The organism is Actinoplanes aureus (assembly GCF_015704865.1).
Lineage (GTDB): Bacteria > Actinomycetota > Actinomycetes > Mycobacteriales > Micromonosporaceae > Actinoplanes > Actinoplanes aureus.
The window spans coordinates 395548-453218 of sequence record NZ_JADQTO010000001.1 but is presented as its reverse complement, the minus strand read 5'-3'; the positions used below and the strand labels follow the sequence as shown (position 1 = coordinate 453218).

The 57671-nt window shown below is 69.6% G+C and carries 42 protein-coding genes (1 of these 42 running past the window's edge); 22 read left to right on the top strand and 20 right to left on the bottom strand.

What is annotated here, in order from left to right:
- Window positions 1–1128, bottom strand: the 5' portion of a protein-coding gene (locus I4J89_RS02005) for a monooxygenase (RefSeq protein WP_230858172.1). It extends 81 nt beyond the left edge of the window; the window shows 1128 of its 1209 coding nt (coding positions 1–1128); it begins with the start codon at window positions 1126–1128; its stop codon lies beyond the left edge, outside the window.
- A 242-nt stretch (window positions 1129–1370) separates the two neighbouring features.
- Between I4J89_RS02005 and I4J89_RS02000 the strand changes: the two genes are divergently transcribed.
- Window positions 1371–3515 (top strand): MMPL family transporter, encoded by a 2145-nt coding sequence (locus I4J89_RS02000; protein WP_196412040.1) that lies wholly within the window; start codon window positions 1371–1373, stop codon window positions 3513–3515.
- A gap of 74 nt (window positions 3516–3589) precedes the next feature.
- Here the strand turns inward: I4J89_RS02000 and I4J89_RS01995 are convergent, their stop codons facing one another.
- Window positions 3590–5029, bottom strand: coding sequence for a HAMP domain-containing sensor histidine kinase (locus tag I4J89_RS01995; protein WP_309238148.1), 1440 nt, complete (start codon window positions 5027–5029; stop codon window positions 3590–3592).
- A complete protein-coding gene (locus I4J89_RS01990) occupies window positions 5026–5718 on the bottom strand; it encodes a response regulator transcription factor (protein WP_196412039.1) in 693 nt (230 codons plus the stop codon). Before I4J89_RS01990 ends, I4J89_RS01995 begins: the two co-directional genes overlap by 4 nt.
- A 774-nt stretch (window positions 5719–6492) precedes the next feature.
- Between I4J89_RS01990 and I4J89_RS01985 the strand changes: the two genes are divergently transcribed.
- Window positions 6493–9468 (top strand): AfsR/SARP family transcriptional regulator, encoded by a 2976-nt coding sequence (locus tag I4J89_RS01985; protein WP_196412038.1) that lies wholly within the window; start codon window positions 6493–6495, stop codon window positions 9466–9468.
- A 153-nt stretch (window positions 9469–9621) separates the two neighbouring features.
- Here I4J89_RS01985 and I4J89_RS01980 read toward each other — a convergent pair whose 3' ends face one another.
- Window positions 9622–10113 (bottom strand): DUF3592 domain-containing protein, encoded by a 492-nt coding sequence (locus I4J89_RS01980; RefSeq protein ID WP_196412037.1) that lies wholly within the window; start codon window positions 10111–10113, stop codon window positions 9622–9624.
- Between the two features lie 61 nt (window positions 10114–10174).
- Between I4J89_RS01980 and I4J89_RS49195 the strand changes: the two genes are divergently transcribed.
- Window positions 10175–11071 carry a hypothetical protein gene (locus I4J89_RS49195; protein ID WP_230858171.1) on the top strand — a complete coding sequence of 299 codons (897 nt, stop codon included), beginning with the start codon at window positions 10175–10177 and terminating at the stop codon, window positions 11069–11071.
- Window positions 11072–11111: 40 nt separating this feature from the next.
- On the opposite strand, the gene I4J89_RS01970 is transcribed toward I4J89_RS49195, so the two are convergent.
- Window positions 11112–11921: an endonuclease/exonuclease/phosphatase family protein gene (locus I4J89_RS01970; protein ID WP_230858170.1), complete on the bottom strand. Its 810-nt coding sequence runs from the start codon at window positions 11919–11921 to the stop codon at window positions 11112–11114.
- Window positions 11922–12092: 171 nt separating this feature from the next.
- Here I4J89_RS01970 and I4J89_RS01965 point away from each other — a divergent pair, with 171 nt between their 5' ends.
- The 3 genes from I4J89_RS01965 to I4J89_RS01955 all read left to right on the top strand — a co-directional run bounded on the left by I4J89_RS01965 (window position 12093) and on the right by I4J89_RS01955 (window position 13451).
- Window positions 12093–12515, top strand: coding sequence for a hypothetical protein (locus I4J89_RS01965; RefSeq protein ID WP_196412036.1), 423 nt, complete (start codon window positions 12093–12095; stop codon window positions 12513–12515).
- A 298-nt stretch (window positions 12516–12813) separates the two neighbouring features.
- Window positions 12814–13080: a DUF2752 domain-containing protein gene (locus tag I4J89_RS01960; RefSeq protein ID WP_196412035.1), complete on the top strand. Its 267-nt coding sequence runs from the start codon at window positions 12814–12816 to the stop codon at window positions 13078–13080.
- On the top strand, window positions 13032–13451 hold the full coding sequence (locus tag I4J89_RS01955; protein ID WP_196412034.1) for an RDD family protein: 420 nt from the start codon (window positions 13032–13034) through the stop codon (window positions 13449–13451). The genes I4J89_RS01960 and I4J89_RS01955 overlap by 49 nt, the downstream gene beginning before the upstream one ends.
- Before the next feature lie 126 nt (window positions 13452–13577).
- On the opposite strand, the gene I4J89_RS01950 is transcribed toward I4J89_RS01955, so the two are convergent.
- Window positions 13578–16541, bottom strand: coding sequence for a type I polyketide synthase (locus tag I4J89_RS01950; protein WP_196412033.1), 2964 nt, complete (start codon window positions 16539–16541; stop codon window positions 13578–13580).
- A 183-nt stretch (window positions 16542–16724) separates the two neighbouring features.
- Here I4J89_RS01950 and I4J89_RS01945 point away from each other — a divergent pair, with 183 nt between their 5' ends.
- From I4J89_RS01945 to I4J89_RS01910, 8 genes are all read left to right on the top strand, one after another.
- A complete protein-coding gene (locus I4J89_RS01945) occupies window positions 16725–17504 on the top strand; it encodes a hypothetical protein (RefSeq protein WP_196412032.1) in 780 nt (259 codons plus the stop codon).
- A 40-nt stretch (window positions 17505–17544) separates the two neighbouring features.
- Window positions 17545–18786 (top strand): MFS transporter, encoded by a 1242-nt coding sequence (locus I4J89_RS01940; protein ID WP_196412031.1) that lies wholly within the window; start codon window positions 17545–17547, stop codon window positions 18784–18786.
- A 206-nt stretch (window positions 18787–18992) separates the two neighbouring features.
- Complete coding sequence (locus I4J89_RS01935; RefSeq protein WP_196412030.1) at window positions 18993–22139, top strand: condensation domain-containing protein; 3147 nt, start codon at window positions 18993–18995, stop codon at window positions 22137–22139.
- Window positions 22140–22141: 2 nt separating this feature from the next.
- The gene (locus tag I4J89_RS01930; RefSeq protein ID WP_196412029.1) at window positions 22142–22393 is read left to right on the top strand and encodes an acyl carrier protein; all 252 of its coding nucleotides are present in this window, start codon (window positions 22142–22144) and stop codon (window positions 22391–22393) included.
- Window positions 22390–23559 (top strand): acyl-CoA dehydrogenase family protein, encoded by a 1170-nt coding sequence (locus I4J89_RS01925; protein ID WP_196412028.1) that lies wholly within the window; start codon window positions 22390–22392, stop codon window positions 23557–23559. Before I4J89_RS01930 ends, I4J89_RS01925 begins: the two co-directional genes overlap by 4 nt.
- A gap of 1 nt (window position 23560) precedes the next feature.
- On the top strand, window positions 23561–25087 hold the full coding sequence (locus I4J89_RS01920) for an amino acid adenylation domain-containing protein (RefSeq protein WP_196412027.1): 1527 nt from the start codon (window positions 23561–23563) through the stop codon (window positions 25085–25087).
- Entirely contained in the window at window positions 25084–26385 is a 1302-nt protein-coding gene (locus I4J89_RS01915) for a condensation domain-containing protein (protein ID WP_196412026.1), read from the top strand. The genes I4J89_RS01920 and I4J89_RS01915 overlap by 4 nt, the downstream gene beginning before the upstream one ends.
- Window positions 26386–26488: 103 nt before the next feature.
- A complete protein-coding gene (locus I4J89_RS01910; RefSeq protein ID WP_196412025.1) occupies window positions 26489–27178 on the top strand; it encodes a hypothetical protein in 690 nt (229 codons plus the stop codon).
- A gap of 335 nt (window positions 27179–27513) precedes the next feature.
- Here the strand turns inward: I4J89_RS01910 and I4J89_RS01905 are convergent, their stop codons facing one another.
- A complete protein-coding gene (locus I4J89_RS01905) occupies window positions 27514–28830 on the bottom strand; it encodes a cation:proton antiporter (RefSeq protein ID WP_196412024.1) in 1317 nt (438 codons plus the stop codon).
- A 1147-nt stretch (window positions 28831–29977) separates the two neighbouring features.
- Here I4J89_RS01905 and I4J89_RS01900 point away from each other — a divergent pair.
- On the top strand, window positions 29978–30934 hold the full coding sequence (locus tag I4J89_RS01900) for an AraC family transcriptional regulator (RefSeq protein WP_196412023.1): 957 nt from the start codon (window positions 29978–29980) through the stop codon (window positions 30932–30934).
- Between the two features lie 41 nt (window positions 30935–30975).
- Here the strand turns inward: I4J89_RS01900 and I4J89_RS01895 are convergent, their stop codons facing one another.
- From I4J89_RS01895 to I4J89_RS01865, 7 genes are read right to left on the bottom strand one after another with little or no spacing between them, the layout of a single operon-like run.
- Complete coding sequence (locus I4J89_RS01895; protein ID WP_196412022.1) at window positions 30976–32556, bottom strand: FGGY family carbohydrate kinase; 1581 nt, start codon at window positions 32554–32556, stop codon at window positions 30976–30978.
- Between the two features lie 13 nt (window positions 32557–32569).
- A complete protein-coding gene (locus tag I4J89_RS01890; protein WP_196412021.1) occupies window positions 32570–33313 on the bottom strand; it encodes a pyridoxamine 5'-phosphate oxidase family protein in 744 nt (247 codons plus the stop codon).
- Between the two features lie 13 nt (window positions 33314–33326).
- Window positions 33327–34718 (bottom strand): NAD(P)/FAD-dependent oxidoreductase, encoded by a 1392-nt coding sequence (locus I4J89_RS01885; protein WP_196412020.1) that lies wholly within the window; start codon window positions 34716–34718, stop codon window positions 33327–33329.
- A gap of 12 nt (window positions 34719–34730) precedes the next feature.
- Window positions 34731–35954: an alpha-hydroxy-acid oxidizing protein gene (locus I4J89_RS01880; protein ID WP_196412019.1), complete on the bottom strand. Its 1224-nt coding sequence runs from the start codon at window positions 35952–35954 to the stop codon at window positions 34731–34733.
- A gap of 21 nt (window positions 35955–35975) precedes the next feature.
- Window positions 35976–37481 (bottom strand): FAD/NAD(P)-binding protein, encoded by a 1506-nt coding sequence (locus tag I4J89_RS01875; RefSeq protein WP_196412018.1) that lies wholly within the window; start codon window positions 37479–37481, stop codon window positions 35976–35978.
- Between the two features lie 34 nt (window positions 37482–37515).
- A complete protein-coding gene (locus I4J89_RS01870; protein WP_196412017.1) occupies window positions 37516–38565 on the bottom strand; it encodes an iron-containing redox enzyme family protein in 1050 nt (349 codons plus the stop codon).
- 29 nt (window positions 38566–38594) lie between these two features.
- Entirely contained in the window at window positions 38595–39332 is a 738-nt protein-coding gene (locus I4J89_RS01865; protein WP_196412016.1) for a HalD/BesD family halogenase, read from the bottom strand.
- Window positions 39333–39567: 235 nt separating this feature from the next.
- Here I4J89_RS01865 and I4J89_RS01860 point away from each other — a divergent pair, with 235 nt between their 5' ends.
- The 5 genes from I4J89_RS01860 (at window position 39568) to I4J89_RS01840 (ending at window position 47944) form a co-directional block, all read left to right on the top strand.
- On the top strand, window positions 39568–40164 hold the full coding sequence (locus tag I4J89_RS01860; protein ID WP_196412015.1) for a flavin reductase family protein: 597 nt from the start codon (window positions 39568–39570) through the stop codon (window positions 40162–40164).
- A gap of 69 nt (window positions 40165–40233) precedes the next feature.
- Window positions 40234–42708, top strand: a complete 2475-nt coding sequence (locus I4J89_RS01855) for a non-ribosomal peptide synthetase (RefSeq protein WP_196412014.1) — start codon at window positions 40234–40236, stop codon at window positions 42706–42708.
- A 130-nt stretch (window positions 42709–42838) separates the two neighbouring features.
- Window positions 42839–44731, top strand: coding sequence for a 1-deoxy-D-xylulose-5-phosphate synthase (gene dxs / locus I4J89_RS01850; RefSeq protein WP_196412013.1), 1893 nt, complete (start codon window positions 42839–42841; stop codon window positions 44729–44731).
- Window positions 44732–44900: 169 nt separating this feature from the next.
- Window positions 44901–46505, top strand: a complete 1605-nt coding sequence (locus tag I4J89_RS01845; RefSeq protein WP_230858262.1) for a condensation domain-containing protein — start codon at window positions 44901–44903, stop codon at window positions 46503–46505.
- 164 nt (window positions 46506–46669) lie between these two features.
- Complete coding sequence (locus I4J89_RS01840) at window positions 46670–47944, top strand: cation:proton antiporter domain-containing protein (protein ID WP_196412011.1); 1275 nt, start codon at window positions 46670–46672, stop codon at window positions 47942–47944.
- Window positions 47945–47994: 50 nt separating this feature from the next.
- On the opposite strand, the gene I4J89_RS01835 is transcribed toward I4J89_RS01840, so the two are convergent.
- Window positions 47995–49299 (bottom strand): MFS transporter, encoded by a 1305-nt coding sequence (locus I4J89_RS01835; protein WP_196412010.1) that lies wholly within the window; start codon window positions 49297–49299, stop codon window positions 47995–47997.
- Between the two features lie 371 nt (window positions 49300–49670).
- Between I4J89_RS01835 and I4J89_RS01830 the strand changes: the two genes are divergently transcribed.
- Together I4J89_RS01830 and I4J89_RS01825 are read left to right on the top strand one after the other, a co-directional pair.
- Window positions 49671–52688, top strand: a complete 3018-nt coding sequence (locus I4J89_RS01830) for a non-ribosomal peptide synthetase (protein WP_196412009.1) — start codon at window positions 49671–49673, stop codon at window positions 52686–52688.
- A gap of 22 nt (window positions 52689–52710) precedes the next feature.
- The gene (locus I4J89_RS01825; protein ID WP_196412008.1) at window positions 52711–54027 is read left to right on the top strand and encodes an NtaA/DmoA family FMN-dependent monooxygenase; all 1317 of its coding nucleotides are present in this window, start codon (window positions 52711–52713) and stop codon (window positions 54025–54027) included.
- Between the two features lie 17 nt (window positions 54028–54044).
- Here the strand turns inward: I4J89_RS01825 and I4J89_RS01820 are convergent, their stop codons facing one another.
- The 5 genes from I4J89_RS01820 to I4J89_RS01800 all read right to left on the bottom strand — a co-directional run bounded on the left by I4J89_RS01820 (window position 54045) and on the right by I4J89_RS01800 (window position 57616).
- Complete coding sequence (locus tag I4J89_RS01820) at window positions 54045–55211, bottom strand: alpha/beta hydrolase family protein (RefSeq protein ID WP_196412007.1); 1167 nt, start codon at window positions 55209–55211, stop codon at window positions 54045–54047.
- The gene (locus tag I4J89_RS01815) at window positions 55208–55552 is read right to left on the bottom strand and encodes a transcriptional regulator (protein ID WP_196412006.1); all 345 of its coding nucleotides are present in this window, start codon (window positions 55550–55552) and stop codon (window positions 55208–55210) included. Before I4J89_RS01815 ends, I4J89_RS01820 begins: the two co-directional genes overlap by 4 nt.
- Complete coding sequence (locus tag I4J89_RS01810) at window positions 55549–56229, bottom strand: hypothetical protein (protein ID WP_196412005.1); 681 nt, start codon at window positions 56227–56229, stop codon at window positions 55549–55551. Before I4J89_RS01810 ends, I4J89_RS01815 begins: the two co-directional genes overlap by 4 nt.
- Window positions 56230–56314: 85 nt before the next feature.
- A complete protein-coding gene (locus I4J89_RS01805; RefSeq protein WP_230858165.1) occupies window positions 56315–56863 on the bottom strand; it encodes an alpha-amylase family glycosyl hydrolase in 549 nt (182 codons plus the stop codon).
- 84 nt (window positions 56864–56947) lie between these two features.
- The gene (locus I4J89_RS01800) at window positions 56948–57616 is read right to left on the bottom strand and encodes a TetR/AcrR family transcriptional regulator (RefSeq protein ID WP_309238147.1); all 669 of its coding nucleotides are present in this window, start codon (window positions 57614–57616) and stop codon (window positions 56948–56950) included.
- Window positions 57617–57671 lie beyond the last annotated feature (55 nt).

Here is a 57671-nt window from a genome sequence, read left to right as displayed (position 1 = left end):
CGGCAGCTTCTTCAGCTGCGGCAGTTGTTTGCGCAGCCCCGCGTCGTGCGTACACGTCACCCGCAGCGTGTCCCCCGGACCGACCTCCACCGGCGACGGCAGCTTCACCAGCCGCTGGTTGTCGAAGTCGAACTGCGGCACGTCCAGGACGACCTTGGCCTTCGGCGTGCCCGGGTTGAGTTCGACCTTCAAGGCCCGCCCGAGCATGTGCATGTGGCCGAAACCGGCGAACAGCGTCATCGGCGCCTCCACCTTGTGGTCGCAGGTCTGGGTGTTACCGGGCTTCGGCACGCCCCGGCCGCACTCCTCCACCTGACGGTCCGCCATTTCACCGACATCCGGCCCGAACCGCTTCGTCACGTCCGCAATCGAGGCCGCCCGGTCACAGAGCGGACCCGACTCGTCGGCGGCGCAGGGCAGGTCGGTCGGCGCGTCGACCGACCACGTTTCGAGTTCACGGGTCTGCGGAGTGCCGTCCGTCAGCCGCAGCCGCACCGCCGAACGGTCCGACCCGGTCGGCTTGCCGTCGGTTGCGAGCAGGTTGTAGTGGATCTGGAGGACGAGCAGGCTGCCCGGCTCCAGCTTGTGGCCGGCGTCCTGGTCGAGCAGCGTCTCCACGGCTCCCGGCGCCCAGGTGTCCACCCACGCCGCGTCCCCCTCTTCGACCTCGGCGCCGGCCACGCCGGTCCCCCCGAAACACTGCCAGCCGAGACCAGGGGTCTTCGCGTCCTGCTTGCGCACCGCGGCAGCGCCGGCCGGCGGCACCGCGTACACGATGGCGTGGTGCGCGATGGCGACGTTCTCCGGTGCGAATTGGGTCCCGGTCAGGAACGCCGTCTTGGTCAGGCCCGGATCGATCACCTGGCACCGGTACTCGTCCGAGCCGCCGCCCTCGGGCGGCGCGGGCGTGTAGGACTCGGCCATCCTCAGGTCGACGAACCGCTCGCCGGCCCGCAGCGGCTGTGGAGGAGCTGACGACCCGTCCGCGTGCGCGCTGTGCGGGCCGGCCGCGGCGGGCGGGGCATGGTCGTCGGCGTCCGACCCGCAGGCGGCCACGACAGCGAACGCCGCTACCAGTGCCATGGTGCCCGCCCCGAATTTCCACAGTGGGCTTTCAGGTTTCGTCATAGCTCGAAAACTAGGTCCGATTCCGTCCTGTTTCGTCGTACTGCGGTCGTCATTCTCGTGAGCGGGGCGGCACCGCGGTACTACCCTCCGGAGCGCCGTCCGGCACCCGCGCCGTGGTACGCGGCTGGGGGCGCCTACTGCAGAAGACCCGGGCTGAGCGCCGCTTTAACGGTCGTCTCAGATTCGCTCGGTACGAATTCGGCCTCGAATGAGCGACGTAACGCGCATGTAGGAGGCTATTGATGGCAGTCAACGCAGCGCCGTCCAGGGAAGCGCCGCCCGGTCGGCTGGCAGGCCGCTGGGTGCCGTGGTTGGTGATCGGCTTGTGGGTGGCGCTGGCGGCGGGCATGGTGCCGTTGAGCGGAAAGTTGAGCTCGGTCACCACCGACAGAGCCGTGGACACCCTGCCGGCCGGTGCCGAGTCCACCAAGGTGGCGGTCCTGGAGGACAGTCTCCCCAGCGGCGAGGACAACACGTTCGTCTTCGTGTATCACCGCGCCGGCGGCATGACCGACGCCGACCGTGCGACGGTCGAGCGCCACTACGACACCCTTGCCAAGCGGTACCCGCCGAAGGCGGCGGCCGGCGAGGACGGCGACGGCCCACCGACGAGACTCTCCACCGACGGCAAGGCGATGATGTTCACCCTGGACGTGAGCACGGCCTACGGCGGACCGGAGGCCATCGTCGGCCCGTTGCGTGACGCCGCGAAGGACCGCCCCGGAGGCCTGGAACTCGAGGTGACCGGCCCGGCCGCGGTCGACGGCGACATGGACGCCGTCTTCGACGGCATCGACCTGCAGGTCTTCCTCACCACCGTCGTCGTCGTCACGGTCCTGCTCATCCTCACCTACCGCAGCCCGGTGTTGTGGTTCATCCCGCTCGTGGTCGTCGGCGCGGCCGCACTGACCGCGATGGCGACCGTCTACCTGCTCGTCAAGGGCTTCGGCATCGTGGTCAACGACCAGAACTCGGCACTGCTGACGATCCTGGTGTTCGGCGTCGGCACGGACTACGCGCTGCTGCTCATCGCTCGATATCGGGAGACACTGCACCACCACGAGAACGTCCGGGTCGCGATGGTCCACGCGCTACGCGGCGCGGCGCCGGCCATCGTCGCGTCCGCGGCCACCGTGGTCGCCGGCCTGCTCTGCCTGCTCGTCGCGGACCTGAACAGCACCAGCGGGTTGGGCCCGATCGGTGCGGCCGGCATCCTGTGCGCGCTGGTGGCCATGCTGACGCTGTTCCCGGCGGTGCTCGTTGTGCTCGGCAGGCGGATCTTCTGGCCGGCCATCCCGCGGTTCAGTACGGCCGTGGAGGAGAAGCCGGGGCTGTGGGGACGGCTCGGCACCACCATCAGCCGCCGCCCGTGGGTGGCGACGCTCGGCTCGTTCGGAGTCCTCGGCGTGCTCGCCATCGGGCTGGCGGGCAACACCGGCGCCTTGCGGGAACAGGACCAGTTCCTGTCCGCGCCGGAGTCGGTCACCGGCTTCACTGTTCTCCGCCAGCACTTCCCGGAGCTCGGCGGCCAGCCGATGACGGTCTTCACACGGCCGGCGTACCAGGAGCGGGTGCTCGACGTCGTCAAGGGCACTCCCGGTGTGGCCGTGGCCGTCCCGGGTCAGACCAGCGGTGGCTGGGCCGACATCTCGGTGTTCCCGACGGACGCGCCGGACACCGTCGCAGAGTACGACACGATCAAGCGAGTGCGCACCGCCGTGCACGCGGTGAGCGGGGCGGAGGCGATCGTCGGCGGGCCGAGTGCGGAGAACCTCGACACCGAGGTGACCACCAGCCGCGACGAGAAGTTGGTGATCCCGCTGGTGCTCGCCGTCGTCCTGATCGTCCTCGGGCTGCTGCTGCGCGCGATCGTGGCCCCGCTGGTCCTGATGGCCACCGTGATCGTCTCGTTCGCCGCGGCCTTCGGCGGCAGCGTGTTCATCTTCGACACGATCCTCGGGTTCAAGGGCATCGACTATTCGGTGCCGCTGCTGGCATTCCTGTTCCTGGTGGCGCTCGGCGTCGACTACAACATCTTCCTGGCCAGCCGGGCCCGGGAGGAGACCGTGCGTCTCGGCACCGGACAGGGCATGCTCAAAGCCCTTTCCGCCACCGGTGGCGTCATCACCTCGGCAGGCCTGGTCCTGGCGGCCACCTTCGCGGTCCTCACCACACTTCCGCTGGTGATGCTGATCGAGGTCGGATTCCTGGTCGCCTTCGGCGTGCTGCTCGACGCCCTGCTGGTGCGGTCGGTCCTGGTGCCCGCCCTCACACTGCTGATCGGTCGGCGGATCTGGTGGCCGAGTCGGCTGTACCGGCCGACGGCGGAGCCGCCGAACGGGCCACAGCCGCTCGCCGACGATGAGGAGCTCGCGCTGCAACGGTGATCGCGGCGGTACGGAAGAGATCCGGGACGGGGACCCAGACCCGTCCCAGATCTCTTCCGTACCGCAGGGGCGGGTCAGCGCACCGCGGTGTCCTCCCCGGCGGTGAGCCGCGCGATCGGGGCGGGCAGGAGCGCGGCCGGAAGGTCGACCCGAAGCAGCGCGCCACCGCGTGCGGAACGGGCGACGGCGGCCCGGCCGCCGTGGGCGTGGACGACCCGCTGCACGATCGACAGCCCCAGGCCGGATCCCGGCAACGCCCGGGCGCTGTCGGCACGGTAGAACCGGTCGAACACCCGCGGTACGTCGGCGGCGTCGATGCCCGGTCCGGCATCGTCGACCTCGAGCACCGCCGACGCGCCCTCGGCACGGAGACGGACCTGGACCGGCTGGTCCGCGGGGGACCACTTGCCGGCGTTGTCGATGAGGTTGAGGACCGCTCGCTGGAGCGCAGCGGGACGCCCGCTCACCCACACGGAGGTCACGTCGAGCGCGACCTCGAGGTCGGGTACGCGGGAACGCACCTGGGTCGCGGCGGCCACCACCACGTCGGTGAGGTCGAGCAGTTCGGTGCTCTCGTCGCTGACGTCACCGCGCGCCAGGTCGGTCAGCTCGGCGGCAAGGGCGCTCAACTCGGCCACCTGGGCGCCGAGATCGTTGAGCAGCCGGGTACGGCTTTCCGCCGAGAGGGCAGTGTCGAGGGTGCCGCGCCGGTCGAGCCGGACCAGTAACTCGATGTTGAGGCGCAGGCTGGTGAGCGGGGTCTTGAGTTCGTGGGCGGCGTCCTCGGCGAGCAGCCGCTGGGCCCGCCGGGAGTCCCGGAGCGCGGCGAGCATGTCGTTGATCGCCTGGATCAGCCGCCGGATCTCCCCACCGCCCTCATCCGGGATGTCGGCGTCGAGATCCTGGGTGTTCGCGACACGTACCGCGGCGGCGGTCAGCCGGTCCATCGGTGCCAGTCCGGTCCGCGCCACGGTCCGCCCGACAACGGCACCGCCGACCACACAGAGAAGCCCGATCAGCAGCATGCCCAACCCGAACCGGTTGATCGGGCTGTCGTCGGCGACGTGGGCCACCTGCACCGCGCCGTCGCCCACCCGCAGCGTGTAGATGCGGTAGCCGTCGTCGTCGCCGTCCTTCGACTCCATCAGGTCGGCTGACGCGCCCTGCGCCACGCGCCCGGCGTGCTCGCTGACCTGGGGCAGTTCGGGTTGGCCGACGGGCGTCCGGGTCGAGCCGTCGGGCAGGATGACCCGCACCAGCCGACCGGATCCCGGATACGGCGGTAGCTGAACTTGCGCCAGACCGGCGCGCTCCGCGCTCGTCGCCAGAACGCGGGAGTCGGCGCGTAGCTGATTCTCGGCGGTGTTCTGCAGCTCCCAGTCCAGTAGCTCGCTGGCCACCTGGAATGCCACGAACACGCTGACCGCGATGGCCGTCGCCGCGATCACCGTCAACCTGGTCCGCAGGGACCGCCGGCGCCACCATCGGGTCAGCCGGCGGGGGTGCCTGCTCACGGAGGAGTCTGCCGCAACGTGTATCCCAGGCCGCGCAGCGTGTAGATCAATCGCGGCTCACCCTCGGCCTCCATCTTGCGGCGCAGGTAGCTCACGTATACCTGAAGGTTGTTGGCGGTGGTGCTCATGTCGAAGCCCCATATCGCCTCGAACAGCGCGTCGCGGGTCAAGACCCGGGTCGCGTTGCGCAGGAGAACCTGCAGGAGGGAGAACTCGGTCCGGGTCAGGCGCAGCGGCCGCCGGCCCCGCCAGGCCTCGAACCTGTCGGGATCGAGCCGGACGTCGGCGAACGACAGGATCTGCGACTCCCCGTCGACCGTCGTGCGCCGGCGCAGCAGGGCCCGCACCCGGGCCAGCAATTCCTCGGTGGCGAACGGCTTGGGCAGGTAGTCGTCGGCGCCCGCGTCCAGCCCCGTGACCCGGTCGGAGACCTGATCACGGGCGGTCAGCATCAGCACCGGCAGATCCCGACCCGCGGCCCGCAACCGCCGGCAGGTCTCCAACCCGCCGAGGCGGGGCATCATCACGTCGAGGATCAGCAGATCCAGCGTGTCACCGCCCGCCCCATCGACCCGGTCGAGCACGGCGAGACCGTTGGCGACGGTGCTGGTGTCGTAACCCTCGACCTGGAGCACCCGCTCCAGCGACTCACGGATGGCCGCGTCATCATCCGCGATCAGGATCCGCACGCTGGCGCCCCCTTCCAGTCGGTGCTTTTGCCGCTCATTCTCCCCGGTCAACCTGAAGCCAGGATTAGAGCCGTCGCCTCCGTGATGCCCGCGAGCCCTGCTCTTACGGATCCCTGCGCTCTGCTCTGAGCGCCCGACCTCCGGGGCGAATACCTCGCTGGCATGGGAGCAGCGAGATAGTGAACGGACCCGCCGGGCTGACCGGCTGGCGGCCTCAACGGTCCAGCGGCGCCGGGCAATTGCTTCTCACCAGGGCCGATTCCTGTTTCGGCCGGTCAGCGGCTCGGGTGGACAACGTTCACACCGGAGAGGTCACTGGCTCGATACCAGTATCGCCCACGAGTACGTTGAGCTGCGAAAAGGCCTGCCGCGATGGTCCATTGCGGTGGGCCTCACCCGGCAGGTTGAGCGCGGCTGGCCGAAGCCGGTCAGCCGCTCGCCGTTCGGGCCCCGTGGTTTGCGGTATGCAGACCACGGGGGTTCTGGCGGTTGACGCGAGACTTGAGCACCGACGCCGATTTGCCGTCGACAGCGCTCCGCACAGCTTCCTGCCTCGTGCTCCGGATGCCTAACCCAGTTCGCCGGATCCCGCCGACGAAATGAGCCCCCGATGACTCCGGCTCCGGTGCGCGTCGCAGGTCATGGCGGGCGTCGACTTCGCCCGTACGTGCCATCGTGACCAACGCCGTCATCGTTTCGTCCTCGGTCGGTCCTCTCTGGCCCGGGCCGTTCCTCGTACACTGCGCGGGAGATTGATGAGGGTGAGGGCGCGGCATGGAGTTCGGGATCCTGGGGCCGCTCGAAGTCCGGCATAACGGCAGGCAGGTTGCGATCGGCGGGGCGAAGCAGCGGCGTGTTGTCGCGACTCTGGCACTCAATGCCGGCCGGGTGGTTTCGCTGGGTCAATTGGTGGACGCCGTATGGGATGGCGAGCCTCCGGTCACGGCCCGCAAGCAGGTCCAGAATGCGGTGTCCGCGCTGCGGCGTACGCCTATGGGTGCGACGCTGGCGGCGGTAGGTCCCGGGTACGTGTTACAAGTCCCGGCTGAGCACGTGGATGCCGGGCGTTTTGAACATTGCCTGGCCGAGGCGCATGCGGCCCGGACCCGTCGGGATCTGGTGCACGCAGCCGAGAGACTGCGGGCAGGACTGGCGATCTGGCGTGGTCCCGCTCTTGCGGACGTCGGCGGCAGAACCGTATCGACTGCCTCGGGACAGCTCGAGGAAAGGCGGTTGTCGGCAGTCATAGCGTGGGCCGAGATCTCTCTCGAGCTTGGATCGCATGGTGCCGTCGCCGATGAGCTGAGCGCCGAACTCGATCGGTATCCGCTGTGTGAACCGCTGGCCGGCCTGCTGATGCTGGCGCTGTACCGTACCGGGCGGACCGCGGAGTCGCTGGTTTGCTACCAGCGGATCCGCCACACGATAGCCGAGGACCTGGGGGTGGACCCAGGTCCTGAACTGCAAAGCCAGTATCACCGGATCCTGGCCGCTGACCCGGCGCTGAATCCTCGGCCTGAGGCTTGGCTAACGCGCAACTATCTGCCACGAGACGTTGGGCATTTCACCGGCCGATTGGCCGAACTGGACCAGCTCATGTCTGTCGCGGACAGCGGCGGCGTGACAGTGATCCAGGCTATCGACGGAATGTCCGGCGTCGGCAAGACGGCCATGGCGGTGCATGTGGCACACCGTCTCGCCGGGCGGTTCGATGATGGCCAGCTGTTCATAGACCTGCATGGGCACACCGCCGGCCGCGAGCCATTGACGGCCGACGAGGCCCTCAACGTGCTGCTGCGCGCCGTTGGGGTTCCCGACGCCCGGATCCCGAAGGACCTGGATGAGAAGGCCGCGATGTGGCGGGGGGAGCTCGCCGGACGGCGCGTCTTGGTGGTCCTCGACAACGCGTTGGATTCCGTCCAGATCAAGCCGCTCTTGCCGGGTTCAGCCAGTTGTGCCGTCATGATCACGAGCAGGCGCCGATTGGCCGGACTGAATAGTGCGGAGGTGCTGTCGCTGGACACTCTGCCGCCGGATGACGCAGTTGTCTTGTTCCGTGCGGTCGCCGGGCCGGACCGTTGCGAGGCCGAGCCAGTGGCAGTCATCAAGGCGGTCCAGCTTTGCGGCCATCTGCCGCTCGCGATAAGCATCGCTGCCGCCCGGTTACGCGCACGTCCGCAATGGAGGGTGTCCGACCTGGTCGAGCGGCTGACCGACGACCATGGCAGGACGGAGTTGCTGCAGTCGGACGACCGGGGCATCACCGCCGCTTTCGCCCTGTCATATCAGCACCTTGTCAGTGCTGAGCAGCGCATGTTCCGTTTGCTTGGCTTGCATCCGGGCGCGGACATCGATGTCTTCGCCGCGGCGGCGCTGGCCGGCCTGCCCGCAGACGAGACGGAGCACATGCTCGACGCGCTGTGCGACATGCACCTGCTGATCGCGCATCTGCCTGGCCGGTACCGTCTGCATGACCTGGTGCGCGACTTCGCCCGGGCCATCGTCGAAGCTGACGAGCCGATTTCGCAACGGTCGGCCGCACGCGACCGCCTTCTGGATTATTACCTTCACGTCACTCAAATTGCCACAGAACTGGACAATCCTAGGCGTCCGCGCCTCGGCGCAAACCCTCGATACCGGCCAGCCGCTGTCCCTCAGCTCTCCAAGACCTCAGAAGTCCGGTCGTGGGTCAACGCCGAACATGCCAACCTCCTGGCTGCTGCCCGGCTCGCGGCGCATCATCGGACCGGCGATGACGGCTGGCAGCTTCCCCGCAACGTGGGCTCGCTCCTCTACGAAAACGGCCAGCACTCAGCGAGCCTGGAGGTGTTCAAGATGGCGCTGGCCGCATGCGGGACCGAGACCCCGTCCGCGGTGAAGTCCGCCTGCCTATTGGACGTCTCCTTGATGCACAAGGTGCTGGGCCAGTACCGGCTTGCACTCGACTTCCTCAATCAAGGCACAGCCATTGCCGCTCACTCGGGCGATCGCGACGGCATCGCCCGCTCGCTGATTCACAAGGCTGACCTGAGCAACCTCATCGGGTCGTTCACCGATGCCGTCATATACGCCACCCGGAGTATCGAGGTCTATCGTGAGCAGGGCGATCTGTGGCGTGAAGCGGTGGCCTTGACGGTGCTCATGGATGCTCTGAGTCGACTGGGACGCGATCGTGAGGCGATCGAGGCCGCGGATCAGGCAGCGCTCTCCCTCGACGGGTTCGCGAACCTGAGACAGGCGAGCGCCGTTCTGAGCCGACGGGGCACCGCCCACAGCCAGTTGGGTGAACACGACACCGCGATCCGGCTGCTCAGCCAGAGCGTGGACCTTGCCCGACAGGGTGAGGACCGGCGCTTCGAAGCCGACTATCTGCACCGGCTCGCAGAGGCGACTCGAAGATCCGGCCAGCCGCACGCGGCACTGAAACACGCGAACGAGGCACTCGCCATCCTCCACGACATCGCCGACCCGGTGGATCTAGCCGAGACACACAATGTGCTGGGTGAGATCCACAACGACATCCATGACTACGAAGTTGCGCTTACGCACTACCGCCGAACGCTTGAGATCACGACAAATGTTGAATACCGCGTGGCGAGGGCGCACGCTCACAACGGGATCAGCCGGTGCATGACAGCGCTCGGGCACCCCGACGCACGAGTGCACTGGCAACAAGCTCTAGCGATCTACGCTGAACTCGGCATTCCGCTGGTGGGCGGGGAGCAGACGGGCGATTCAGCAGCAGTGTGACGCCACCTGCTGACACCTGGCTACAAGATCATGCCGGCGCCTGTGGTCCTGCTCTTACGCAAGACCGCACGAACCCACTTCGCTCTCGGACCAGCGGACACCTGGGACAAGGTTCGCTGACACGACAGACACACACCTCAGTGGCAAGGGACATCAGGGCCAGTCTGAGGAGAAGCCGGGGGTGAACGGGTTGGTGTCGAGCAGGAACGAGCCGGACAGGAAGAGCGCTGCGGCGGCGAGGCCGAAGCAGACCAAGGCGAAGATCACCGCGCCGACAACGCCGCCGGTGCCGCTGGTGGGGGCCATCGCGGTCTGCGGACGGTCGGGGTCATAGACGATCTCGTACTCGGCGCCGGTCAAGTGGGAGTCGTAGCCGCCCAGGTCCTCGACCGGGGTGCGGATCTCCTGTCCGGCGGCGGTGACGAACCGGACGACCGGGATGAACGTGATCCGGCCCTCGGATCCAGACCGCTGCTGGTTCTCCACCACGACTGCCTTGGTCCGCCGGCCGGCCTCGGCCAGGTAGCGGGCTTGCCGCCAGCGGCGAACGGCAGCGGTAATCATGCCGACGCCCATAGCGGTCGGAATCAGTACGACGAAGGCCGTCACGAAGAGCCCAAACCAGCGCGAACCCTCGTCGATCATGACCACACTGTAGTGAAGCCGTGCGATCGACTCTGCGCGACTGGACTTACTGGATGCGGAGATGCTCGACGACGTCGGCGAGTTCGACGACTCGCGGATCGTTCGGCGGCCAAGCCGGCGCGGAGCCGACAAGGCGATAGAGCCGCGTCATGTCCGGGTCCTCGTCCAGCTGGCGGTTCTTCTCAGCGACCACGGAGTCGATGCTGAGCGGAACCTGCGCGGCGAGCATGATCCAGGCGTCCCGCTCGAGCTCGGTGTAGGCCTCGCCGACGCCGATCCCGCGGCGGCGCGCCCGCGTCGCGGACCCTCCCGCGAGCAGTTCGCCAACTTTCGCGAGCTGTCCGCAGCCGCTGCACAGGTCGGCCAGCGGGTGATGGAACTGGCCATGCCGAACGACCCGCGGCCCTGGGTGCACCTGCTCAACACCATGTTCGCCGACCGGCAGGCCCTGACCGAGCCTTCGACGCGGTCTACGGCGAGGGACAGCGCCGCGACCCGCACGATCAGCGGCAGATCAGGGCTTCTGAGTCATGGCTACAGTGGCCGTCATTCGAGGTGGCGCGGGAGTGTGGGGATGAGCCTGGATATTGCCGTCTGGATCCCGGACAACGACGCCTATGCCGGCCGGAACGTTGTCCCGGCTCCGCCGGGCGCCAGTACTGGCGTAGGAGCTGAAAGCCTTCGCTATCAACTGTGGGGTTCCGCAGCCGCTCGGCGTCTCGGTGCGGCGCTGCTGCCGCAACTCGCTGAGATTACGGTCGAGAACCGCGGGAATCTCCAGGTCCCGCCCAGCGAGATCGACGCCTTCGAGCAGGAGTGCGTACTGCTGACCGCGAACGTCGAGCAGTTGTCCGCCGCGACTGGATACGACACGGATCGCGTCCTTCATTACCTGACCAACATGCGGCGCGCTGTGGAGCACGCCAGGTCGATACACGGAGGCATCATCATCTGGTAGCGGGGGCGGTGACGGTCACTGGTGCTGGTGCTTTGGACGGCTATATGTCTAGAACCAACGCACGGTGATCCGAGACCTCCGGCCTGGCCACGATCTCGAACCGCTTGACAGCGGCGACGTCGGAGACCAGCAGGTAGCTCGCATGTCGCACCGGCTTAAGGTACTGAGAAGACCGGGTGTCAGCCGTGCCGACCAGGTCGGTAAGACCGAGCTCGGCCAGCACGCCGAACGTTTCGCTGTCGGGCAGCAGGTTGAAGTCCCCGCAGACCACCACCAAGTCGCGAGGACCGCGTACCCGGCGAACGAGCTCCGCAAGCCGCTCAGCCTGCCGGCGCCGTGCGGGGGTGTCACCCTTGCCCAGCGGGTCGCGTAGCCCGTGCATCTGCACGACCCATACCGACTTGCCGGCGACGCGGTCTACCGTACGCACGGCCAGGGCGATACGAGGTCGGTCCGCGATCGTCCACTCATCATGGTCGGCGAACTGCCCATGCACGAAGGTGGAGTCGACACCGCAGACCGGTAGATGTTGTCCGACCAGGGTCGCCAATCCGAAGTCCTGCCGATGGCGGTCACCCTTGTCGTCATAAACCGGACCGGAGTCGCTGGTCACGAAGAACGACTGATGGCGCGGCAGGGCGACGCGAACATCATCCAAAAGATCAGCACGTTGCGGCAGAGCTCGTTCACCGTCGTCGAAGCGGGTCCATCCGGCCAGCCCGGGGGTCCGCGTCACTTCCTGCAGGCAGACGATGTCCGCTCGGCTACTCGGTAGCCAGGTGACGAGCTCGTCGCAGAGCGCGCCACCCCAGGCGTTCACACTCGCAATCCGCACCTCGACACCTGCCATCCCGCGTCCGGACCTCCCTCGCCGATCCTCGTCGGACGCGGGTGCCTGATCTTAGTGACCGGAGTCGCCAGCGCGCACGGACAGCGGCAGAGGCGGATGCGTACAGCCGGCGATTCCGGTCAGCGTCGCAGAACGCGTCAGGCATCGACTCGACCCCGTACGCTTTTCGGCATGAGCTCGGCCGTGTTCTCGTCCCGGTATCGCGCCTACCCGTGGCAGGTGGTCGGTGTCGTCGCTGTCGCGGGACTTGCGGTGCTGCTCTGGTTCGCGTGGCTGGGATGGGATCATGAGTACCAAGTCGACCCGCGCACTGGCGTGGCAAGCGGACCGTACGAGGTATGGCAGGTAGCCGGCTGCGCGCTGTCGCTGCTGGTGTTGTTGCTCGGGGCCTTGATGCTTCGTCTGCGGCCGGTGTCGACCTCGGCCGCGCTCACCCTGGCATTCACCGCCGTTTGGACCGTGGACGCTGCGAGCAGAGACACGACCGGCCTGTACGGGGTCGGAACGCTCATGCTCCTCGCCGGCTTGGCCGCGGCCACTGCGGTGGTGTCGGTCGTCTTCCTGCACCTGCGTACAGTCTCGCGATCGACGTAGCCACTTCTCACCGTGGGCTGGTGACCGCGTTTTGTCATGACCGCCTTCAGGCATGAACGTGGTCATCGTTTGAATCTCGGGGCGGCGGTAGAGGCCGAGAAATCGGGAATCTGTTGACCCGGCGGCTCGCGTACACGTTTGGTCCGGTCTATCCCGCCCTGATTCCGCATGTGCGCCGCCCGACAGGGCGGCTGATCAGAAGCCGCCGCGATCCGCCGGCCGCTCGGCGCGCGCCGCTCCCGCACCCACCGGAAAGTTCCAGCCCCGAGCGGCGCGCGCAGCCGCCCGCGACACCTTTATGATCTTCGAACTTCCAAGATCAAGCAGTGTGCCGTGCCCCGCCTGCGGCATGACGACCGCTGCGGTCGCGTTCGTGCGCGGTCAGTTCGGCGCGGCGTTCCACGCGAATCCTCTGATCTTCGGGCTGGCGGCACTCACCGTCGCGTCGGGCGCTCTTGTGGCGCTGCGCGCCGGAGGTGTGCTCGCCAACCCGCGCCCCCTGGTCGTCCCCCCACGATGGTCGCCGCCTATGCCGGCTGGGGCCAGCGCGTCGGGGCCTACCTGATCGACGGACTCTGCGTCCTGCCGTTCAGCCTCATCGGATTGTTCCTCGGCCAGGGAACGGATGAGGTGACCGGCCAGACCACCATGAACGCGTTGTACCCCATCTTCGTTCTGCTGGGCGTGGTCGTGCACGGCTACAACCGCTGGTACCTGGCCGGCAAGACCGGACAGAGCTGGGGCCGCAAGGTCCTCGGCATCCGGCTCGTCAACATCAGTGACGGGCAGCCGGTCGGAGGCGGCAAGGCCTTCCTCCGCGACCTCGCCCACGTCGTCGACTCCATCATCTGCAACATCGGCTACCTGTTCCCGCTCTGGGACGCCAAGAAGCAGACCCTCGCCGACAAGATCGTCAGCACGGTCGTCACCCGTTGACCTGTCGCACCGGTTCCACCGGGAACCACACACGAGCGCGCCCTGCCGGATCGGCTTTCGGCCGGTAGGGCGCGCTCGCGCTATCTCCGATGCCCGTCCAGAGAAGGCGTGCGCACGGCGGGCTGGTCACCTGCTGTCCATCAGCGCCCCGGTCTCGCGGCGTTTGCTCTGCACCGCGGCTGTCATCCCGGCGATGGTGGGATCACGCAGGACGGCTGCGAGCGGCACGGTCACGCCGAACCTCTGCTTCACCGCGGCGATCAGCCGTACCGCCGCGAGCGACTGGCCGCCCAGGCTGAAGAACGTGTCCTCCGCAGCGATCTCCTGAACGCCCAGCAGGTCGCGCCAGATGGTTGTCAGGACGGCGACCACCTGGGTGTCGTCGTCCGCCGGGGGCACGGCGTCGGTCTCGACCGCGGCCGGCTCCGGCTCCAGCTCCAGGGGCGGCGGCTGCTGCTCAGGCACAGCCTCGGGGGAGACCGGGTCGAGCCAGTGCCGGGTGCGCTCGAAGGGATAGGTCGGCAGGGGCGTCCGCCGGCCGCCGCGCTGGAGGCCCGGCGAGTCCCAGCGCACCGCGACCCCGGCGCACCAGACGTCGGCCACGGCCTGCAGCAGGCCCCGGACCGGATCGATCTCGCCGGGAGCGGCCGGCAGCGCCGCAACCGGCGACACGACGCCGTCGGTGTCCAGCGTGGCCAGCAGCTGGGTCAGCATCGTCCCCGGGCCGAGCTCGATCGGGACCAGCGCGGCACCGGTCTCTTCGATAAGACGTGTGCCGGCTTGCTGGAATCGCACCGGCTGCCGGAGGTGCCGGACCCAGTAGCCACCGTCCAGGCGGGCACCGGCCGGAATCGTCCCGCCGGTGACCGTGGAGATCATCGGTACCCGTAGCGGGTGGTGTGCGACCTCGTCGGTGTGGGCGCGGAACTGGTCCAGGACCGGGTCGACGCGCGGGGAGTGGAAGGCGCCCTCGATGTGCGCGAGAAGGTGCGCCTTGTGGCCGGCGGTCTGCAACCGTTGCGCCAGCGCGGCGAGCGACGTCGGCGGTCCCGACACGGCCAGCGACGAGGGCCCGTTGACGGCGGCGATGCTGAGGTCCGCGGTGAGCAGGGGTGTGACGACGTCTGGCGCGGCGAAGGCGGCGAGCATGCCGTCGGGTACGCGGCCGCCGATCTCCGAGCGGGCCACCACCAGCCGCGCGGCGTCCGCCAGCGAGATGCCGCCGGCGTACCAGGCGGCCGCGTACTCGCCGAGACTGTGGCCCAGCACGTTGGCCGGTTCGATGCCGAAGGAATCCAGCAGGCGAGCCATGGCGCACTGCAACGTGAAGATCAGCGCCTGCGCCTGCGGGAAGGAGGCCGGTTCGCCGCCGTGCCGGACGAGGTTCACGAAGTCCACACCGAGTGCCGGGCGGAGGGCGGCGTCGCACTCGCGTACCGCCTCGTCGAAGACCGGGAACCGGTCGGCGAGACCGGCCGCGGCGCCGGCGGAGCGGCGTGAGGTGCCGCTGAAGAGGAAGACCGGTGCGGTGTCCGGGCGGGTGCGCACCGGCAGGCCGAAGTCGGTCGCGGACAGCTCGGTGAGATCTCCGATCACGCTGGCGGCCCGGTGTTCCCATGCCGGCCGCCCGCGCTGCAGGGTGAAGGCGATGTCGGCGAGCGTCGCCGGGCCACCGGGTGCCGGGCGGCTGTCGCCGGCGGCCGCCATGCCGAGCAACCGGACGGCGACGGCGCTGGTCGCGGTCGCCGTGCGGGCGGAGATCGGCACGATCGCCGGGTCCGCCGACGTACGGAGCCGGGGCCGGCGGGCCGGCGCCTCGACCAGGACCACGTGGGCGTTGGTGCCGCCGATACCGAACGAGCTGACACCGCACACCCGTTGCCCGTCGGCGGCATCCCAGCGCCGGCCGGAAGCGAGTACCTCGAACCGTCCGTCCTCGAGCTTCAGCGCCGGGTTCGGGGTGCTGAAGTTGATGGTCGGCGGCAGGTGCCCGTGGTGCAGTGCCAGTGCCGCCTTGATGAGGCCGGCCGCACCGGCGGCGGTGTCGACGTGGCCGATGTTGGGCTTCAGCGCACCGAGCACCCGTGAGCCGGGCGCCTCACCGAAGACCTCACGCAGGCTTTCCACCTCGGTGGTGTCGCCGACCTCCGTGGCGGTCCCGTGTGTCTCGATGTACTGCACGGCGCCCGGTGAAAGCCGCGCCGCGTCCAGCGCGGCCCGGATCACGTCCGTTTGACCCGGCACGCTGGGCGTGGTGTATCCGGCCTTGCGCGGACCGTCGTTGTTGACCGCCGAGCCGGCCAGCACGGCGTAGACGACGTCGTCGTCGCGAAGCGCGTCCTCCAGCCGTTTGAGCACCACCACGGCGGCGCCGTTGCCGGGGACCGTGCCGCACGCGCGGGCGTCGAACGTCCGGCAATGGCCGTCCGGCGAGAGGATGTCGTGCGGGCGGTAGAAGTATCCGGCCGCCTGTGGCAGGTCGATGGTGACCCCGCCGGCGAGCATGATGTCGGCCTCGGCGTTGCCCAGCGCACGCGCCGCCAGGTGCACCGCGGCGAGCGAGGTCGAGCAGGCCGTCTGCACACTCAGCGCGGGCCCGGTCAGCCCGAGCCGGTACGCCACCCTGGTGGCCAGGTAGTCCTTCTCATGGGCGATGTTCATCGCCATCTGACCGGCTGACCGGATCACCTCGGGATGCGGCGCGACGTGCCGTGGCAGGTACGTGTCGACGCCGGCCCCCGCGAACACGCCGATCCGGTACGGCGTCTCGCCCGCGTACCCCGCCGTCTCGAGAGCCTCGTACGCACACTCCAGGAAGACCCGGTGCTGCGGATCGGTGATCCGGGCCTCCAGCGGCGCCAGCCCGAAGAAGCCGATGTCCAGGTCGGCGACGAACGGCACCACACCGCGCACCGGTACGTAGCTGTCGTCCTCGACGGACCGCGGGTCGGCTCCGGCGGCGGTCAGTTCCGCGGCGGTGAACCGGGTCAACGACTCCCGTCCGGCGACGAGATTGTTCCAGAATTCGGTGCCGCTGGAGGCGCCCGGCAGGCGCAGTCCGAAGCCGATGATCGCCACCGGTTCATACATCGGCTTCCCCCTATGTCGTCGGTGCGCGGAACCCAGCCTGACATTTACCGACGGCGTGCGTCAATGCATTCTTCGGCGGCGCAATGACCAATTCCGGATACCCCGATGACCAAGTACGGATATCGCGTTTTCCCCGTACCGGGCCCGCTATGACAGCGGCGCGGAAGGCGCTAACGTGTCGTTATGGGAGCCGTGATCGAGCAATTGACCGACGTCGCCGGACCCGCAATCGTCGCGGTCGACTTCGCCCAATTCTCCGACGACGAGACGGTGGCAAAGGTGCTTGCCCGGAGTATGGCGGGGCACAGCGTCTACCTCGCCGACCCGGTCGCCGCGATGTCCGTCACGCCGGCCGGGCTCGGCATGGCCGATCTCGCCGGCGGCTACGCGGCCGAGCTGCGGCGCCGGAACATCGAGCCGGTGATGGTGGTCGGCTTCTGCAGCGCCGCCGCGCTCAGCCTGCTGCTGGTCGCCGAGTTGCGCCGCCTGGGCCAGCGGCCGGCGAGCGTGCTGGTGGAGCCGGCCTGGCTGACCGACGAGCACATCGCGGCTGATGTGCGGGAGGTGCGCGAAGGGCTCGGCGCAACCGGCGCGGCGCCGGAGATCTCCCGGGATGCCGTGCTGGGGGCGCTGCGGGCCGACGTGCTGGCGCACCTACGGGCCGATGGTCTGGAGGGCGAGGACCTCGAACTCTGCGCGACCGTCCTGCTGGACCGCTACCGGGCCTGGTTCGGGTTCATGTTCGGCACCCGGGAACTGCCGGTGCCCGTCGTCGACTTCCCGGTCACCGTTCTGGCCGGGCGGCACAGCCCGGCGAGCGCCCCGCCCGCCGTGGCCGCGGACCTCTGCCGTCTGGTGCGTCTGCCGATCGAGGTCTCGAAGGTGCCGCGCAGCGACCTCACCGTGGCCACGCTGCGCGACCTGCTGGGCGAACCGGTCTCAGCCGTCGACAGCTGGCCGTGACCGGCATCGATTCACCTTGTTCGGAGGAGGGAGATGTCGGGTGACCTCGGTCGGGATTCCCTCGGTCTGGCGAAACGCGGATTTCCGGCTGGTGTGGACCGGGCAGGCGCTCTCCGAGCTCGGCAACGGCGTATCGCAGCTGGCCTATCCGTTGTTGATGCTGACCCTGACCGGATCGCCGACCGCGACCGGTCTGCTGCTCGCGGTGCGAGCGTTGCCATATCTGCTGTTCGGGCTGTTCGCCGGCGCCCTGGTGGACCGGTGGGACCGGCGGCGGACGATGATCGTGTGCGACCTCGGGCGCATGGTGAACATGGCGACGATCCCGGCCGCGCTGTTGCTGTGGCGGTTGACGCCGGCGCATCTCATAGTGACCGGCTTCGTCGGCGGCGTCTTCTACGTCTTCTTCAACGCGGCGGAGGGCGCCTGCCTGCCGAACGTCGTCCGCCGGGAGCAGCTCACCGCGGCCGTGTCGGCGCAGAAGACGGCCCAGTCGGCTGTCGGTGTGGTGTCCGGAGCGATCGGCGGCGCCCTGTTGCAGATCTCCCGCGGTCTGCCGTTCCTGGTGGACGCCGTGTCGTTCCTCGGCTCGGCGATCTGCATAGTGCTGGTGCGCCGGCCCTTCCGCCGGCCGGACGACCAGCCCCGATCCCGTACGACGCTGCGCCAGGACGTCGCCGAGGGCGTCCGGTGGGTGGTGCGTCAGCCGGTCCTGCGAGTGATCGTCGTGGTCGTCGCCCTGCTCCAGGTGGCCATCTCCGCCGTCGCCCTGGTGGTGATCGTCGTCGCCCGCGACGCCGGCGCCTCCTCGGCCACGATCGGGCTGATGTACTCCGCGCTGGGCGTCGGCGGCGTCATCGGCGCCCTGCTCGCCCCGCGGCTCAAGCGTCACCTCGGGCTCGGCCGCCTGCTGCTGTCGGTGCTGTGGTTGCAGGGCGCGCTCTGGACGGTCCTGGCGTTCGCCGGGAACCTGTTGATCATCGGCGCCGCGTTCGGCCTGTTCGCGATGACCCTGCCGTGTATCGGTGTCGCCGCGCTCAGCTACCAGTTGGAGACCACGCCCGACCACCTTCTGGGCCGGGTCGGCACCACCCTGAACCTGGTCGTCTGGGCCACCACGCCCGTCGGCGGCGCCCTCGCGGGGATGTTGCTGAACGCGGCCGCGCCTCGAACCGTGTCGATCGTCTTCGCGGCCTGGGTGCTCGTCCTGTCCCTGGGGGCGACGTTCGGCAGTGGACTGAGGGCGGTCGGCCGGCCCACCGGCGTGGAGACCAGCCGGTGATCGGCCGATTTGGCCGGGCGCTGTGCGGATTCCGGCAATTGCCTGTGCGGAATACGGCATCCATTGAAGTTCATCGAAATAAATTGGCAGTCCGGGAATAGGATAAATTGCTGCTCTTTCCTTGCCATCGTTAAAGCATGTAGGTATACACGGAGGCGATGGCCCGGAGGGTGCCGACGTAGCACAAAAGGGGGGATCGGGCAGCCATGTTTCCATTGTCTCCGCAGCAGGAACTGGTGTGGTTGCACCATCAGATCGCGCCGGGTGACGCCGCCTACAACGCCGTCGTCGCGGTGGACCTGCGCGGACGGCTGGACACCGGCGCGCTGAAACGGGCGGTCGCCGTCGTGGTGGCACACCACGACGGGATGCGCCTCGCACTCGATGACACCGCGACCGGTTCGCCGGCGCAGCGGATCATGGACGTCGTCGACAGTGTCGTCACCGAGATCGACCTCAGCCACCTGCCCCCCGCCGAGGCAGAGCAGCGCATGGCCGAGCTCGGCGTGACCTTCGGCGAGGCGCCGTTCGACACCGGCCGGGCGCCCTTGGCCCGGTGGTGTCTGGTCCGGCTGTCCGAGGAGCGTCACCGGCTGTGGCACGTGGAGGATCATCTGATCCACGACGGTCGTTCGTTCGCCGTGTTCCTCGAGGACCTCCTCATCGCGTACCGGATGCTCGCCGAAGGCGGTCCTCCGGTCCTGGCGCCGGCGGTGTCCTACCGCGAGTACGTCGAACACTGCGCGTCGGACGGCTTCCGGTCGAGGGTCGACCGTGACCTGACCTGGTGGCGCGAGCACCTGGCGGGCGCCGAACTCGGCGCCTTCGCCTTCCGCGGTCTCGCACATCGCGTCGGCACCCGGCACGGCTATCGGGGCGCGCAGCTGCGCCGGCGGCTTCCCGCCGAGCTGGTGACCAGGCTGACGGAGGTGGCGCGTAGCGGCCGCGGCACGCTCTTCGCCCTGCTCTTCGGCGTGTTCGCGGAGCTGACGCGGCGCCACAGCGGCGGCTCGGAGGTCACCGTGGGCTCGGCCGTGGCGAACCGGCCGCCGCCGTACCGGCGCATGGTCGGCATGTGCGTCAACACGCTGCCGGTCCGGTCGCGGCCCGATCCCGGTTGGACCGCACGGTCGCTGGCGCTGCACTTCACGACCGCGCTGTTCGACGCGCTGGACCACGGCGGCGCACCGATCCAGCAGATCGTCCGGGCCGTGGGACGCAGCTCCGGCGCGCTCGACAACCCGCTGTTCCGCGCGATGTTCAGCATGAACGACGCCGCCCTGCCGGACGTGGACGTGCCCGGGCTCGAGGTGTCGCTGGTGGAAGGACTCAACTGGTCCACCTCCCGGTCGGCTGATGTCGACGTGGTGATCCTGCCGGGCTCACGGACGGTCGGCGACGACGACGGCGGGGCGCTCTGCGTCTGGGACTACTCCACCGAGTTCTTCGACGAGGCGGCGATCGGTCTGCTCGCCGACCGGTTCGGCAGCCTGCTGCAAGCGTGTGCCGACGCGCCCGACACGCCGGTCAGCCGGCTGCCGATGAGCGGGCCGGACGATCCGCCGGTGATCCTGTCCGGGGTCGCGGCGGCGTCGACCGGGCCGCTGACCGACCTGATCAGAGGTCACGCGGCCGGGCCGCAGCGACCGGCCCTCATCAGCGGGCGGCAGACCCTGTCGTACGGCGAACTGGTGGCTCGCATCGACGATCTGAGCCGGCAGCTCCGCCGTGCGGGCCTGGAGCGGGGCGACGTCGTGGCCGCGGTGCTGCCCCGAGGTGTGCCGGCCGTCGAGCTGGTGCTCGCCTGCCTGGCCGGCGAGTTCGTGTTCGCGCCGCTGCCGGTGGCCTGGAACGACGACGCCGTCGTGGACGCCGTCGGCCGGCTCCGCCCGGCGTGCCTCATCGCCGAACCCGGGCGGTTGCGCGGCCTGGCCGACGCCGGTGTGCGGGCGACCGCGCCGGGGGACGCACCAGGCACCGCGGATCCGGCTGAGCGCGACCGCCACCCGGGTGCGGCGTACCTCATCCACACCTCCGGGACCGGCGGCCGGCGCAAGCGGGTGCTCGTGCCCCGGGCCTCGCTGGACAACGCCGTCGCCGGCGTTCGTGACTTCCTGGAGCTGACCCCGGCGGACCGGGTCCTGCAGTTCGCCGACCCGGCCTTCGACGTCTTCTTCGAGGAGGTGCTGCCGGCGCTCGCCGCGGGCGCCTGCGTCGTCCAGCCGGGCACTGCCGTACCGGACGGGGCCGATCTCGCAGCGCTTGTCGTTCTCCGGGACCTCTCGGTGCTGAACCTTCCCACCGCCTACGTGGGTTCCGTCCTGCCCGATCTGCACGCTGCCCTGACCGGTCGCGACCACCGGCTGAGGTGTGTCGTGGTCGGTGGCGAACGGTTGCCCACCGGGTTGGCCCGGGACGTTCTGTCCGGCCTGCCGGGCGTCGACCTGGTCAACGCGTACGGCGTCACGGAGTCCACGATCACCTCCACCATGTGCCGGGTCGCCGACATGCCGGACGGCGACGAGGTGCCCATCGGCCGCCCGCTGCCGGGCGTGGTGGTGGTCGTGCTCGGCCCGGACGGCGAGGTGCTGCCGTCGGGCGTGCCGGGTGAGATCGCCCTCGGTGGCCCGGGCTCGCGGGCCTCCTACCTGGACGGGGACCCCGACGGGCGCTACGTCGACGGGATCGGGGACCTTCCGGGGCGGTTCTTCCGTACCGGGGATATCGGCTTCGCCGGCCGCGACGGCGTACTGCGCTTCATCGGCCGCGCGGACCGGCAGGTGAAGGTCCGCGGCCACCGCATCGAGCCGGAGGAGATCGAGCTCGCCGCGCGCCGGCTGGCGGGCGGCGCCGACGTCGCGGTGCTCCCCGACGAGGACGACGGCGTCGTGCGGGGCCTCATCGGCTACGTGGAGACCGGCGATCCGCTGGTCGCGGGCGGCCTCAACGCCGCACTGGCCCGTGACCTGCCACGGTATCTGCTGCCCAGCCGGTGGGCGGCCGTGGCGCGGATGCCGCGACTGCCCAGCGGCAAGGTCGACCTGTCCGCGCTGCGTGCCCTGGGCGCACCCGCCGCCACCCCGGCCGCCCCCGCGGTGACCGAGGCGGACGGCCTGCTGGCGACCACGCTTGCCGGCTTCCGTGCCGTCCTCAGGAGGGACGACATCGACGCGGACGCCGACTTCTTCGTCAGCGGCGGACACTCGCTGATGCTGACCGCCCTGGTGACCTGGCTGCACCGGGAGACCGGTGTCCGGCCACGGATGGCGGACCTGTTCGAGGCGCCGACCGCGCGCGGGGTCGCCCGGCGGCTGAGCGACCGGGCGTTCGAACCGGTCGGGCGGGGAGGCTGATCATGGGTACGGATGACACGTCCGGCCGCGCCGTGCTGGTCCACCGCGCGTGGAGCGAGCATCTCGGTGCCGAGGCGGCGCAACCGAGGACGAACTTCTTCGAGGCCGGCGGCAACTCCCTGATGGCGGCCTCGCTGATCGGCCGGCTCAGCGAGGAGCTCGACGAGGAGCTGCCGCTCGGTCTGCTCACCCGGCATCCCACCCTCGGCGAGCTGTCCGCGGCGGTGAGCCATTGGCCGGAGCCCGTGCCATGAGCCTGAGCCCGGTCACCCGGTACACATCGGAGCACGCGCCGCTGCTCGACGAGTTCCGCGCGTTCGTGCGGACCGAGCTGGAGCCCCTCGCCCGGCAGAGCGATACCGAGACGGGCGACGACATCACGCCGGAGGTGCGCTCCTTCGTCCGGCGCCGTTCCGCGGAGCGCGGCTTCTACGCCGGCGAGTACCCCGAGGACGTGGGCGGGCGCGGTCATCCGTTCGCGGCGAAGGTCCTCATGCACGAGTACGCGGAGGAGTGCGGTTGCCCGCTCGCCCCGATCGCTCTGTGCGGACCGGCCGGCCCCAGCCCGCTGCTGCTCTGGGCGACCCGCGACCAGCGCGAACGGTACCTGCGTCCGCTGGTCGAGGGCCGGGCCACCCGCTGCCTGGCGGCCACCGAGCCGGGCGGCGGATCCGACGTCATGGGCTCGGCCACCACCGCGACCCGCGTGGACGGCGGCTGGCGGCTCAGCGGCCGCAAATGCTACGTCACCGACGCGCACCAGGCGGATCTGGTCTTCGTGGTGGCGCGCCTGGTGGGTGAGGGCGCGGCCCAGCCGGCGGTGTTCGTGGTCGACGCCGCCACGCCGGGTGTCAGCCTGGAGAACGTACGTCCGGGTCTCGTCCCGGAGATGCTCTGCGACGTCGTCCTCGACGACGTGCACGTCGGCCCGGAGGCGTTGCTGGGCGGGGAGGCCGCGATCGGCGCCCATCAGGACTGGACGCTGCGCGCCCTGACCCGCGGGCGCGTGGTGGTGGCCGCGACGTGCAACGGCATCGCCGCCCGGGCGCTGCGGCTGGGTGTCTCGTACGCGCGCACGAAGCACTCCTTCGGCGCACCGATCGGCACCTACCAGCACGTGCAGGAACACATCGTGTCCAGCCGGGTGGCACTGGAGTCGGCCCGCCTGCTCACGTTCGCGGCGGCGCAGGACATCGACGACGGCGTCGAGGCGCTGGAGCAGGCGGCCCTGGCCAAGCTGGTCGCCAGCGAGGGCGCCTGCCGCACCGTCGACCGCATCTTCCAGGTGCACGGCGGCGCGGCCTGGGTCCGCGGGCACCCGATGGAGTACCTGTACCGCTACGTCCGGGCCACCCGCATCGTGGAGGGCACCTCGGAGGTCCAGAAGCTGATCCTGGCGGCCGCGGAAGGGCTGACCTGACGTGCGCCCGCGACCGGAGCACAGCCTTGACGCGATCCCGGACATCGTCGCCCGGGTCGCGCTGGCGAGGCCGGACGCCGTGGCGATCGAGTCCGCCGAGGAGACGATCACGTACCGCGACCTGTGCGTGCGGTCGGACCGCCTCGCCCGGCGGCTGCGGAGCATGGGCGTCGGCCGCGGTGACGTGGTGGGCGTGCTGGCCGAGCGCTCGGTCGCCCAGGTGACGGTCCTGCTCGCGGTGCTGCGGGCCGGGGCGGCGTACCTTCCGCTGGATCCGGCCGACCCGGTCGCGCGCCGGCGGCTCCTGGTCGAGCGGGCGGGTGCGGATCTCGTTCTGGTGGGCGGAGGTCTGGAGCCGGAGCCGGGCTGGCTCTGCGTGGACGAGCTGGAGTCGCGGGCAGGGGAGCGGCCGGAACACGGCGGAGCCGCGTGGCGAGCCCCGGTCAGCGGGGCGGACGACCCGGCGTACGTCATGTTCACTTCCGGCTCGACCGGCCGCCCGAAGGGCGTGGTGGTGCCGCACCGCGCGGTGATCCACCTGGTCACCGGCGAGGAGGACGTCGCGGTCGGACCGGGCGACGTCGTGGCGTTCGCGTCCAACATCGCGTTCGACGCCGCCACGTACGAGATCTGGGGCGCCCTGCTCAACGGCGCGGTGCTGCACGTGGTGCCGCGGGACGTGCTGCTGTCCACCTTCTCCCTCGGCCGGTACCTCGCCGAGCACGGGATCACCGTGATGATCATGACAGCGGCCCTGTTCCACCTCCACGCCCGGCTTGCGCCCGGCAACTTCGCCTCGTTGCGGCACCTGCTCGTGGGCGGCGAGGCGATGCATCCGGAGGCGGTGCGCGCCGTGCTAGCCACCGCACCGCCGGCGCTGCTGCACAACGTGTACGGGCCCACCGAGGCGACGACGTTCGTCACCGTGCATCGGGTCCGTGCGGTACCGCCGGCGGCGACGAGTGTCCCGATCGGGCGGCCCATCGGGAAGGCCTCCGCGTACGTAATGGACGACGCGCTGCGACCGGTGCCGGCCGGTGTCGTGGGCGAGCTCTACGTCGGAGGGCCCGGCCTCGCGATCGGCTATCGCGGCGAGCCGGCGCTGACCGCCGCGCGGTTCGTCGCCCACGCCGGGGGCGACGGCGACCGGCTGTACCGCACCGGCGACCACGTGCGCTGGACCGGCGATCACCTGTTGGACTTCGTCGGGCGCAGCGACGACCAGGTGAAGATCCGTGGCTTTCGCATCGAGATCGGCGAGGTCGAGGGCACGCTGACGACGCTGACGTCGGTACGCGAGGCGGTCGTCCTGGTGCACGGCGAGGGCGCAGCCCGCAGCCTGGTGGCATTCGTCGTTCCCGACCGGGAGGGTGCCACCAGGACGCTGGCCGCGGACCTCGCGACGCTGCTGCCGCCGCAGATGATTCCGGCCACCACGATCGAGGTGCCCGGCATCCCGCTGACCCGCAACGGCAAGGTCGATCGGGCGGCGCTGCGTGCCGGCCTGGACAGGCGGGGGGAGCGGTGAGCCTCTCGGCGGAATACCGCGAGCATTTCGCCTCGGTCGTCGGCGACGAGCGCGCTGCCGGCCGGACGTTGCCGGCCGGCAGCGCGCAACGCCGGTTCGTCATCGGCGCGAAGATCTCTGGCGAGCAGACCCTGGTTCCGTACGCGTTCACGCTGAAGCCCGGAACGGTGTCCGCCGGCGAACTGCGCGACCGCGTCCGGGGCCTGACCCTGCGACATCCGGCACTGCGGTGCATCGTCGACCACGACCCCGACACCGGGTTGATCACTCAGCGCTGGCTCCCGGAGGCCGACGTACCGTGGTCCGAACAGGACGTCGGCGATGCCGATGACGAGGCGTCGGTGATCCGGTCGCTGCTCACCGCGGCGATGACCGCGGAGGCGCCCGAGCCGGTACGCGCCGCTCTTCTGCACGGGCCCGGACATCTGCGGCTGCTGCTGATGTTCGACCACGCCGTGATGGACGAGACCTCGTTGCGGCTCGCGACCCGTGATCTGTTCGGATCCACCCGCATGCCGAGTCCGGCCGAGCGCGAGGCCGGCTGGCAGGAGTATCGGGCGGCGGTCTGGCGGTGGCTGGCCGTCGAGGAGGCGGCGGCCACCGAGGAGGGCATCGCCTACTGGGTGGAGCGCCTGGGCCCGATCGCCGCCGCCTCCTCGGCCGCCCTCTCTCCGGTCGCCGCCGGCGTCGCGCACCCGAACGGCGGCCGGTTCGTCCCCGCCGAAGTTGCCACGGTCGCCGTGCCGTCGCCGGCCGTGCGCGCCACGCTCTTCCCGCGCCTGCTCGCCGCCGCCCACATGGCTCTACAGGCGGTGGATCGCGCACCGAGCACGGTGATCTATCCGTGGGGCGCCCGGCCGGACGGGATGGAAGACGTGGTGGGCTGCTTCATGAACACCGTCCTGTCCGGTGCGGCGGCCGTACCGGGATCCACACCGGGCGACAGCTGGACGGCGTTCCGGGCACAGTGGTGGCGCGACCTCGACCACGCCGGCGTCCCGTACGACGACGTCGTACTGGCGGTGGCCGAAGCCGTCCCGTCGCGATGGTCGGGCACCGCCCGGTGCGTGCTGGTGCTGGAGGACGTCGCGGGCCGCGCACCGATCGGCCCGCCGTCGTGGCAGGTCGCCGAGTGGCTGCCGAGCTGGCTGGCACCGAAGTGCGCGGTCAACGCGCTGGCCCGCTTCGACGGATCCGCGATGACACTGCGGGTCGTGACCGACCCGCGCGACTTCCCGTCCGTAGACAGGTTCGTGGCGGCTTGGCAGCAACAGGTAGCGGAGCACCTGTCGTGTTGACCGTGCACCAGCCGACAATTTGCGACCTTGATAGATAGCTCTCAGTCAACTTGATGCAACTATAAGTAACTTTCCCTCCGCAGTTGCTCATGGGGTGACGACGATGTCCCGATCCGTGATCAGCGATGTACCGGTCCTGGCGCGGCGTTCCCACGCCCACCCCCGCCGCGGCGCCTGCCTGATGGAGTTCACCAGCAGCCTGCCCGGCGGGCGATGGACAGATCGGCCCGACCATGTGCATCCCCTGCTGGCACTGATCGGACGTCGGGTGAACGACCGGTCCAGCGAGGCCGCCCGCATGGCACTGCTGCCGTGGGCCGCCTGGCTCGCCGGCACGGCCCAGAACGATACTGCCGGCTTAGCGGCAACCCTGGCGGAGCGCGCCGGCGCCCATGCCCTCCGGTATGCGGACGCGGCGTCGGCCCGCCGAATATCCGCGCGCACATCCGGCCTGGACCGGCCGTGGCGCCGCGCCCGTCTCATCCGTCTCGCGGTCGACGTGGTGGCCCGCACCGACCGCCCGGACGCGGCCCTGCACTCCATGCTGGCCGATGCGGTGAACACCGTGCGCACCCACGCCGGCCAGCCAACGGTGACCGTCGACGTCGAAGGTCACCCCAGCTGGCCACAGACCCAGGCGTGCCAAGTGGAGCTGCGCATCCCAGACGGATCAGACTCGGCGTACTACCACTGCGCCGCCCTACCGAACCGCTGGCCCGCCGCGCTGAGCCTCGCCTGGTCAGCCCGCTCCAGCGAACTCGGCCATGCCGTGCCGGCCACGCGCTACCTGTGACGCCCAGCAAGACCGGGCCTCTGCCTGCCGGTCCAGCTCCTTCGGGGTACGCGCAACCGCCGTCCCACCGAAGCCGACCCCGTCCCCGCCCTCCCAACGCAAGCCCGGCTTCCCGTCCCGGCCCCAGCGCGACCTCGGGAAATCGCAAGTGGGCACCCGGCCGCTGGCCGGCCGCAGCCGGCCCTGCGAACCGCAAGCGATCGGGCCCCACCACCCACCCCGCCCCGGCGGTCGCGGTAAGGCCCGGCACAGGCACTCAGCTCGCGCGGAACGTGGAGGACACCGCATGAACGCGTACCCAAAGAAAGCGAACAACCCTGACCCCGGGAGGCTGCCTAGCCCGAAGTCATGGCCGTCCGTTCGCGCGCGGCGGCGGTCTCCTTGAAGCGCAGGTCCAGCCAGGTGCCGGCCACCTGAGAGGTGATGATCGACAGTAGGACGAGTGAGGTGTAGAACGACTCGCTGATGACACCCGCGGCGAACGTCACGGTGGCCAGGACGATGCCGGGGCCGCCGCGGGCGTTCAGCGCGACGGCGAGGTGCACCGATTCGGTGCGGGACTCGCCGGCGAGCAGGGCGCCCGTCAGGACGCTGCCGAATTTGGCGACGCACGCCAGGAGCGTGAAGAACACGAAGAAGACGATGTCGAAGTGGCGCACCAGGTCCAGGCTGAGGCCGACTCCGGCGAAGTAGAGCGGGATGAAGTACGCCATGAAGAACTGGCGCAGCGTGCCCCACGCCCGGGACTGCTCCGTGACCCGTTCGGGCGCTGACCCGTCCGGCGCTCGCAAGGCGTCGCCGCGGGCCGCGCTGCTGCCGGCCACCAGGGCACCGAAGATCGAGTTGATGCCGAGCAGAACGCAGAGCAGGACGACGACGAGCAGGAAGATCAGGCGGAACGCTGTGGGACTGCGTCGTTCGAGCACGTTCGCCCGGTGGTCGGCGAGCCAGCGGAACAGCCGCGGGCCGAGGGTCAGGAACACCAGGAAGAACAACAGCGAGACCGAGATATAGTACGCCGCCAGGGCCGGGACGGAGTCGGTCGGGACGAGCGCGATCAAGCCGTACTCGTCGGTTGAACCCACCTGCGCCAGGCCCAGCACCACGGCGAGCGCGACGTACAGTACGACGTCCTCGATGATCGCCACGGACAGCACTACGCGGGCTAGAGCCGTGTGCATGATGCCGAGGTCGATCATGATGCGTGAGATCACCGGAACGCTCGTCACCGCCACCGCGATGCCCATCACCAACGCGAGCGTGACGTCGTCTCCGGTCGGTCCGGTCAGGCTCCCCGAGTCGAACAGCCGGACTGCCCCGACGCCCACCGCGAACGGGAGGACCAGGCCGGCTACGGCGATCACGGTCACCGTGCGGCCCTCCCGGCCGCGCGGGCGAGGGCGTATCTCGGCGCCGGCGAGGAACAGCAGGAACAACACACCGAGTTGGGTGGTGGAGTTGAGGACCGTGGCGACGGCTCCCGAGTCGGTGAACAGATAGGCGCGGACCTCGGGCGCCAGCTGGCCGAGTACGGTCGGGCCCAGCAGGAGTCCGCCCGCGATCTCTCCGATGACGGCCGGTTGACGCATGCGGGCGAACAGGTGCCCGACGACGTGCGCCATCACCAGGGTCAGAGTCAGCGCGATCAGCATTCTGGCAACGACATCCTCGGACACTGCTACCTACCTTCGCTAACGGTTACAAGGCTGGTGTGCGCCGCACGCCGGCGGAAAAGCGCGCGCCTCATCTCCGGTCGACAGTCGCCGGGCCGCGATACCGCAATGTCACAGCGCCGGGACTCCGGCCGTGGAAACCACGGATAAGCTTTGAAATGCCACCTCGACGATGCGTGATGGCTGTCCGCGCTTCACGTGAGTGGAAGTGAGTGAATGCCTGTCAATGCCCGTGTCGGTAGAGAACACGGGTGCGGCTGAAGTAAGATTACCATCTTTCTGTCGAATTGAAGAAGGTCTATTTAAATTTCCGATACCTATTGTTTGTGGCGCGGCCGGTGTGCGTACCGCCGGTGCGGTCGGAGCGAGCTGTCCGGGATCGGTCCGGACGGCATTGGGCCTGGTCGGCCGTCGATCGTGCGATCAAAGGCCTAACCACGGACGTGATCGCACGTCAAGGGGCGTGTATCAGCACGGTGCGGCCCTCGGGAAACGGCAACTACGGCGGGTATGCGGCACTGCGTACGGGCGGCCGAGGGCTTGGGCTGAACCGGTCACGCTGGGCGAGCGGTGGCGTCCCGGTACCGTGCCGGTAGATGCAGGCCATGGCATCTGGGATCTTTGCGTGGACGGTGTCGCCGGTGCACTGAGTGACCTTTGTGGGATGACTGAAAATAAATCGCGGTTGATTTGTCGCAGCCGCCCGCGCACAAAGTAATCTTTGAATTGATCGAGAACTGCGAAAGCGTCATTGGGCATGATGGCCGACAGAACTTGTTGACGTAAATGCTTGCCCAACATACGATTGGCGCAGCTCAATTCATAGCGGTGCGGACTGCTTCGCATGATGGGCTGAACACCTCTCTCATAGCTCATGACGACGCCGCGCCGGAGTGCCTGAGCACGCTTCCGCGACGAACTCAAAGCCTCCGGTTCGAAGGCGAGCGCGGGTGTCAGCACGGCGCCGGCCCACGGAGACGTCCACCTCACCGTTCGTAGGGCAGCGAGTGCCCGCGTGGTCCTTGGCAGGCGCCTCCTCTCCGCAACAGACGCGTACCGACGACCACTTCTCACGGGGGAACGTATGGCCGTTGACCTTGAGCACTCGCTGCTCGGACGCCACCGAGTGATTCACACATCCGACCTGGCCCAGGCGAGCGGTGAGCTCGAGAACGTGTGGGGGCCGCACAAGTTGATCGTCGGCGGCGACCGCCGCACCGACATCCGTCTGCACACCCACCAGTTCCGATCGGTGATGCTCAGCTACGTGGCGTTCGGGACCGACGTGCACGTCCGGCTGGAGCCGGGCCGGCCGTCCTACCTCGTCCACGTACCGCTGAGCGGCCGCGCCAGCGTGCACGACTCGAAGGAACGCCTCGTCATCGAACCCGGTGCGGCGGCGGTGCTGTCCCAGGACGAGCCGGTGAGCATGCGATGCACCGCCGACTGCGGTCAACTCGTCGTGAGCCTGGACGTCGGAAACCTGCGCGCGCACAGCCGGAGCCTGCTGACCTCGCAGCCGCCTGGTCCTCTGCAGTTCGCGATGGCCATGGACGTGACCTCGGGCGCGGCCCGGGACTGGTACCGGGTGCTGCGGTCGTTCGCCGACCTGGCCGACGCCGGTGACGGCATGCTCGATCATCCGCTGATGACGGCGGAGATCGAGCGGGCGCTGATGACCGGCCTCCTGCTCGCCCAGCCGAACACCTACAGCGATGTGCTGTACAAACTGGCCGCCGGCAAGAAGCGCACTCCCGTGGACACCGCCATCCTGCTGATCGACACGTATCCGCAGCGGGACTACACGGTGACGGAACTGGCCCGGGCGGCGGGTCTGAGCGTACGCACCCTGGAACGGCAGTTCCGGCGACGGCTCGGGCTCACCCCGCACGCCTACCTGCGGCACGTTCGATTCGAGCGGGTGCGCAGCGAACTCATGGCTCCGGCCAGCGAGCGCAAGCGCGTCAGTGAGGTCGCCGCCCGCTGGGGGCTGCATCACTTCGGACGCTTCGCCCGCGAGTACTACCAGAAGTACCAGGAGAAGCCCTCGGAGACCCTGCGGCGGATCAACCCGGCGAGCTGAACCGGACGGGACCGCGACGCGAGGTCGCGGTCCCGGACGGCTCATCGGGATCCGTCGGCCCGCCATTCGGCGCCGGTCAGCGTCGCCCAGTGATCGCCGGTCGGCGTGGCCTCTGTGCCGGCCCAACCGTTGCAGCGCTCGATCGCCCGGAGCCAGCCGGCGTGACCGCGCTGCCGTTGATCTTCCATCCACTGCGGAGACCAGCGGTGGTTCTCCCGCCGGGTCGCGGCGATCTCGTCGACGCTCTGCCAGATTCCGGCCGCGAGGCCCGCCGCGTAGGCGGCGCCGAGAGCGCCCACGTCGGCGACATCCGCGGGACGGCTCAGGCCGATCCCGAGGATGTCCGCGTGAATCTGCATGCACATGTCGAACCACGCGCCGTGGCCGTCCACGCGCACCTGCCGCGCGACTGCGCCTGAGCTCTCCTGAATCGACTGGAGAAGGTCACGAGCCTGGTAGGCGAGAGCGTGCAGGGTGGCCCGGGCCACATGGTTCTGACTGTGCCAGGGTTCGAAGCCGACCATGGCGCCACGGGCACCGGGGTCCCGCCTGGGTAGCGTCAGACCGGTGAACGCCGGCACGAAATACATCCCCTCGGGATCGTCCGCGCGGCGGGCCATCGCCTCGACCTCGCCGACACCGCGGATGATGCCGAGCCCGTCGACCAGCCACTGGATGGTGGCCCCGGTGAAGGGGACCAGCGCCTCCAGGGCATAGGTGGTGGGCTCGATGCCGAAGCGGTAGGCGACCGTGGTGAGCACGTTCTCGCCCGCGTCGGCTCGGGCGGTGCCGGTGTTCAGCAACAGGGTGCTGCTCGCCTCGCAGTTGTACCGGGCCTGACCGCGCCGGAAGCACTGCTGGCCGACCAACCCGGCCTGTTTCCCGGCCAGTACGGCGCCGATCGGCACCTCGGCACCGAACGGCCCGGACGCCGTGGTGGCACCGAACGCGCCCTGCGCCGACGAGGGCAGGATCTCCGGAAGCATGGCCGGTGGCACCCCGAACAGAGCGAGCAACTCCTCGTCCCAGTCCTCGGTGTCCAGGCTCATCAGCATCGTGCGGCTGGCGTTGGTGACGTCGGTGACGTGCCGGCCACCGGCGGTACCGCCGGTCAGATTCCAGATCAGCCAGCTGTCGAGCGTGCCGAAGAGCGCTTCGCCGGCCTCGGCATCCGCCCTGGCCCCGGCCACGTTGTCGAGAATCCATTTGATCTTGCCGGCGGCGAACAGCGCGTCGGGCGTCAGGCCGGTCTTTTTCCGGATGATCGCCGCCTGGTCACCCAGTGCGACGATGTGCCCGCCGGATCGCCGGTCGAAGCCACCGATCGCCGGGTGGTACGGCTGACCCGTGCGCCGGTTCCAGACAACGGTCGTGTCCCGCTGGTTCGCGATGCCCAGAGCCGCCAGATCAGCGGCCGACACGGCCGGCCCGGCGAGCGCCGCCGTGACGGACGCCTGGGCCGCCTGCCAGATCTCGCCGGGGTCGTACTCCGTCCGGTCCGGTTCCGGAGAACTGCGGCCGTACCCGGTTTCGTGGCGTGCCACCTGGACGCCGGCGGCGTCGTACACGATGAATCTGACGCCCGTCCCGGTCAGGTAGAGCGAACCGATCAACTCACTCATCACCCCTCCTCGGTCAGTTCGCCGGCCGGGCCGGCGGCGCCGGCACGGTGCTCATGGCCTCGTCGGTCACCGGGAAGGGGCCGCGGTAGCCGTCGACGATCGGCGGCATGGTCACCTCCGCCGGAAGGTCCGGTGCGGATCGTGCCTCCAGCGCGACCTGGCGCAGGGGTACGAACCCGGCCCAGCATCCGCCCTGGAGGTCGGCCGGCTCGAACTTGCTCTGCTCCTCGCGGCGGATCTTGCACGACACCTCCTCCAGGTCGACCGCGACCACGGCGACGGAGGCGAACTCCTGCCGGGTGGGCGGCCGCGCCTGGGCACTGCGCCCGGTGGCGACGTGCTCCAGGATGGCGGCGAGCCCGGTCATCCGCTCCTCGTCGTCGGTCACCAGCCGGATCTTGCCGTGGACGACGACACTGCGGTACGCGACCGAGTGGATGAGCCAGGCACGTGCGAACACCAGGCCGTCCAGGTGGGTCACCGTGACGCAGACGTCCGCCTGCTCCGCGCCCAGCCGCGCGAACCGGCCGGCGCGGGAACCGTGCAGGTAGAGGGTCTCGCCCAGCCGGGCGTACACCGCGGGAAGTGCGGACGGGGCGCCGTCCAGGACGAACGCCACGTTCGCGACGAGGCCCGCGTCGAGAACGCCGTGCACGGCGTCGCGGTCGTATCGGACGCGCTCGCGGTAACGGATCGGGACGGTTCGAGGAGTGACGGCGTAGGTGTCCTCGAGAATCTCGCTGTTCAGGTCTACCATCGTCGTTCCTTCCTCACTCGCTGGTGTCGTGCAGCCGCACGCTGGGTTCCATGGTCATGTACATGCCTTCGATCGTGTTGGCCACGGAATCGGCCAGGAGCGTCCATTCCCGCGACTGGCTGTGCACGCGGGTGGGCGGCACCGCCCCGGGCTGCTCGCCTCCGTGCAGCGCCTGCTCGATGGCCTGGTACGCGTCCGCCGTGGTCGCGTCGGCCAGGTCCTCCACACCGGCGATGATGCTCAGGAAGGCCTCGTGGATGTGCAGGCGCCGCTGCTCGCCCCGGGTGAGGGACTGCCCGCGGTAGAAGTAGTCGTCCTTGCCCCGGTAGCTGTCGTAGAAGACCGAGACGAGAACCAGGAGCCGCTCGTACGAATAGCGGTATGCGGTCTCGTAGAACTTGAGTCCCCGCTTCTCGGACACGTCGCCCTGCACGATCGACGTCACGGTGGCGGCGGCGAGCATGCCGCTGAACGTGGCCAGGTGCACACCGGTGGACAGCAGCGGGTCCAGGAAGCAGGCGGAGTCACCGGAGATCAGGTAGCCCGGTCCGGTGAAGCTGTCGGCCACGTACGAGTAGTCGGTCTCGGTGTGCATCTTGGACACCCGCTTGGCGCCGGCGATCGTCCGCTCCACCAGCGGATGCGAGTGGACGGCCTGGTTGTAGATCGCCTCGACGTCCGCGGGTGACTTGCGCCGCTCGTAGAAGCTCTTCTTGTCGGTGACCAGCCCGATGCTGGTGATGCCGTTGTGCAGCGGGATGATCCAGATCCATCCCTCTGGAACGCTGCAGACCGAGACCGCCCCATCGGGTCCCTCCGGGATGTCGTGCGCGCCCTTCCAGTAGGACCAGACGCCGATGTTGCGGAAGACGTCGTGCATCCGGCGGTTCTTGAAGTATTTCTGGGCCAGCAGGCCGGCCCGGCCGGACGCGTCGATCAGGTAGTCGAACTCGATCTCGCCGGTCTCACCGTCGGCGTTCTTCCACTGCGCCGCCACGGCCCGGTCGCCGTCGAAGCGGACCTCGGTGACCCGGTGTCCCTCGTGTACCTCGACGCCTTCTTCCCGCGCGTGATCCAGCAGGATCTTGTCGAAGTCGGCGCGGGTCACCTGCCAGCTGTGCTTACCGCCGGGTACGTCGGTGAACGGGAGGTCCCATTTCTCGTCGCCCCACTCGTAGTAGGAGCCGGCCTTGTGGCGGAAGCCGAACTCGTTGAGCTTCTCCGACACGCCGAGCAGGTCCATCATGCGTACGACGGACAGCGAGAGTGACTCGCCGACGTGATACCGGGGGAAGAAGTCGCGCTCCAGGATTGTCACGTCGACGTTGTTGCGGGCGAGGAAGGTGGCCGCGGTGGAGCCGGAAGGTCCCCCGCCGACCACAAGAACCGTACTCGAACGTCGCATGTGGGATGCCTTTCAGCTCGGGCGGCGATCATGATGGGTGTCTCCCGCTTCCCGCGGGCGCGCGTGGTACGCGGGCTCTACGCACCGCCGGAGCTCGCCGACGGTGCCGGCGCCGAGCATGAGCACGGTCAGCTCCAGCTCGGCGAGAACGGCTTCGAGCACGTGCCGTACTCCGTTGGCGCCGTCGATGGCGAGCCCGTAGATCCAGGGGCGGCCGAGGAGCACCACGTCGGCACCCAGGCCGAGCGCGATGCTGGCGTCCGCGCCGGTGCGCACCCCGGAGTCGAACAGCACCGGCACCCGGCCGGCGACGCGTGCCGCCACGTCGGGCAGGGCATCCAGGGCGGCACGTGATCGGTCGACCTGGCGCCCACCGTGGTTGGACACCACGATGCCGTCGGCGCCGTGCTCGATCGCCAGGTCCGCGTCGTCGGGGTGCAGGACTCCCTTGACCAGGATCGGGAGGTCGGTCACGGTGCGCAGCGTGGCGAGGTAGTCGAACGACAGGTGAGAGTGGCCGAAGACCTCGCGCCATCTGGTCGCGAGGTTCTCGTTCCACTCCTTGCTGCCGTGCGGTACGTCGGACGGGAGCGGGCGGCAGAACTCCGGGTCGGCGAGGAACGTGCCCATGCCGTGGCCCCGGAGAAACGGGTCGTACGCGTAGTCGAGGTCGGCCGGCCGCCACCCCCGCGTCCACGAGTCGATGGTGACCACGATGGTCTGGTAGCCGGCCTTCTCCGCCCGCTGGACCATGGATACGGCCAGTGCCTCGCTCTTCGGCGGGTGCAGCTGGAACCAGAGATTGGCCCCGGGCGCCTCTTCCGCCACCTCCTCCAGCGACAGTGAGGAGGAGTTCGACAGGATCATGCCGAGCCCGAGATCGCGTACGACCTGGGCGGCGGGCGCCTCGCCGCGGGCGTGCGCGAGTCCGGCGAGCCCGATGGGTGCCAGCATCAGCGGCGCGGTGAGTGTGGTGCCGAACAGCTTCGTGGTGAGGTCGGCGGTGTCGATCCCGGTCAGCATGCGCGGAACCAGTTCCCACCGGTTGAAGGCCCGCCGGTTGGCGGCCAACGTCCGTCCGCTGCCCGCACCGCGAGCGATGAAGGACCAGACCTCGGCAGGCAGGTGCTCGAGAGCGGCCTGCTCCAGGTGCTCAGGGTTGGCGGGCATACGCGGCACCTGGCCGGCCAGGCCGGCCGCGAATGTCGCGTCGCGGTTGGGAAACCACCGATGCATGTTCTCTCCCTTGGACGTCGTTCAGATGCCCAGCGACGAGGTCGCCGTCGGCTTGCCGCGGATGTCCCGGCGCCGTCCCGGCCGGGGTGGATGCGTGTTCCGCGGGCACATGTCCCGCACGATGTGTTCGGCTCGTGCGCTGATGCCGAGCAGTGAGCCGGCGTTGGCGTAGTAGACGTCGCCGGCTGTGGGGTGGCCGAGGGCGTAGAGGCCGTCCGGCGCGCCCTGGATCCGGTTGGTGTCGAAATCGATGTGCACGCCCCCGCACGGGTGCGGGCGCGCGAGGCCCCGGCCGGCCAGCCGGGCCAGCAGCCTGCCGGGTGGTTCGCCGTCGTCGTAGTGGGTCGCCCGGACCGCGTTGAGCAGGGTGCGTGTCCGGTACGTGCGACCGCCTGCCGCCACGACGAAGCCGTCCCGGGCGGGTGTCACGCCGGTGACCCCGGCGATCACCTCGACCCGCCCGTCGGAGACGGCCTGGAGCAGCGTGGCCGCGGTGGACGGGGGCATCGGGTTGAGCACTTGCGAGACGCGAGGGTTGACGCGCTCGAGGAAGTGTCGCCGGGTCACCATGGGCAGCCGTTGCCACAGGAGCTCGCCGACCGGGTCCAGCAGCGTGAGAAGACCCGCCCGCCAGCACGTCGGGTCATCGACCCGGTCCAGGTGCCGCCGCAGCCGGTCGGCCGGGCGTTCACCGGGTGTGAGGTCGAGAGCGACCTCGGTCAGCTCCGCCTGCCGGAGAACGAGGTGGCGGCGCAGCGTCCGCCGGGTCGCACTCCAGAGCCCGGCCGGTGGCGTCCGGCGGACCACCCTCGTCAGCTCCTCGACCGCCTCGGGGGCGGCGGTCGCGACCGGCCCTCGGACGCTGGGCACCAGGCCACGGCGCGACATGAGAAGGATCGGGGCGTTCCGGCCGCGGCGCAGGAGCGCGGTGGTGAGATCCATCGCGGTCAGGTTGGTGCCGAGGACGGTGACCGGCCCGTCCGTCCCGACATGCTCCGGCAGCGGGTACGGATCGGCCAGGAATCCGGGCAGCCCGCGCAACCGGTACGGGTCGGCGGGCCGCGGCGTGCCCAGGCACAGGACGACGGCGTCGTACGCCCGCGCCTGGGTCACCGAGGTGGCGACGATGAACCCGCCGTCCTGGTGGATGATGTCGTCGACGGTCGCCCGGTGGAATTCCACCCGCACCCCGCGTGCCGCCAGCCGCGCCAGCAGCTCGCCCAGGCGGGCCCGGAGGTACGCGCCGAACAGCCACCTCGGCTGGAAACGCGCCTCCGGATCCACCGCCGCCACATGACCCTGCCGGGTCGCCGCCTTCAGCCAGTCCACGAAGTCCAGCGGCTCGGTGTGCCGGATCGACATCCGGTCGGCGGGACGGTTGATCAGCGCCGCGTCCGGGTCCTCGCCGTAGGGCCGGCCGGGACCGGGCACGAGCCTCGGCTCGTACACGCTGATCTGCAGGGGTGACCGGACTCCGGCGCGGTCGATGGCATCGAGCAGCAGGACGGCCGTGGCGCCTCCGCCCACGATCGCCAACCGTGATCCGCTGAGCCCGCTCACGTCATCGGTCAACGTCGAGGGTCTTCTGGAGGGCGTTCAGGTACGACGTCGAGGTATCCAGCCGGAGCTGGGTGCCGAGGGCGACGTCGTACGCGCACCCGGGCTCGCGCGCGACCGCGGGCGCCACGATGTTCTTGAACCACGACGGTCCGTGCCGGGCGTCGACCTGGATGTGCATGTCGTGGTACCGGTACGCCGACTTGTCGATGCCGAGCCGTTTGGCGCCGATGACGAACGACCGGAACCGGCGTGGCGTCAGGTACTCGGTCACGCCGAAATACCCGATGGCGCGGTAATAGTGGCGCTTGGACAGCGCCAGCGCGGCCGACAGGTTACCGCAGACCGTCGCCTCCAGAATGATGTTGTCGGCGATGAAGGCGGGCGTGACACCGAGCGCGTCCAACGTCTCGGAGAAGACCGAGGTATGGATGTCGGCATCGGTGCCGTTGCCGAGTTCGTCCCAGAGATTGCTGACCAGCTCCATCTTCTCCGGTCCGGTGGTGCCCCGGATCAGCAGAGCCAGGATGTCGTCGAACCTCGGGTCGAGAACGGTTTCCTGAGCCAGGTAGAACCGCACGTCCGGTATCGTCGCCCGATTTTCCAGGAAATCGCGATAGAACGGGTGGTCACTCGCCGAGTGCCGGCTGATGAACTGGCGGTACCAGGGCAGGAATGCTTGTGGATCATCCGGTACGGTGCTCAGACTGTCCTGATCGGACCGCGTCACGAGGTCATCGATCATCGCATTCTCGAAAACTTCCCGGACGTCATCGAGCATACTTTCGAGCGAACTGTTGGCCTGCTCGAGGGACGGCAGCGAGAAGTACCAGTCGTAGAGCTTCGCCAGGACCGCGTGCGCCTGTCGTACCGCGCTTTCCTCGTGGTCCGAGAATGCGCGGTCCGCCAACAACCGCGAGGCGTCGACGAGGTTCTGCCGATACTGCCGATCGGCTGCCCTGTTATTGAGGGCCTCGGTATCGCCGCAGACCGTCATCTTGTCCAGTACACCGATGATGTCGATGCCGCCGCGAACTTCACGAGTGGTGCTCATCGAAGCTTCCTTCCGCTGCGGATCCTGCACTAGGCGAACATTGCGTGCATGGTCTCGTGAGTGGCGTCCTTCTTGGTGTCGGACTCACTCGCCCAGCACGTGTTGAGAATGATGCGGGTAGCCGCACTCTTCAGCGGAATGGTGCGGTGCAGAGTGGTGTCCGACCGCAGGAAGTACAGATCCCCGGTGGCGTTGGCGTACGTGCGGATGGGGTGTTCCTGCAAATATTCGTGCACCCGCGGGTTCTGCTTGTCCCAATTGGTGTGAGGGACGCACTGGAGCATTCCGCCGACTTCCGGTGACGGCGCCTCGATGATCCAGATGACGGTGAAGCTGAAGTCGCCCCAGTGCCAGCCGTGCGTGTCTCCCGGTTGGTCCTGGCGGATGATGACGAACTTCTCGCCGTCCCACGGGCAGATGTGCACGTCCGCCTGGGCGATCTGGCCGAGGACGTTCCGCAGGCTCGGGGAGTTGTAGACGGCCGGGATGAGCTCCGACTCGCGGGCGATGACATCGGCGCTCACCGTGTGCATCTTCCGAGGAGAGTTCCCGGTCTCCTTGAGCTCGATGTCGATGCGCCGGCTGTTGGTGTCGAGCAGCGACTTGACCTCCTCGGTCACCTGAGCGAACAGGCTGTCCGGGACCAGGCCGCGAAGCTTGACATAACCTTCCCGGCGGAATTGCTGCGACTTCCTGAGAATGTCTTGCTCTTCCCCGTACTCCTTGATGTGGTTGGCAAGCGCGGCTTCATCGAAATTGAAAGACATGCCTTGCTCCTTCGGTTCAGCCCCGCCTTCGACGGCAATAAGAAGTGCCGTCGCAGTGGCGGCAGGCGGCCAGGACCCGTGAATTCGGATTGTTGACGAGGGCCAGCGTATGAGAGACCCAGACCCCGATCAATCCGAATCTCGCATCATCGCTATCCGTTTCCCGGCAGGGCCGTACTAATGGTGGCCGGGCCATGGTCGGACAAGGTGTACTCACTGCCGATAGGAGGACTTCATGAGCGCAGTCACGCCGGATCCGCCGCTGGATCCTCGAGATTTCCGGGCTCTGTTCCGCCGGCAGGCCGCCGCCGTCGCCGTGGTGACGGCGGCCGCTGAACTGCCGGTCGGCTTCACCGTCACGTCATTGACGTCGGTCTCGCTGCATCCGCCGTTGGTCTCGTTCTGTATCGCCCGCGTCTCGTCGAGCTGGGCCCGGATGAAACGGGCACGGTACGTCGCCGTGCACCTGTTGTCGGACGAGCAGGAGGATGTGGCCAGGCACTTCGCCACCCCGGGTATCGACCGCTTCGCCGACACCCGCCGATGGCGCACCGGACCGTACGGGGTGCCGTTGCTGCACGACGTACTCGCCTGGCTGGTGTGCCGCATTGTGGATAGGACACCGGCCGGTGATCATGAAATCGTTTTGGTGGAACCGTTCGCGGGTGACTATCTCGACGACGGCGAGCCTCTGCTGCGCCACATGGGGAAATACACCGCTGTGGCCCGTACGGCCGAAGTGCCGGCGCCGCGCGCGGGCGACGGTCGCGATTCCTTCGCGGACTTGTCGAAAAATGGAACCCGGCTCGACACAAAAGAATTCAGGCATTGACACGCCTAATGATATTGATATTTTGGTTCGGGGCCGGAGCACGGGATGGCCAGCTTGAAAGGAGCCGGGGTGGAAAGTGAGGACGGGCGTCCGGACCGGACGACATTGTCGGCCGAGGCGAATACGGGGACGCCAACGGACGACGTGCACTCCGCCGTGGCCCTGCCCGTACGGGGCGGCGACCCGTCCGCGGAAGGCGATGCCCCGAGTTCCGTGCGCCGCCTCCTCGACGAGCGGCTCACCGCCCGGGTCGACGCCTTCTGCGAAACGACCGCATACCTGCCGGCCGAGGTCCTGCTCGCCGGGAGTGTGGCCACCGTGGCGTTCTGGGCGAACCAGCCGGTGCTGACCGTCGGCGTCGCCGACCGCGCCGCCGGTCCGTATCGAGGCGTCCGGCCGTTCCGGGTCTCCCTCGAGGGGGAAGTCACCTTCGCCGGCCTGGTGAGCTCGTTGCGTCCCGGTGGGGGATACCAGCCGTCCGCGCAGATCGTCTTCGCGTACGGCGCCGGCGACGAGGGCGACGGCGATGTGCCGGGCGCGTCGCCGGAGCTGAGCCTGCGGTGGCGGCGAAGCGGCGCGACGCTCGAACTGGTCCTGCGCGCGCCGTCCTCCCGATACGGCGCCCGGGATCTCGAGGAACTGGCGGACAGACTGGTGACGCTGCTGGACGCCGCGCTGACGCGTCCGGACACCGCTCTGGAAAATCTGCCGTTCCTGACGGCCGATGAGGTCGCGAGCATCGCGGGTCGGTGGCAGGGGCCGGTACGCCGGCTGCCGGCCGGCACCACGCTCGAGCGGATCGCCGCCGTGTCGGCGTCCATGCCCACGGCCACGGCGGTCGTCGGTGCGTCCGGCTCGCTGACCTACGCCGAGGTGATGGCTCAGGCCGGGGAGATCGCCCGGCAGCTGGGCGAGCTCGGCATCCGCGACGCTCAGGTGGCCGTCCGCCTCGACCGTGACATGTACTGGGTCCCGGCGATCGTCGGTATCTGGCTCGCCGGCTGCGTGTACGTGCCCCTCAACAACGACTGGCCGGCCGCCCGGGTGGAGCTGGTCCTGGACGACGCGGACGTCCGCTGCGTCCTGGTGTCCGGCCGGACTCGCCAGCTCGACGGGCTGGGGGACCGGCCGGTGATCGAGCTGCCGGTCTCCGCCGGACCGGCCGGCCCGGCGGTGGTGGACGGTGCGGGGGACGCGGCGTACGTACTCTTCACGTCCGGCTCGACCGGGCGCCCGAAGGGCGTGATGGTGGGGCACGCGGCTCTGCGTAACCTGCTCGATGCGACGGCACAGATCTTTCAGCTGGGCCCGGGCGACCGCATGCTGGGCGTGGCCGCACCGACGTTCGACATCTCCATGGCCGAGTTCGTGCTCCCGCTCACGGTGGGTGCCGTGTGCGTGATCGCGGACGACGAGACGGTCCGCGATCCGGCACTGCTCGGTGAGCTGATCAGGCGGCACCGGATCACCGTCGCCCAGGCCACTCCGAGCCTGTGGTCGTTGCTGGCGGAGCACGTACGGCCGTACCGGATACCGGTGGCGCTGGCCGGTGGCGAGGCGGTCACCGGCGACCTGCGCGACATCCTGTGCGAGCTCGCCGAGCGAGCCCTCAACGGCTACGGGCCCACGGAGACGACCGTCTACGCCACCGTGTGGGAGATGGTCGCGGGTTCCCCGGTCTCCGTCGGCCGGCCGCTGCCCAACGTCCGGGCCTGGGTCTTGGACCACTGGCGGAGGCCGTGCCCGGTCGGCACGGTCGGTGAGCTGGTGCTCGGCGGGGCCGGCGTCGGGATCGGATATCTACACCAGCCCGAGCGCACCGCCGAGGTCTTCCTGCCGGGCATCCCGGGCCTGGAGGACGGGCGGGTCTACCGCACCGGCGACCTAGCGTCATGGGGCCCGGACGGCCGGCTGTACGTGCACGGTCGCATCGACGATCAGATCAAGGTGCGCGGAGTACGGATCGAGCCCGGCGAGGTGGAGGTCGCCATTCGGGCGGTGGAGGGCGTGCGCGACTGTGCGGTGGTCGGTTACCGCCACAGCGGCGTGGCCGGTCTGGCCGCGTTCGTGGTGCCGGCCGCGGCCCGGCCCGGTGAGGACCTGGACGAGGAGCTCGAAGCCGCGATCCGTACCGAAGTCGGAGAGACGCTGCCGCACTACTTCCGGCCGCAGCTCTATTTCGGCATCGCGAGCCTGCCCCGGTCGACCAGCGGCAAGCTCGACCGGTTGACGCTGAGCGAGCTGGTGGGACGCCGGCTCGCCGATCGGGCCCAGGCCCGTACCGATTCGGCGCAGCCGTCGAACGACCGGGTCGGTGAATTGTGGCAGGAGGTGCTGGGAGTTCCGGCCATCGACGGCGGGAGTCACTTCTTCGCACTGGGCGGCGACTCATTGAGTGCGATGCGCGTCGTCGCTCGGATCAATCGTGCCTACGGCACCCGGCTCGCCATTCTCGATCTTGTGCAGAATCCGGTGCTGCACGCCTTCAGCCGGTTGGTGAATGAGGCTTCAGACAACCGCGTGGACAAGGTGTCGTCGAGATGAGCGGCAGGCGCGGCACAAGGAACGTCCTGAATTTCCCGGCGGTAGGCTTCCCGGCGACGCGTGTGCCGGGAAGCCTCCGCCACCACCGGCACTGGTGACGTGGACGTTCAGCGCTGAACAAGGGAGAGTCATGGCGACCGTTCTGTCAACGATTCGTGAACCGCGAGACCTGGACGGGCTCAGCCCCGCGCAGCTGGAGACCCTGGCCGCCGAGATCCGGGAGCACCTCATCGTGGGCGTGTCCGCCGCCGGCGGGCACCTCGGCTCCAATCTGGGTGTCGTCGAGCTGACCATCGCCCTGCACCGGGTGTTCGAGTCGCCCCGCGACCGGATCGTCTTCGACGTCGGCCACCAGGCGTACGTGCACAAGCTGCTCACGGGGCGTCAGGACTTCTCCATGCTGCGCCGCAAGGGCGGGCTCTCCGGTTACCCGGCGCGTGCCGAGTCACCGCACGACATCGTCGAGAACCAGCACGCCTCCACCGCTCTCTGCTGGGCCGACGGCCTGGCCAACGCCCGGGATCTGACCGGTGTGGACGGCCACGTGGTCGCGGTCATCGGCGACGGCGGGCTTACCGGCGGCATGGTGTGGGAGGCGCTGAACAACATCGCCGCCGCCAAGGACCGGCCGCTGGTCATCGTGGTCAACGACAACGGCCGGTCCTACCAGCCGACCATCGGTGGCCTGGCCGACTACCTGGCCCGGGTGCGTACCGCACCGGACTACGAGAAGGTCCTGCAGTGGGGCCGGTCGGTGCTGGAGAACACGCCGCTGTTCGGCCGGCAGGTGATGGCCGTCGCGCACGGCGCCAAGAAGGGGCTCAAGGACGTCCTGGTCCCACAGGGGATGTTCGAGGATCTGGGCCTCAAGTACATCGGGCCGATCGACGGGCACAACGAGGCGGACCTGGAGGCCGCGTTCGAGCGGGCGAAGGGTTTCCCGGGACCCGTGATCGTGCACTGCATCACGGAAAAGGGCCACGGATATCCCGAGGCCGAGCAGTCCGACGAGCGGTATCACCAGGTCAAAGCGACGAACGCAGCGCCGCCCGGTGCGGGGAACTGGACCAACGCCTTCGCCGGCGAGATGGTCGCGCTCGGTGCTGAGCGACCCGACATCGTGGCCATCACGGCGGCCATGCGGCGGTCGACCGGCCTGGAACCGTTCGCCGAGCTCTTCCCGGACCGGTTCTTCGACGTCGGCATCGCCGAGCAGCACGCTGTCGCCTCGGCGGCCGGCCTGGCCACCGCCGGCCTGCACCCGGTCGTCGCTGTGTACGGCACGTTTCTCACCCGGGCCTTCGACCAGCTGCTGATGGACGTGGCGCTGCACCGCTGCGGGGTGACGTTCGCGCTCGACCGCAGCGGCGTCACCGGCGAGGACGGCGCGTCCCACAACGGTGTGTGGGACCTGGCCGTGTTGCAGGTCGTGCCGGGACTGCGGATGGCCGCTCCCCGGGATGCCGCGCAGCTGCGAGCTCAGCTCCGTGAGGCGGTGGCGGTGTCGGACGCGCCGACGGTGGTCCGCTATCCGAAGGGCGACGCCGGTGCGCCGATCCCGGCCGTCGACCGCGTGGGCGACATGGACCTGCTCCGGCGGCCCGACCCGGCCGAGCAGGCCGAAGTGCTGATCGTGTCGGTCGGCGGGATGGCCGAGGTCTGCTGCGCGGTGGCCGACCAGCTGACCGCCGGCGGTCACCCGACCACCGTCGTCGACCCGCGCTGGGTGAAGCCTCTCGATCCGGCCCTGCCCGGGCTTGCCGCCGGACACCGCCTGGTCGTCACGGTGGAGGACGGCGTGCGTGCCGGCGGGGTCGGCGCCGCGGTCGGCCAGGCGCTCGCCGACGCGAACGTCTGGCGGCCGGTGCGCAGCTTCGGCACGCCCGTGGCCTTCCTCGACCACGCCAGCCGCGGCCAGGTGCTCCAGCACTGTGGGCTGACCGCGAGGGACATCACTGACCAGGTCGAGGCGACGCTGACCACTCTCGACCGGACTGACGCCACCGTTGCTATGTCCGGGTAAGTCCGGGCGGAGACAAAGGGGATGCTGATGGTGTGTGCCGTACCGATGGGCCCGAGGCCGGGGCGCCTCGCCGGGTGCTCCGGCGAGCCGGTGATACCGGTCGTACTGACCGCCCACAGCCATCCCGCCGAGCGGCGCCGGGGGCCGCAGCACGAAGAGAGCCGTGGCGATGTCTGCTGAGGCGCCGAGCACGTGGGTCGAGGAGGAGTTCGGCCGCGTTCTCGGCGTCGCGGCCGCCCCCCACGATGACTTCTTCGCCCTGGGCGGCACGTCACTGTCGGCGGCCAAGCTCGCCATGCGGCTGTCGGCCCGCTCCGGCCGGGCGGTGAGCATCGCCGACGTGCTGCGCGGCCGTACCCCGGGTGCCCTCGCCACGAGGATCATGCAGGCGAACGAGCTGCGCGCGGAGCCGGACGCGACCGCGGTGACCGGAGAAGCCCGGCTGGCCCGTTCCCAGCGGTGGTACGGCTGGACATACCGGGGCGACGCCCTCGACCGCGCCGTGGTGTGTTTCCCGATCGAACTGCCGGACGGTACGGACGCCGCGGGCGTGCGGGCTGCGCTGATCACGATGGTGCGGCGGCATGACGCCCTGCGGATGGGCCTGACCGTCACCGGCGACGACCTGACACCGCACCTTCTGACCACCGACCAGGTCGCATCCCTGCTCAGTGGCGGCGACGGCCCGGGACTGCTGCGGGTGATGGAGACCGACGCGCGGGGTGAGCAGCTGGCGCAGGTGGTGGCGCAGACGCACATGCGCGAGCACGCCCGCGGCCTGGTGGTCGGCGACCATCCGCTGTTCCGCGCCGTCCTGGTGCGGGGCGCGGGCCCGGACGGGCGGCGGCCGTGCCGGCTGGTGTTCACCGCCCACCACCTCATCTTCGATGGTGCCTCCGCGACGATTTTCGAACGGGAGATCCGGGCGGCGTGCCGCAATCCGGATGGTCTTCCCAGGTCGCCCGCCTCGTACCACCAGTTCGCGATGGAACCGGATGAGCCGGCCGGTGGGGCGGCGGAGCGGTGGTGGCGCGGTTATCTGAGCGGCTTCGAGGGCCGTTGCCATCTGGCCAGGCGGCACGCCGGCGATGATCCGCCCACCTGGGTCACCGGCCGGACGGTGCCGGAGGATTCGATGGCTTCCCTGGTGCTGCGCGCCAAGGAGTCCCGGGTGCCGATATCCACCCTGCGACTGGCCGGCCTGCTCGTTCTCGTGCACGCCCTGTGCGACACGTCGGACGCGGTGGTCTGCATGCCGGTGGACGAGCGCACGTGGGTCTTCGAGAACACCATCGGAATGATGATCGACTGCGTACCGCTGCGGCACCGTGCCAGGGCCGGGGAGTCGTTGCGCGAGCTGATCGACACACTCTCCACGGACCTGCCGCAGGTGATGGAACACCGCAAACTCGGGTTCGACCGGATAGCGCGGGGAACCGGTGCGGATGTCGAAGGGAAATACCCCCTCACCGGCGTCATCCTGAACGGCGGGGATCAGACCGATTTCCCCTCGCGGCGGGACGTGCCGCGGAGCGAGCCGGTGTCACGACCGATGCTCTACGACCTGCAGGTGTATTTCCTGGATTCTCCGGACCGCGTCGACGTGGAGATCCAATATCGGTCGGAATTGTTTGACCCGACGGAGGCCGAGCGCGTGCTCATGGCCTATGAATACGTATTGTCCCGGCTGGCGGAGTCCGGTGCGGACGCGGTCCTGGACGTAGCGGGCGAGGCGCGCCGTAGGCTCGCGATAAAGATTGACGGAAATCAATAAAATCAGCTAAAATCGACTAACGTTTGCGTGATGATCGCGCATCGTTGCATCGGCGGTTGCCAGCGGGGCGTCATAACCCATGCGCCTGCCGCGCGCGGTTTCCATAAACGGGGAATCCGTGAATCATTCCTGCTCGAAATGTCTCGATCAGTGCGAGGTTCCCGGTGTCGACTCATCAAGTCACATTTCTCCTTCTCGATCTTGCCCTGATTCTTCTATTGAGCCGGGCCTTCGGCGCCCTGGCCGCCAAGCTCGGGCAACCTCCGGTCATCGGCGAGGTGATCGCCGGTATCCTCGCCGGTCCGACCCTGCTCGGCAGTGACCTGTCCACGACCCTGTTCCCGACGGAGATCCGGCCGTCCCTGGCCGCCCTCGCCAACATCGGCGTCGCCATGTTCATGTTCATGGTCGGTCTCGAGCTGAACCGTCGTGTTCTACGCAGGCAGGGCGCCATCGCCGTCACCGTGTCGGTGAGCTCGATCGTCCTGCCGCTGGGCCTGGGCATCGCGCTGGCCACCTTCCTCTGGAGCCGGCACCCCACCGACCACAGGCTCGGCTTCCTCCTCTTCGTCGGTGCGGCCATGTCGGTGACCGCCTTTCCGGTGCTGGCCCGCATCCTCACTGACCGTGGCCTGACCCAGACCACGCTCGGTGGGCTGGCCCTGGCCTGCGCGGCCATCGACGACGTGCTGGCCTGGACCCTGCTGGCCGCGGTCATCGCCATCGGCGGGGCCGGCGGATCGGACTCACTTCTGCTGTTGCTGGTGGTGCCGTATCTGGCGGTCATGCTCGGCGTGGTGCGGCCGCTGCTGCGGCGGATGCTCGCCCCGGCTGCGAAGCTGACACCCGGTCGCCTCACCGCCGTCTTCATCGGTGTGCTGTTGTCGGGCGCGGCCACCGAATGGATGGGTCTGCACTTCCTGTTCGGGGCGTTCCTGTTCGGCGTGCTGATCCCCCGGGACGGCACCGAGCGCCTGCGCGGTGAGATCCTGGGCACCGTCGAACGGTTCAACGGGACGCTACTGCTGCCGGTCTTCTTCGTGGTCGCCGGTTTCCGGGTGGACCTGTCCGGCATCGGCGCCGCGGGTCTGGTGGAGTTGGCGCTCATCATGCTCGTCGCGGTGTCCGGCAAGTTCGGCGGCGCGTACGTGGCGGCTCGGCTCCACCGGCTGCCGCCGCGGCAGTCGGGGATGCTCGCCACGCTGATGAACACGCGCGGGCTCACCGAGCTCATCATCCTGACCGTCGGCCTGCAACTCGGCCTGCTCGACCAGGACCTCTATTCCATGATGGTGGTCATGGCCGTGGTCACGACGGCGATGGCCGGCCCCCTCCTGCGGTTGTTCGGGCACACCGGCGTCGCGGACCGGCACGAGCCGGAGCCCGATCGGGTCGCGACCGCCGGCAAGTCGGTGACCGGCGCACCGGACCCGGTCTGACCGGTGACCGCCACGGGCCCGCGCACCCCGGGTGCCGGCCGGCACGGCCGTCACCCGACGGTGTCGCCGATCGGCTCGTTCCCCGCCCGGGCGTGCGAGCGGGCCCAGCGGCGCTCGACGATCGCACCGGCGAAGCTCGCCGCCGTGACGAGCAGGCCGAGAGCGATCCAGCCGAACGCACCCACGTTGATGCACAGCGCGATGACGATCACTGGCGCCAGCGCCTCGACGAAACCCTGCCCGAGGCCGATGACGCCCTGGTACTGACCCTGAGCCTCGGGCCGGGCCAGCGCGAAGGAGAGCTCGAACGTGCCGGCGACCTGCCACACCTCGGCCAGCGAGTGGACCAGGACGCCGGCCAGCAGCAGCGCCACGGCGATCCCCGCGGACGGGCCGGACGCGGCGGCCATGAGGATCCACGCCACCAGGAAGACCGGGCCGGAACGCGCCAGGAGCCGGGCCGCCGGGCGGGGGCCGTTGATCGACCTGGTCGCCGGGATCTGGGTGAGGGCGACGGTCACCGCCGCGAGGAAGAGCAGCAGCGCCACCATCCACCGTGGCGCCTCGGTGCGGAGGACGATCCACAGGGGGAGCGCTTGCAGGAGGATCCAGTACTGCAGGCTGGCGATCGACGTCGCGGCGGTCAGCGCCAGGTAGTGCCCGTCGCGCAGGGCCAGCCAGCGCGGGGACGTCGAGCCGCGACCGCTCTCCGGTGCCGTGCGGGTCGGGACGAGATGCGGCAGCCGCGCGAGAATGGCGGCGGCGACCAGGAACGTGGTCGTGTCGGTCAAGATCATGATCACGTAGGCCGCGCGGTTGTCGACGGCCAGGACGACCGCGGAGGCGAGCATCCCGATCGCGAGCCCGACGTTGGTCACCGCCCGGAGGTAGGTGCGCAACACCGCGCCCTTGCCCGGCTCGGCGAGCACGCCGATCACCGCGCCACGGGCGCTGTTGGTGCCCGCGCGGCCGACGGCGGCCAGCGCGGCCACCACGAGCAACGGCCACAGACTGTGCACCAGCAGCAGGCTCGCGCTCGCCGCGGCCTCCAGCAGCATGGCGGCGATCATGACCTGTCGCGCGCCGCGGCGGTCGGCCTGGTCACCGATCAGGACCCCGGCGCCGAACCCGATCAGCGATCCGACGGTGAGGCCGACGCCGGCGGCGGCCGGGCTCAGGCCGACGGATCTGATGAGGAAGATCGTGCCCGCGGACAGGAACATCCCGGTACCGATGGTGTTCACCAGCGTCGACATCGCCAGCAGTCGCTGGCGGTGATCCTCCGGCGGGCGCAGCTCGGCGCGGAGCCGGGACAACTGGTTCACCACGGTGAGCCGGCCGGCTCGACGAAACACTTCATGACCCCCGCTGATGGTCGGTCCGGAATGACGTCGCCGGCCCGGACGCCACGGCCGGTAGGGCGATGTCGTAATTCGGATAGGGAATGCATGGCCGGTGCGCCATAAAACGTCAAATGGGCCTCTGTCCACTTCGCTCAAACAGCTTCCGGCATCGGCAACCATGCGTCAAGAAGCGGTCGTACGGGTCCGGGGCGTCGCACATTACGGCGCTCATGTGGTTGTGGCCGGGAATTGGCGTCTGGTAAATTCCGCTAGATAGCAGCGGATCAATACCCTCGCGTCACTATTCTCAAGTGCCCGGTGCGTCATCGCCTTTCTCGATTGAGGATTCGCCGTGCCGGCCGGCACGTCATGGGGGAGTGAATATGCGGCAGGATCGCGGCCCGGCGCAGGACGTCGTCGGCCTGGTTCGCGCCCAGGTGGAGCGGGGCCCCGACCGGCCGGCCGTGCGCTGGCGCGCCGAGTCCCTGACCTACGGCGACCTGTGGCGCCGGGCCGGCGTGATCGCCGCACGGCTGCGGGACCGAGGCGCCCGCCACCGTGACGTGGTGGGCATCTGCGCGCTGCGCTCCGCCGATCTCGTCGTCGGCGTCCTCGGCATTCTGCGCGCCGGCTGTGCGTACCTGCCGCTGGACGCCGGCTATCCCCCGCAGCGCCTGGCGTTCATGCTCGATCGAGCGAGTGTGGCGGTGCTCATCGGGCATCGGGAGGTGGCCGGGGCGCTGGCCGGCGAGCGGCCGTTCATTCCGCTCGACGACCGTGGTCCGGCGGCAGCCCCGCCGGACGACCCGCCGATCGCGGCCGACGACATCGCCTACGTCATGTTCACCTCCGGCTCGACCGGCACGCCGAAGGGCGTGATGCAGACGCACGGCGCACTCGCGAACCTCGTCCGGTGGCAACTGGCCGACTCCACGGTGGCCGAGGGCGAGGTCACCACTCAGTTCGCGCCGATCTCCTTCGATGTGTCCTTCCAGGAGATCTTCGCGACGCTGGCGGCCGGCGGCGTGCTGCTCGGCCTGGACGACGCCGAGCGCCGCGATCCGGTGCTGCTCTGGCGGCGGCTGGCCGACGAGCGGGTCGCCCGGCTGTTCCTGCCGTTCGTCATGCTGCGGACCATGGCTCTGTTCGCCGCCGAGCGGCCGGCCGATCGGATGGTGCTGCGCGAGGTCATCACCGCCGGCGAGCAGCTGCGCTGCGACGACGAGATCAAGCGGATGTTCGCCGGACTGCCCGGGTGCCGGCTGGTGAACCAGTACGGGCCGACCGAGACGCACGTCTGCACGCGGTACCTGCTGCCCGCGGATCCGGCTGACTGGCCGTTGCTGCCGTCGATCGGAACGCCGATCGACGGCGTCCGGGCGCACGTTCTGGACGCCGGCGGCCGGCCGGTCCCGGACGGGGAGCCGGGCGAGCTGCACGTCGCCGGCGTCGCGGTGGCCCACGGATATGTCGGCCGGCCCGATCTCACCCGGCAGCGGTTCCGCGCCGAGCCGGGCGGGCCGGGCCGGATGTACGCCACCGGCGACCTCGTCGAACGGCGCGACGGCCAGTTGTACTACCTGGGCCGCGACGACGACCAGGTCAAAATCAACGGCATCCGCGTCGAACCGGCGGAGGTGGAACGGGAGCTGCTGGCCGTTCCCGGCGTGCGGGAAGCGGCCGTCGTCGCCTCCCGCACGGACGCCGTGACCCGGCTCGTCGCGTTCGTCACCGGCGATCTCGACGCGGCGGACGACGCGGACCTTCGCCGCCGGCTGGCCGGATCCCTTCCCAGCCACCTCGTGCCGCATCGGATAGTCACTCTGCCGGCGCTGCCCCTCACACCGAGCGGGAAGGTCGACCGGAACACGCTCGCCGGCGCCGCGCCGGAAAGAGCCGGCGCGGTGCCGGACAGCGCCGGCACGCTGCCGGACAGCGCCGGCTCGGCCGGATCCGCCGCCGACGTCACCGAACTCGCGGCGATCTGGCACGCGGAACTGGGTTCGGTCGACGAGCGGGCCGAGGACCTGCGGGCAGGCGGCGTGGACTCGCTCGCCGCGGCCCGGATCGCCGCGCGCATCGCCAAGCGGTTCGGCGTGCTCGTTCCCGTCGACCGCCTGCTGGACGCCGGCTCCCTCGACCACCTCGCCGCGATCGTCGCGTCCAGCCCGCCGGTGGCGTCTCTGTCGGGCGACGCCCCGGTCGGCCCCCGGCCGGTGACCGCGATGCAGCGGCAGGTTTTCATCGACGAGATGTGGCAGGGCGGCCCGACCCACTGGGTGCTGGCCGAGCTGGACATCACCGGCCCGTTCGACCCGGCCGCCGCGGAGTCGGCGATCCGGGCGCTCGCCCGTCGCCATGCCGCGCTGCGCACCCGGTTCGACTTCACCGGCCCGGACATCACGCAGGAGTACGTCGCCGACGCCCAGCCCGTCGTCGCGCACACCACGTCGGCCGACCTCGCCACGCTGCGCGAACGGCGCCTAGCCGAGGTGTACGAGTTCGGGTCGGTCGCCACACCGCTGGCCGACATCGTCCGGCTCGACGACCGGCACCACCGGATCCTGCTGCGGATGCATCACGCCTACTGCGACGGCTGGTCGATCCCGATGCTGTTCGACGAGTTCGCCGCCCTGTACGGCGGTGCGAGCCTGCCGGACGCTCCCCAGCCCTGGCACCTGCATGCGGGCGACGACGTCCACGACCGCGATCTCACGTACTGGCTGAAGTGCCTCGCGCCGGTGGCCGGCCGGCCACCTGTCGACTGGGGTCGCTCGCGTGGTCCGTCGGCGGGGCTGCGGCGGATGCCGGTCGCCCTGGACGCGGACGACGTGGCCGCCGTCCGGAAACGGGCCTGGGAGGCGCGGTCGACGCCGTACGCGGTGCTGCTGGCCGCCTGGGCCGGTCTCTTCGGCGGCGAGGGGAACGAGGTGTGTGTCGCCGTCGCGGTGTCCACCCGTGCCACGGCGCAGGACGCGGGGTGTGTCGGTCTCCACCTCAACACTCTGGTCCTGCCGCTCGCGACCGGCGCGGACACCGTCACGGCCCACGTCGAGCAGGTGCAGCGGGACGTGGCCGAGGCCCGCCGGCACTGCACCGCGCCCCTGCCGGACATCCTGCGGGGTCTCGGCGTCGAGCTGCCGGTCGACCACCATCCGCTCGCCCAGATGCTCTTCGTCCTGCAGCCGCCCGGGCCTCGGCAGTGGACCTTCCCGGACGGCGCTCGCGCGGAGCTGGTGCTGGATGTCGGCGTTGTCGAGACCACCAGGTTCGACGTGGTGGTCAACCTCGACGACCGCGGCGACCGGATCTCCGGCTGGATCGACTACGACCCCGGCGCGGTCGACGGGGAGCACATCAACACGCTGACGCGGCTCTGGCTGCTAGCTCTGAGAAGTTGACGCCGGCCCGGAGGGGGAGATCATGAACCGTCATCGACGGCAGATGCGGACGATGCTGGTGATCGGCAATGTGGGACAGCATCACGGTGCGTGGCGGGAGCCGGACAGCGGCATCGAGGACGCCGACTCCCTCCGCTTTCACCTGGAGGTGGCGCGGCGCGCGGAGGCGGCGATGATCGACGCGGTCTTCATCGCCGACCACCTCTCCATGCTGGGGCGCGAGGCGTACGCCCCGGCGCAGCACCTCGAACCGTTGACCCTGTTGTCCGCGCTCAGCGCCGGAACCGAGTCGATCGGCCTGGTCGGTTCGATGAGCACCACGTTCAGCGAGCCGTTCAACCTGGCCCGGCAGTTCGCGTCCCTCGACCATCTCAGCGGTGGGCGTGCCGGCTGGAACGTCGTCACCTCCGCCTTCGGCGAAGAGAACTTCGGCACCGACCCGCTGCCCGCGCATGACGTCCGGTACGCGCGCGCCGCCGAGTTCGTCGAGGTGGCCAAGGCGTTGTGGCACAGCTGGGCTCCGGACGCGCTGGTCCTCGACAAGCAGACCGGTACGTTCGCCGCCGCGCAGAAGGTGCAGCCGATCAACTTCTCCGGCGAGTACTTCACCGTCAAGGGGCCGCTGAACATCCCTCGGCCGCCGCAGTCCTATCCGGTGTTCGTCCAGGCCGGCACCTCAACGGACGGCATCAACTTCGCCGCCCGGCACTGCGAGGTCGTCTTCTCCGCCCAGCAGGGCATGGCCGCGGCGAAGGAGTACTACGACAGGATCAAGTCGGGTGCGGTCGCTGCCGGGCGCGACCCGGACTCGATCAAGGTGCTTCTGGGCGTCAGCCCGATCCTGGCAGCCACCACCGAGGCGGCTCACGAGCGGCGGCGATATCTGGCCCGGCTGCTCAATCCGCAGTTCGCCCGGCAGTTGGTGGGCTTTCAGCTCGGCGGGGTGGACCTGTCCGAGTACGGCATGGACGAGACGCTGCCGGTGAGCATCCTGCCGGGCCCGACGGCCGTGAACCGCCGGAAGGGCCGCTTCGATCTCTACCGACGGCTGATCGAGGAGGGCCGGACGCTGCAGGACCTGGTCGAGATCGAGGCCACCGCGGCGGGCCTGCAGGTGCTGGTGGGCGACCCGGAGTCGACGGCCCGCCAGATGGTCGAGTACTTCGAAGCGGAGGCGGCCGACGGTTTCATGCTCATCTGCCCGTCACACCGGGTCGACGGCCCGCTGCTGTTCGACGAGGTGCTCCCGATCCTGCGCGACTGGGGCTACCTGCCCACCGCGTACCGCGGCACCACGTTGCGAGAGCATCTGGAGCTGCCGTTCCCAGACGGTCGATGAGCCCGCGGGCTGGTGGGTCAGGGGATCAGCCGGATTTCCGGGAAGGCGGGATGGGGGCCTTCGAGCAGGCGCTGACGTTGGCGGCGTAGGTGCAGGTTGAAGAAGGCGAGCGGATAGGCCTGCTGGACGCGTACCGCCCGGGTCGGGTCGAGGGTGCCGATCCAGGAGGCCAGGTCCTCGTCGCTCATGCCGGTCAGTGCCGCCAGCTGGGGGACCAGCCACTGCTGGTCGTTGTACGAGCCGTGGGCCGCACCGACGGCATGCACGTTGAGCCGCCACCCGCGCAGCAGCGACCAGAACTCCTCGACGCTCGGCTCGGAGGCGCGGGTGAACTCCGCGGTCATCAGCATGAACGGCCGGTCCAGGCCGGCGACCGGTGGTTGCGACTGCATCTCGCCGTCGAAGCCGATCCCGGCCCGGACGCGCCGGTCCTCGTTCATGACGAGGGCGGTCGCGGTCGCACCCTTGGACCAGCCGAACATGCCGACCCGGCGCAGGTCGAGCGCGGCGCCCAGCCCGGCCGGCAGTGCACGCCGCCCGGCATCGGGGTTGCGGCCGGCGGCGACGTCCTCGAGGCGGTCGAGAACGAACCGTACGTCGTGGGCGTGGTCCCACGGCGTGAACGGCAGATCGTCGGCGGAGACCGCGAGCCGGCCGTCCGGAAATTCGCTGAACCCGTCGTACGTCGAATCCACGTTGACCACGACGTAGCCGTGGCTGGCCAGCTCCTGGACCACGATGGTGGTCTCGGCCCGGCAGGTGTTGTTGCCGTGCGAGTACATGATCACCGGGAGCCGGCCGGCCCGCCGGAGTACCGGAGCGCCCTGGTGGCCGGCGGTGAGCGGCGCCGACGCGGCGTCGGGGTCGAAGCCGACGGACTCGAGAAGCGCACGCCACGAGGCGACCGGCATCCACGGCGCGACCGGACGACGCCGGGCGTCGCGGGCAGCGGGATACCAGACACCGGCCATCAGTTCGAGGGGACGTCCCGGACCGGCGATCTTGTCCGGCCGTGACCGGTCGACGAGGTGCAGCGACACCGTCCCGACACGGTGCGGCCCGGTGGGCGCGGGAAGGGTGAGCCGTGGCGGTGCGGCCGACCCGCGGCCGGCGCCGAGCGGCACGGCGACCCCCGTCGCGAGCGTGGCTGCCAGAAGATGCCGGCGGGTCAGTGCGATGGTCATCGTTCCTCCGGGGTGCTGGTGGTCTCGACCCGTGCGATGAGCTGCTTCAGCCGTCCGATCTCCTCGGCGAGTGCCTGGTCGCCGGCGGCGGTGAGCGTGATCCACGTACGTCCGCGTTTGCCCTCGTAGCCCTTCTCGACCTCGACCAGACCGGCCGTCTCCAGCACGGTGACGTGCTGGGAGAGGTTGCCGGCGGTCAACTGCAACTGGGTACGCAGGTAGCCGAACTCGACCCGGCGAGCCTCGTGAGTGATCGTGAGGATGCCCAGCCGGACCCGCTGGTGCACCACGTCGTCCAGCCCGGTGACCGGGTGGGCGGGCGACGGGTCCGGTGCCGTCATCGCTGCCGCCGGCGGGCGATCGCGAAACCGGCCGCCCCGAGCAGCAGCACGACGCCGTTGATGACCTGCTGCGGTATGAACTCCGCCCGGACGCTGCTGTGGATCGTCCAGCCGAAGTCGATCGGCACGAGCACCACCGCCAGGTATCCGAGGGTGAACACCAGCAGCGCGACGTTGCGTTCCAGCCGGGCCAGCACCAGCAGCGCGACACCGATCGTGCCCGCCGGTGCGACCAGGCGGTCCAGCACCATCACCCACCCCGGGAACGGCTCGGTCGGCGGGTCGGCCAGGTAGACGCGCGCCAGCAGCCACACCGTGGTGAACACGACGGCCAGGGCGGCGCCGGTCAACGCGTACGGCAGCACGCGGGCGCCCAGGCCCCGCGCCCGGGCGGCACGCACATAGCAGAAGGCGATGGCCGTGTATGCGATGAGCAGCGCCGCCGGCCAGTAGTAGAGAACGCCGTCGCGCGAGAACTGGCACTCGGAGCCGCCGTTCACGCAACGGACGTCCATGCCGACGTAGTCGAACGGGATCGCCACGAACGTCGCCACGGCCAGCACCAGCAGCGCGACCCAGGTCAGTCGCTGGTCGAGCCGCACTCGGTGGGCGAGGGCACGCACGTCGGACAGCAGTCGCCGGGGGTCAGCGCCGGCGGGCACCGAATCTGTTGTCATGCCAACAGGTTTCCATAACAAACCGATTGGCGCTAGTGCCAAAGTGCGGCGCGGGCGGCTCGTCGCCGCCCGCGCCGACACGGCGCTACTTCAGATAGGCGGTGTCCGTACCGACCTTGCCGGAAGCCGGGTTGCGCTCCTCCATGGGGCTGTACTTCTTGCCGGCCACCTTCTCGCTGTAGTACCAGCTCCACTGGCTGTCGCGGACGCCGTACACGGTGGGGGTGAACAGCCCGTTCGCGCCCCAGCGCGACGTGTGGTTGAAGACCACGTCCTGGTAGATCTTGAGCCCCTTGGCGTGCGCCGAGTCGATCAGATCCTGGTACGAGGCACCGTTCGACTCCAGCCGCGGGTCCACCTCGTAGAAGTCCCACCCGTGGTAGCCGTGGTAGTCGTAGTCGGACCGGTTCAGCACCACCGGGGTGATCCAGACGGCGGAGAAGCCGAGCGCCTTGATGTAGTCGAGCTTGTCGACCAGCCCCTTGAAGTCGCCGCGGAACATCGGGTCCTCGTTGGCCTTGTTACCCGATTTGACGTGCTGGTTGCCGCCCCGGTTGTTGCCGCCGTCCCCGTCGTTGAAGCGGGCGGTCAGGACGAAGTAGATGCTGTCCTTGCGCGGGTCGCCGCCGAGCATCTCGCCGCTGGTCGCCGGCGTGGTCGAGGTCGGCGTCGGCGCCGGGGTGGCCGCGCACGGCGCGGAAGCGGTGACGATGTCCGACTAGGACGATCGTTTGGCAGCGGCCATCGCCTCGACCCCGGCGATGACCAGATCCACCGAGAAGGCGTAGTAGTGGTCGAGGTCCAATTCCGTCCGGTACGACGCGGCCAGCTCGACCATCTTCGGGTAGCGGTCGGCCGGCAGGGACTCGAGCTGGATCCGCTTCTGCCGGCGCCACTCCTCGACCTGCTCGGCCGGGACCGACGCCGGGCAGTCCGGCTGGCCGGCGACCAGGCCGATGGCGGCGTTCAACAGGTACGTGGCGACCCAGTACCCCTCGTCGATGGTGAAGCCCGCGTCGGTGAGCAGGGCGAGTGTGTCGTTCGTCGCGCGGGTGAAGCTCTCCGTCTGCTGCTTGTCGACCGAGTGCAGCAGGTCGGGCAGGGAGGGGTGGGCCCGCATCACGTCGACCACTGTCTCGAACACGGTCCGTAGCCGTTTCTGCCAGGGGTCGCCGGCCGCCGGATCGGCGCGCACCCCGGAGAGCACATGGTCGACGACGCCGAGGAGCAGCTCGTCCTTGTTCTTGAAGTGCCAGTAGAGGGCCATCGGGGTGACGCCGAGCTCCTTGGCGAGACGACGGATCGTGACCGCCTCGAGGCCTTCCTCGTCGGCGATGCGCAGCGCGCGATCGGCCACGGCCGCCTTGCTCAGTCGTTCACCCGTCACTTGACAACCATACAACGTACAGGTCTCATGTACGAGGTACATGTACGTTGTACAT

Bases quoted from the DNA above. Each gene is read 5' to 3' on its own strand.
- I4J89_RS02000 (WP_196412040.1), top strand. From the start codon at position 1,371: ATGGCAGTCAACGCAGCGCCGTCCAGGGAAGCGCCGCCCGGTCGGCTG.
- I4J89_RS01985 (WP_196412038.1), top strand. From the start codon at position 6,493: ATGGAGTTCGGGATCCTGGGGCCGCTCGAAGTCCGGCATAACGGCAGG.
- I4J89_RS01980 (WP_196412037.1), bottom strand. From the start codon at position 10,113: ATGATCGACGAGGGTTCGCGCTGGTTTGGGCTCTTCGTGACGGCCTTC.
- I4J89_RS49195 (WP_230858171.1), top strand. From the start codon at position 10,175: ATGCTCGACGACGTCGGCGAGTTCGACGACTCGCGGATCGTTCGGCGG.
- I4J89_RS01970 (WP_230858170.1), bottom strand. From the start codon at position 11,921: ATGGCAGGTGTCGAGGTGCGGATTGCGAGTGTGAACGCCTGGGGTGGC.
- I4J89_RS01965 (WP_196412036.1), top strand. From the start codon at position 12,093: ATGAGCTCGGCCGTGTTCTCGTCCCGGTATCGCGCCTACCCGTGGCAG.
- I4J89_RS01960 (WP_196412035.1), top strand. From the start codon at position 12,814: ATGATCTTCGAACTTCCAAGATCAAGCAGTGTGCCGTGCCCCGCCTGC.
- I4J89_RS01955 (WP_196412034.1), top strand. From the start codon at position 13,032: ATGGTCGCCGCCTATGCCGGCTGGGGCCAGCGCGTCGGGGCCTACCTG.
- I4J89_RS01950 (WP_196412033.1), bottom strand. From the start codon at position 16,541: ATGTATGAACCGGTGGCGATCATCGGCTTCGGACTGCGCCTGCCGGGC.
- I4J89_RS01945 (WP_196412032.1), top strand. From the start codon at position 16,725: ATGGGAGCCGTGATCGAGCAATTGACCGACGTCGCCGGACCCGCAATC.
- I4J89_RS01935 (WP_196412030.1), top strand. From the start codon at position 18,993: ATGTTTCCATTGTCTCCGCAGCAGGAACTGGTGTGGTTGCACCATCAG.
- I4J89_RS01930 (WP_196412029.1), top strand. From the start codon at position 22,142: ATGGGTACGGATGACACGTCCGGCCGCGCCGTGCTGGTCCACCGCGCG.
- I4J89_RS01925 (WP_196412028.1), top strand. From the start codon at position 22,390: ATGAGCCTGAGCCCGGTCACCCGGTACACATCGGAGCACGCGCCGCTG.
- I4J89_RS01910 (WP_196412025.1), top strand. From the start codon at position 26,489: ATGTCCCGATCCGTGATCAGCGATGTACCGGTCCTGGCGCGGCGTTCC.
- I4J89_RS01905 (WP_196412024.1), bottom strand. From the start codon at position 28,830: ATGCTGATCGCGCTGACTCTGACCCTGGTGATGGCGCACGTCGTCGGG.
- I4J89_RS01895 (WP_196412022.1), bottom strand. From the start codon at position 32,556: ATGAGTGAGTTGATCGGTTCGCTCTACCTGACCGGGACGGGCGTCAGA.
- I4J89_RS01890 (WP_196412021.1), bottom strand. From the start codon at position 33,313: ATGGTAGACCTGAACAGCGAGATTCTCGAGGACACCTACGCCGTCACT.
- I4J89_RS01885 (WP_196412020.1), bottom strand. From the start codon at position 34,718: ATGCGACGTTCGAGTACGGTTCTTGTGGTCGGCGGGGGACCTTCCGGC.
- I4J89_RS01880 (WP_196412019.1), bottom strand. From the start codon at position 35,954: ATGCATCGGTGGTTTCCCAACCGCGACGCGACATTCGCGGCCGGCCTG.
- I4J89_RS01870 (WP_196412017.1), bottom strand. From the start codon at position 38,565: ATGAGCACCACTCGTGAAGTTCGCGGCGGCATCGACATCATCGGTGTA.
- I4J89_RS01865 (WP_196412016.1), bottom strand. From the start codon at position 39,332: ATGTCTTTCAATTTCGATGAAGCCGCGCTTGCCAACCACATCAAGGAG.
- I4J89_RS01860 (WP_196412015.1), top strand. From the start codon at position 39,568: ATGAGCGCAGTCACGCCGGATCCGCCGCTGGATCCTCGAGATTTCCGG.
- dxs (WP_196412013.1), top strand. From the start codon at position 42,839: ATGGCGACCGTTCTGTCAACGATTCGTGAACCGCGAGACCTGGACGGG.
- I4J89_RS01845 (WP_230858262.1), top strand. From the start codon at position 44,901: ATGTCTGCTGAGGCGCCGAGCACGTGGGTCGAGGAGGAGTTCGGCCGC.
- I4J89_RS01830 (WP_196412009.1), top strand. From the start codon at position 49,671: ATGCGGCAGGATCGCGGCCCGGCGCAGGACGTCGTCGGCCTGGTTCGC.
- I4J89_RS01825 (WP_196412008.1), top strand. From the start codon at position 52,711: ATGAACCGTCATCGACGGCAGATGCGGACGATGCTGGTGATCGGCAAT.
- I4J89_RS01820 (WP_196412007.1), bottom strand. From the start codon at position 55,211: ATGACCATCGCACTGACCCGCCGGCATCTTCTGGCAGCCACGCTCGCG.
- I4J89_RS01815 (WP_196412006.1), bottom strand. From the start codon at position 55,552: ATGACGGCACCGGACCCGTCGCCCGCCCACCCGGTCACCGGGCTGGAC.
- I4J89_RS01810 (WP_196412005.1), bottom strand. From the start codon at position 56,229: ATGACAACAGATTCGGTGCCCGCCGGCGCTGACCCCCGGCGACTGCTG.
- I4J89_RS01805 (WP_230858165.1), bottom strand. From the start codon at position 56,863: ATGCTCGGCGGCGACCCGCGCAAGGACAGCATCTACTTCGTCCTGACC.